Origin of the sequence: Sorangium sp. So ce693 (genome assembly GCF_051521375.1) — a bacterium.
GTDB classification, from domain to species: Bacteria; Myxococcota_A; Polyangia; order Polyangiales; family Polyangiaceae; genus Sorangium; species Sorangium atrum.
This window is the reverse complement of the sequence record NZ_CP150347.1, coordinates 13,151,572-13,209,242: the sequence shown is the minus strand read 5'-3', so window position 1 is coordinate 13,209,242 and position 57,671 is coordinate 13,151,572. Positions and strand designations below refer to the sequence as shown.

At 70.5% G+C, this 57,671-nt stretch carries 47 protein-coding genes and 1 pseudogene (2 of these 48 only partly in view); 10 read left to right on the top strand and 38 right to left on the bottom strand.

Going from position 1 to position 57,671, the window contains the following annotated elements:
- Positions 1–878 carry the 3' portion of a hypothetical protein gene (locus tag WMF14_RS49410; RefSeq protein WP_437798007.1) on the top strand. The gene continues 19 nt to the left of window position 1, outside the view, so the window shows 878 of its 897 coding nt (coding positions 20–897); the start codon falls outside the window, past its left edge; it ends in the stop codon at positions 876–878.
- A gap of 145 nt (positions 879–1,023) precedes the next feature.
- Here WMF14_RS49410 and WMF14_RS49405 read toward each other — a convergent pair whose 3' ends face one another.
- From WMF14_RS49405 to WMF14_RS49390, 4 genes are all read right to left on the bottom strand, one after another.
- Positions 1,024–1,833, bottom strand: a complete 810-nt coding sequence (locus WMF14_RS49405; RefSeq protein ID WP_437798005.1) for a metallophosphoesterase family protein — start codon at positions 1,831–1,833, stop codon at positions 1,024–1,026.
- A 6-nt stretch (positions 1,834–1,839) separates the two neighbouring features.
- Complete coding sequence (locus WMF14_RS49400) at positions 1,840–2,790, bottom strand: diacylglycerol/lipid kinase family protein (RefSeq protein ID WP_437798003.1); 951 nt, start codon at positions 2,788–2,790, stop codon at positions 1,840–1,842.
- A 179-nt stretch (positions 2,791–2,969) separates the two neighbouring features.
- Positions 2,970–4,742: a sensor histidine kinase gene (locus WMF14_RS49395; protein ID WP_437798001.1), complete on the bottom strand. Its 1,773-nt coding sequence runs from the start codon at positions 4,740–4,742 to the stop codon at positions 2,970–2,972.
- A gap of 180 nt (positions 4,743–4,922) precedes the next feature.
- On the bottom strand, positions 4,923–7,550 hold the full coding sequence (locus tag WMF14_RS49390; RefSeq protein ID WP_437797999.1) for a protein kinase domain-containing protein: 2,628 nt from the start codon (positions 7,548–7,550) through the stop codon (positions 4,923–4,925).
- Positions 7,551–7,608: 58 nt separating this feature from the next.
- On the opposite strand from WMF14_RS49390, the gene WMF14_RS49385 reads away from it, so the two are divergent.
- Together WMF14_RS49385 and WMF14_RS49380 are read left to right on the top strand one after the other, a co-directional pair.
- Entirely contained in the window at positions 7,609–8,538 is a 930-nt protein-coding gene (locus WMF14_RS49385; protein WP_272096984.1) for an FHA domain-containing protein, read from the top strand.
- A gap of 364 nt (positions 8,539–8,902) precedes the next feature.
- Positions 8,903–9,418, top strand: a complete 516-nt coding sequence (locus WMF14_RS49380) for a hypothetical protein (protein WP_437797997.1) — start codon at positions 8,903–8,905, stop codon at positions 9,416–9,418.
- 90 nt (positions 9,419–9,508) lie between these two features.
- Here WMF14_RS49380 and WMF14_RS49375 read toward each other — a convergent pair whose 3' ends face one another.
- The 8 genes and pseudogenes from WMF14_RS49375 to WMF14_RS49340 all read right to left on the bottom strand — a co-directional run bounded on the left by WMF14_RS49375 (position 9,509) and on the right by WMF14_RS49340 (position 18,392).
- Entirely contained in the window at positions 9,509–10,357 is an 849-nt protein-coding gene (locus WMF14_RS49375; protein ID WP_437797995.1) for a mechanosensitive ion channel family protein, read from the bottom strand.
- 84 nt (positions 10,358–10,441) lie between these two features.
- Positions 10,442–11,098, bottom strand: coding sequence for a hypothetical protein (locus WMF14_RS49370; RefSeq protein ID WP_437797993.1), 657 nt, complete (start codon positions 11,096–11,098; stop codon positions 10,442–10,444).
- 244 nt (positions 11,099–11,342) lie between these two features.
- Positions 11,343–11,645 (bottom strand): annotated as a pseudogene (locus WMF14_RS49365) (hypothetical protein); the annotation flags it as partial.
- Positions 11,646–12,020: 375 nt separating this feature from the next.
- The gene (locus tag WMF14_RS49360) at positions 12,021–13,730 is read right to left on the bottom strand and encodes a cytochrome-c peroxidase (RefSeq protein WP_437797992.1); all 1,710 of its coding nucleotides are present in this window, start codon (positions 13,728–13,730) and stop codon (positions 12,021–12,023) included.
- Positions 13,731–14,129: 399 nt separating this feature from the next.
- Complete coding sequence (locus tag WMF14_RS49355) at positions 14,130–15,107, bottom strand: hypothetical protein (protein WP_437797990.1); 978 nt, start codon at positions 15,105–15,107, stop codon at positions 14,130–14,132.
- Positions 15,108–15,725: 618 nt separating this feature from the next.
- A complete protein-coding gene (locus WMF14_RS49350) occupies positions 15,726–16,304 on the bottom strand; it encodes a sigma-70 family RNA polymerase sigma factor (protein WP_437326814.1) in 579 nt (192 codons plus the stop codon).
- Entirely contained in the window at positions 16,297–17,190 is an 894-nt protein-coding gene (locus WMF14_RS49345) for a helix-turn-helix transcriptional regulator (RefSeq protein WP_437797988.1), read from the bottom strand. Before WMF14_RS49345 ends, WMF14_RS49350 begins: the two co-directional genes overlap by 8 nt.
- A gap of 116 nt (positions 17,191–17,306) precedes the next feature.
- A complete protein-coding gene (locus tag WMF14_RS49340) occupies positions 17,307–18,392 on the bottom strand; it encodes a sigma-70 family RNA polymerase sigma factor (protein ID WP_437797986.1) in 1,086 nt (361 codons plus the stop codon).
- Positions 18,393–18,622: 230 nt separating this feature from the next.
- Here WMF14_RS49340 and WMF14_RS49335 point away from each other — a divergent pair, with 230 nt between their 5' ends.
- Genes WMF14_RS49335 through WMF14_RS49325 form a run of 3 tightly spaced genes read left to right on the top strand, consistent with a single transcriptional unit; the run spans position 18,623 to position 22,960 of the window.
- Entirely contained in the window at positions 18,623–19,735 is a 1,113-nt protein-coding gene (locus WMF14_RS49335) for a hypothetical protein (RefSeq protein WP_437797984.1), read from the top strand.
- Between the two features lie 14 nt (positions 19,736–19,749).
- Positions 19,750–21,396, top strand: a complete 1,647-nt coding sequence (locus WMF14_RS49330) for a hypothetical protein (RefSeq protein ID WP_437797982.1) — start codon at positions 19,750–19,752, stop codon at positions 21,394–21,396.
- Positions 21,397–21,433: 37 nt separating this feature from the next.
- The gene (locus WMF14_RS49325; RefSeq protein WP_437797981.1) at positions 21,434–22,960 is read left to right on the top strand and encodes a hypothetical protein; all 1,527 of its coding nucleotides are present in this window, start codon (positions 21,434–21,436) and stop codon (positions 22,958–22,960) included.
- Between the two features lie 221 nt (positions 22,961–23,181).
- Here the strand turns inward: WMF14_RS49325 and WMF14_RS49320 are convergent, their stop codons facing one another.
- The 3 genes from WMF14_RS49320 to WMF14_RS49310 all read right to left on the bottom strand — a co-directional run bounded on the left by WMF14_RS49320 (position 23,182) and on the right by WMF14_RS49310 (position 24,973).
- Entirely contained in the window at positions 23,182–23,331 is a 150-nt protein-coding gene (locus WMF14_RS49320) for a hypothetical protein (protein WP_437797979.1), read from the bottom strand.
- Between the two features lie 320 nt (positions 23,332–23,651).
- Complete coding sequence (locus WMF14_RS49315; protein WP_437797977.1) at positions 23,652–24,194, bottom strand: hypothetical protein; 543 nt, start codon at positions 24,192–24,194, stop codon at positions 23,652–23,654.
- Positions 24,194–24,973 (bottom strand): hypothetical protein, encoded by a 780-nt coding sequence (locus WMF14_RS49310; protein WP_437797975.1) that lies wholly within the window; start codon positions 24,971–24,973, stop codon positions 24,194–24,196. The genes WMF14_RS49315 and WMF14_RS49310 overlap by 1 nt, the downstream gene beginning before the upstream one ends.
- A 700-nt stretch (positions 24,974–25,673) precedes the next feature.
- On the opposite strand from WMF14_RS49310, the gene WMF14_RS49305 reads away from it, so the two are divergent.
- Both WMF14_RS49305 and WMF14_RS49300 read left to right on the top strand, forming a co-directional pair.
- The gene (locus WMF14_RS49305; RefSeq protein ID WP_437797973.1) at positions 25,674–26,114 is read left to right on the top strand and encodes a hypothetical protein; all 441 of its coding nucleotides are present in this window, start codon (positions 25,674–25,676) and stop codon (positions 26,112–26,114) included.
- Positions 26,115–27,084: 970 nt separating this feature from the next.
- Positions 27,085–27,411: a hypothetical protein gene (locus WMF14_RS49300; RefSeq protein ID WP_437797971.1), complete on the top strand. Its 327-nt coding sequence runs from the start codon at positions 27,085–27,087 to the stop codon at positions 27,409–27,411.
- 99 nt (positions 27,412–27,510) lie between these two features.
- On the opposite strand, the gene WMF14_RS49295 is transcribed toward WMF14_RS49300, so the two are convergent.
- The 9 genes from WMF14_RS49295 to WMF14_RS49255 form a co-directional block, all read right to left on the bottom strand.
- Positions 27,511–28,029, bottom strand: coding sequence for a hypothetical protein (locus tag WMF14_RS49295; protein WP_437797970.1), 519 nt, complete (start codon positions 28,027–28,029; stop codon positions 27,511–27,513).
- Between the two features lie 218 nt (positions 28,030–28,247).
- The gene (locus WMF14_RS49290; RefSeq protein WP_437797968.1) at positions 28,248–28,523 is read right to left on the bottom strand and encodes a hypothetical protein; all 276 of its coding nucleotides are present in this window, start codon (positions 28,521–28,523) and stop codon (positions 28,248–28,250) included.
- A gap of 323 nt (positions 28,524–28,846) precedes the next feature.
- Positions 28,847–29,701 (bottom strand): carbohydrate ABC transporter permease, encoded by an 855-nt coding sequence (locus WMF14_RS49285; RefSeq protein ID WP_437797966.1) that lies wholly within the window; start codon positions 29,699–29,701, stop codon positions 28,847–28,849.
- Positions 29,698–30,579, bottom strand: coding sequence for a carbohydrate ABC transporter permease (locus WMF14_RS49280; RefSeq protein WP_437797964.1), 882 nt, complete (start codon positions 30,577–30,579; stop codon positions 29,698–29,700). The genes WMF14_RS49285 and WMF14_RS49280 overlap by 4 nt, the downstream gene beginning before the upstream one ends.
- The gene (locus tag WMF14_RS49275; protein ID WP_272096974.1) at positions 30,576–31,898 is read right to left on the bottom strand and encodes an ABC transporter substrate-binding protein; all 1,323 of its coding nucleotides are present in this window, start codon (positions 31,896–31,898) and stop codon (positions 30,576–30,578) included. The genes WMF14_RS49280 and WMF14_RS49275 overlap by 4 nt, the downstream gene beginning before the upstream one ends.
- Positions 31,895–33,022, bottom strand: coding sequence for an ABC transporter ATP-binding protein (locus tag WMF14_RS49270; RefSeq protein ID WP_437797962.1), 1,128 nt, complete (start codon positions 33,020–33,022; stop codon positions 31,895–31,897). The genes WMF14_RS49275 and WMF14_RS49270 overlap by 4 nt, the downstream gene beginning before the upstream one ends.
- A gap of 9 nt (positions 33,023–33,031) precedes the next feature.
- The gene (locus WMF14_RS49265) at positions 33,032–33,835 is read right to left on the bottom strand and encodes an HAD family hydrolase (protein WP_437797960.1); all 804 of its coding nucleotides are present in this window, start codon (positions 33,833–33,835) and stop codon (positions 33,032–33,034) included.
- A gap of 254 nt (positions 33,836–34,089) precedes the next feature.
- Positions 34,090–35,421 carry an aspartate kinase gene (locus tag WMF14_RS49260; protein ID WP_437797958.1) on the bottom strand — a complete coding sequence of 444 codons (1,332 nt, stop codon included), beginning with the start codon at positions 35,419–35,421 and terminating at the stop codon, positions 34,090–34,092.
- Positions 35,422–35,560: 139 nt separating this feature from the next.
- The gene (locus WMF14_RS49255) at positions 35,561–36,742 is read right to left on the bottom strand and encodes a YkgJ family cysteine cluster protein (RefSeq protein WP_437797956.1); all 1,182 of its coding nucleotides are present in this window, start codon (positions 36,740–36,742) and stop codon (positions 35,561–35,563) included.
- 539 nt (positions 36,743–37,281) lie between these two features.
- On the opposite strand from WMF14_RS49255, the gene WMF14_RS49250 reads away from it, so the two are divergent.
- Positions 37,282–38,733 (top strand): hypothetical protein, encoded by a 1,452-nt coding sequence (locus WMF14_RS49250; RefSeq protein ID WP_437797955.1) that lies wholly within the window; start codon positions 37,282–37,284, stop codon positions 38,731–38,733.
- A gap of 75 nt (positions 38,734–38,808) precedes the next feature.
- Here the strand turns inward: WMF14_RS49250 and WMF14_RS49245 are convergent, their stop codons facing one another.
- The 8 genes from WMF14_RS49245 to WMF14_RS49210 all read right to left on the bottom strand — a co-directional run bounded on the left by WMF14_RS49245 (position 38,809) and on the right by WMF14_RS49210 (position 50,295).
- Complete coding sequence (locus WMF14_RS49245) at positions 38,809–40,395, bottom strand: MSCRAMM family protein (RefSeq protein WP_437797953.1); 1,587 nt, start codon at positions 40,393–40,395, stop codon at positions 38,809–38,811.
- A 248-nt stretch (positions 40,396–40,643) separates the two neighbouring features.
- Positions 40,644–41,147: a hypothetical protein gene (locus WMF14_RS49240; protein WP_437797951.1), complete on the bottom strand. Its 504-nt coding sequence runs from the start codon at positions 41,145–41,147 to the stop codon at positions 40,644–40,646.
- A gap of 803 nt (positions 41,148–41,950) precedes the next feature.
- Entirely contained in the window at positions 41,951–45,385 is a 3,435-nt protein-coding gene (locus WMF14_RS49235) for a DVUA0089 family protein (protein ID WP_437804439.1), read from the bottom strand.
- 259 nt (positions 45,386–45,644) lie between these two features.
- Positions 45,645–46,286 carry an NAD(P)-dependent oxidoreductase gene (locus WMF14_RS49230; RefSeq protein ID WP_437797950.1) on the bottom strand — a complete coding sequence of 214 codons (642 nt, stop codon included), beginning with the start codon at positions 46,284–46,286 and terminating at the stop codon, positions 45,645–45,647.
- Positions 46,287–46,388: 102 nt separating this feature from the next.
- The gene (locus tag WMF14_RS49225) at positions 46,389–47,162 is read right to left on the bottom strand and encodes an endonuclease/exonuclease/phosphatase family protein (protein WP_437797948.1); all 774 of its coding nucleotides are present in this window, start codon (positions 47,160–47,162) and stop codon (positions 46,389–46,391) included.
- A 192-nt stretch (positions 47,163–47,354) separates the two neighbouring features.
- Complete coding sequence (locus WMF14_RS49220; protein WP_272096963.1) at positions 47,355–47,921, bottom strand: cytochrome c maturation protein CcmE; 567 nt, start codon at positions 47,919–47,921, stop codon at positions 47,355–47,357.
- A gap of 224 nt (positions 47,922–48,145) precedes the next feature.
- On the bottom strand, positions 48,146–49,762 hold the full coding sequence (locus WMF14_RS49215; RefSeq protein ID WP_437797946.1) for an RNA polymerase sigma factor: 1,617 nt from the start codon (positions 49,760–49,762) through the stop codon (positions 48,146–48,148).
- A 104-nt stretch (positions 49,763–49,866) separates the two neighbouring features.
- A complete protein-coding gene (locus WMF14_RS49210) occupies positions 49,867–50,295 on the bottom strand; it encodes a sigma-70 family RNA polymerase sigma factor (RefSeq protein ID WP_437797944.1) in 429 nt (142 codons plus the stop codon).
- A 688-nt stretch (positions 50,296–50,983) separates the two neighbouring features.
- Between WMF14_RS49210 and WMF14_RS49205 the strand changes: the two genes are divergently transcribed.
- Complete coding sequence (locus WMF14_RS49205; protein WP_437797942.1) at positions 50,984–52,069, top strand: hypothetical protein; 1,086 nt, start codon at positions 50,984–50,986, stop codon at positions 52,067–52,069.
- 162 nt (positions 52,070–52,231) lie between these two features.
- Here WMF14_RS49205 and WMF14_RS49200 read toward each other — a convergent pair whose 3' ends face one another.
- The 6 genes from WMF14_RS49200 to WMF14_RS49175 form a co-directional block, all read right to left on the bottom strand.
- Positions 52,232–53,308 (bottom strand): hypothetical protein, encoded by a 1,077-nt coding sequence (locus WMF14_RS49200; RefSeq protein WP_437797940.1) that lies wholly within the window; start codon positions 53,306–53,308, stop codon positions 52,232–52,234.
- Positions 53,309–53,575: 267 nt separating this feature from the next.
- On the bottom strand, positions 53,576–54,349 hold the full coding sequence (locus tag WMF14_RS49195) for a phosphoenolpyruvate--protein phosphotransferase (protein ID WP_437797939.1): 774 nt from the start codon (positions 54,347–54,349) through the stop codon (positions 53,576–53,578).
- A gap of 460 nt (positions 54,350–54,809) precedes the next feature.
- A complete protein-coding gene (locus tag WMF14_RS49190) occupies positions 54,810–55,241 on the bottom strand; it encodes a hypothetical protein (RefSeq protein ID WP_437797937.1) in 432 nt (143 codons plus the stop codon).
- Between the two features lie 742 nt (positions 55,242–55,983).
- On the bottom strand, positions 55,984–56,385 hold the full coding sequence (locus WMF14_RS49185; protein WP_437797935.1) for a hypothetical protein: 402 nt from the start codon (positions 56,383–56,385) through the stop codon (positions 55,984–55,986).
- A gap of 39 nt (positions 56,386–56,424) precedes the next feature.
- A complete protein-coding gene (locus WMF14_RS49180) occupies positions 56,425–56,697 on the bottom strand; it encodes a hypothetical protein (RefSeq protein WP_437797933.1) in 273 nt (90 codons plus the stop codon).
- 918 nt (positions 56,698–57,615) lie between these two features.
- Positions 57,616–57,671, bottom strand: the 3' portion of a protein-coding gene (locus WMF14_RS49175) for an AraC family transcriptional regulator ligand-binding domain-containing protein (RefSeq protein WP_437804437.1). The gene runs 1,096 nt beyond the window's last position; 56 of the gene's 1,152 nt are visible here — the last part of the coding sequence; its start codon lies off the right edge, out of view; it ends in the stop codon at positions 57,616–57,618.

The following is a 57,671-nucleotide window of genomic DNA, read 5'->3' as shown; positions in this document are numbered from 1 at the left end:
CGCCGAGGCCAGAAGAGATCGAGAAATCCATCCACAAGGTCGAGCGGGCAATCGGCTATGTATACTGGCTCGCAAACCACTGCGCAGGGTTCTCCACCGTTCGCATCTTCCTTGATGAAATCAAGTCGGACCTGGTTGCCATCCTCTATGCTGCGGAGATCGGCATGGAGCGGAGCGCCTACCTCCATGCGCGTAGCGCACTGGAGAGCATGGTACGACACTTTTTCTACGATACGCGGCCCGCGGTCTTCGTAAGCGAACAGCTCGATTTATCGGGAACGACGACCCGGCGCACCTGGGCCGAGCTTTTGAAAGAGATCTCGATACTTCCCCACTTCGCTCCAGCGGTGCTGAAGCACAAGAAAACCGATGCTGATGGACGCGCAGGGGCCGAGGAGCGTTCGCTGGATCGTGAACAGCGCGAAACGCGACCTCTCTTCGACGATCTCGTCGATGTTTACGACGAGGCATGCCGGTTCGTCCATGCACCCGTGACGTCCCACACGCGCAGCGCTATCAAGGGGATCCGGACTGTAGGAACGGGCGACGAGCGTTCATTGCGACTCGCGATATTTCTGTCTCGGGTTTGCGACGTCGGGATGCTGATGCTCGCCCTCCATCACCTGGGGCCCTACGTACTGATCCCACAGCCGATCAGAACGTACATGCTGAACGCGATGCAACCGCAAGGGAGGACGCGTTTCCTCGACTGCTTCAGCAGGGTGTCGCTTGGATGGGCCCGTCACCAGCGCGACGCAGCGCTCGCTACGCTGAGAGGGCGCAAACGCAAGGTCAAGGCAGTCCGAGAAGGGCTGTTCATGGAGTCATCGCGAACCTCGGTCGTTCCGCCGAATGCCGGCTCTGCCAGCGGAACCTAGCTGCCTCATACCCCCCAGGACAGGAAGCGCTGTCGGTGAAGCGCTCCTACACGGCCAGCTCTGCGGGCTGATATACGATTTCGAGAGCCCCCCTCGTACGTCCCCCGCCCCGCTGGACTCGTCCGCGCTCCCGAGCAAGGAAGTACTACGCCGCCCGCACCCAGCCGCGCGACGTCTCCTCGAAATGTTCGGTGCTCGCGATCCCGAAGAGGCCGCCTTCCGGCTGCCAGAAATACCGCTCGATATGGATCTTCCTCCCATCGACGCGGATCACATTGAAGGCGTTCTGCTCGCCTCGGCCGCGCGTGGAGGTCGCGGTCCCGGCCTGGACGATCAGCGAGGAGTGGCCGCCTGCGTCGAAGCGCTCCGCGGAGTGCCCCGTGTGGCTCATGTGCAGGTGCCCTGACAGGATGACGTCGACGCCGCAGCCCGCGATCGCCGCCATCGCCTGCCTCGCGCGCCCGACAATCGCATGGGGCGAGTTCTCGGGCAGATCGAACGGATGGTGCGTGACCACGATCTTCGTGATCTCGGGCCCGAGATCGCACATCCTCGCCTTGATCCCCCGGATCTGCCGCGCGTTGATGCGCCCCTCCTTGATGGTCAGCGAGCGCGCGGTGTTGATGCCCAGGACCGCGATCTCGGCGTCGAGGTGGAACGGCGAGAGATCGTCCGTGATGTGACTCCGGTACCGGTCCAGCGGGCGAAAAAACCGGTCGAAGAGGTTGTAGAGCGGGACATCGTGGTTGCCAGGGACCACGATCTGCGGCGAGGGCAGCGCGTCCAGGAAGGCGCGCGCCTCGGCGAACTCGGCGTCGCGCGCCCGCTGCGTCAGATCACCGGAGATCACGACCACGTGCGGCTCGAGCCCCCCTATCCGGTCGATCAGCGGGCGGAGGATGGCCTTGTCGACGCGGCCGAAGTGCAGATCCGACAGGTGCACGAGCGTTCGCACGGCGCCTCATCCCCCCAGCGCCGCGACCGGGCGAGATGGGTCCTCCTGCCGCCGCGGGCCCGCGCGGAGCTCGGACGACAGCGGCACGATGACGCGCAGCGCTGCAGGCCGCACGCGATAACAGAGCGGCGGCGTCATCCTGAGCACCTCGCCGTCCGCGGCCACGTGGAGGCGGCGGTGGGGCGCCTCCACCCGGAGCTCCGTCGTTCGTAGGATACTGAAATCGTTCGATCGATGAACGCGCCCGACGACCGCGCTGGCGATGAGCTTGAGCGTGGCGAGGCGGCTCTCGGCGTGCGCCACGCACACGCCGAGCTCGCCCGAGCACGGCGGGCGCTGGCGGCCGATGTCCACGTCGCCAAGCTTGAAGTCGTTGTTCGCGACGAACACGAACGGCGTCTCCAGCTCGACCTCCTGCCCATCCAGGACGAGCCGGAGACGGACGCGCTCGTGCCGCCGGATCCCCGAGACGGTCGACAGCGCCAGGGCTATCCACTTGTTGAGCCCATGCCGCTTCCGGAGCGCCTCGCGGCCGCGCACGATGCCGGGGTAGATGCCCAGCGTCGAGTTGTTCACGAAGACCCGGCCGTTGACCTCGCCGACATCGACCCGGACGCGCCGCCCCTCGACGAGCGTGCGCACGGCGCCCTCGAGGGTCAGCGGAACGCCGAGGTGCTTGGCAAAATGGTTCACCGTGCCGAGCGGAAGGACGCCCATCGTCTTGTCCGTCCCGGCGATCGCGGCAGCGACGGTGTTCACCGTCCCGTCGCCGCCGCCGGCCACGACGAGGTCGCAAGGCCCCCGCGCCACACGGCGGGCGAGCTCCCCGAGCTGCTGCCCCTTCTCGGCGCACAACACCTCCGCGGCGAGGCCGCTCTCTTTCAGGAGCTCCCCGAGCCGCGCGCGCTGCGCCGCCGCTCGGTTCGACCGGGAGGAGCAGTTCAGGAGGACCGCCATGGATCGATGCTTCACCGTCGCGCTCCCGGCATGGGGCAAGGGCCCATGCCCACCCGACAGCGAGAAGCAGATCGCGCGCCACCGCCCCGCGGCGAGCGGCCGCGGCGCTCCGGCTCCGCCACGCGGCGCGGGGCGTGGCGGATTGCCACGCTCGTCTCGCGCCGCGCCACAGCCGCTCCTCAGCGCATGCCGAGCCCGCCGTCCGTCTCCATCCGAGGCCAGGTGAAGAAGAACGTGGCGCCGGCGCCCTGCTCGGACTCGACCCACACACGCCCCCCCTTGCTGAGCACGATCTTCTGGACGATCGCCAGCCCGATGCCCGTCCCCTCGATGTTGTCGCGCGCGTTCAGGGTCTGGAAGATCTCCCATACCTTCCCGTGGTATCGCGGGTCGATCCCGGGCCCGTTGTCCTTCACCGAGAACTCCCAGAGATCGCCCTGCGCCCGCCCCCGCACCTCGACGCGCGCGTCGGGGCGTTCAGCATACTTCAGCGCATTGCCGATCAGGTTCAGGAAGACCTGCTCCAGCGGGACCCGCTCGGCGAGGAGCGTCGGCATGCCCGCCGCGATATCGATCGACGCGCTCGCAGGGAGCGTGAGCAGCGCGAGGACATCCTCGAGGAGCTTCTGGACGTCCACGATCTCGGGCCTGTCGCGGAGCCGTCCAGCGCGCGAGTAGCGCAGGATCCCGTCGATGAGCGCCTCCAGCCGGACCACGCGCGAGCGGAGGAGATCCATGTACTGGCGCGTCTCCGGCGTCGCCTTGTCCACGAGATCGTCCTCGATCCACTGCGAGAGGTTCGCGATCGCGCGGAGCGGCGCCTTCAGGTCGTGGCTCGCCACGTAGGCGAAGCGGTCGAGCTCCTTGTTGCTCCGCTCGAGCGCCTGGATGAGCTGCTGCGCCTTCCGGAACAGGTGCGCGTTATCCATCGCAATGGCGGCCTGGGCCGCGAGGCCGACCACCAGCTTCTCCGCCCGCTCGGTGAAGACGCCCCGCGCGGAGTGCCCGAAGAACAGCCCGCCGATGACATGCCCAGAACGGGAGACCACCGGCACGGCAAGGTAGCTGACGACAGGCAAGTGGCCCTTCGGCATCCCGTGGTAAGGGGAGCTGTTCCCGTAGCGCGGGTCCTTCGTGACATCGTCGAGCCGCACCACGCCCTCTCCATTGAAGGTCGGCGCGAACACGTCGGTGTTGCGCGGCATCGGGAACCCGGAGAAGTGCTCTCGGGGCACGCCAGAGATGGTGTAGAGCATGTAGCTCTTTCCCTCGGCGTTCGTGACATTGTAGAAGAACGCGCCGAACTGGGCGCCGCTCAGCCGGGTGGCCGCGTCGGTCACCGCCTGCACGAGCTTCTCCAGATCCAGCTCGGCGGCGAGCTGCTTGCCGGCGCGATTGAGCAGCTCGAGCGTCTCCCCTTCTTCCTGGAGCCGGTCCTCCGTCTGCTTGCGCTCGGTGATGTCGAGGACGATCGTCCCCACACCCGTGACGCGCCCGTCCTTCGCCCGCACAGGCGCGTAATTGACCAGCCAGGAGCGCGGTCGCTCCGACGCGCGCGTCGTCCCCGTCACCTCGGCGGTGAACGCCTCGCCCGTCGCCAGGACACGCCGGAGATGGGCGACGATCACGTCGCTCATCTCCGGGAGCAGCTCGGGGATCGTCCTGCCGAGGTGCGCATCGAGGGGGATCCCGTTGATGTCCGCCAGCGCCTGGTTGAGCCGCACCACGCGGAGGTCGCGGTCGATCATCCCGAGCCCCGCGGTCGTGGCCTGGAAGAAGGCGTCGACCAGCGCGCCGTCCGGGGAGGACTCGTGCAGCGCAGAGCGCTCCTGATCGAGCAGCGCAGCCCCCACCTCGCCGCACTGCAAGGACGCCGCAGCGAGCTCTGCCGCGGCAGGCGAGGCGGGGTCGGAGGGCTCCGCCGTTTCATGATGCGAATCCGTGTTCTCCATGGACCTCGTGGACACAGGCTGTCCCGACGAGCCTAGCGCTCGAGTGCAAACGCGACATCCGCCGTCTGTTGCCGTCTGTTACAGTTCGTTCCCCGCCGCCAGCGCTGCGATGCGGGCTCAGCAGCCAAATACGGCGATCGCCGCGGCCGACCGCATCCCCTGCGCGCCGGCGACGACCGGCTACCCGCCGGCGATGACGGGCCGGGCGAGACGGAAGCCCACGGCGCTGAAGCGATCCTCCGGGCGCGCGGCGAAGCGGCCTGCTGCGCGGCACACCGCGGGGGGCCCGGAGCTCCACGCGCCGCCGCGGATCGAGCGGAGCCCCGGAGCCGCCGCGTCCGCTGGCTGGAGGCGCGCGATGCGGTCGACCACCGTGGGGCCGTCGGGCATCCACAGCTCGGCGCACCAGTCGCGGATGTTGCCCGCGAGGCCCCGGGCGCCGTGGGGGCCCTCGTCCGTCGGATGGTCGTCCACCGGCGCCGGGCTCGCGGGGCCGGGGCGGCCCCCCACCATGCAGGCCCACGTCGGCTCGGGCTCGTCTCCCCAGGGGAAGAAGCGCCCGTCGACGCCGCGCGCGGCCTTCTCGCGCTCGAGCTCGCCGACGAGGCGCCACGGCGCGCCGGTGCGCGCCTCCAGCCAGGACGCGTAGGCGACGGCGCTGCGCCAATCCACCGAGGCGACCGGGTGCCGCGCCTGCTCCGCGCGCGCCTGCGGGCCGAGCACGAAGCGCCCGTCCTCGTCGCGCGCGAACAGCGGGATGTCCACGTTGCCGGCGATCGCGCGGGCCGCGCGCGGGCACGCCGCCGCGGCCTCCGCCTCGCGCCCGCGCTCGAGCAGGTCGTTCAGGAAGGCGAGGTACTCGGCCTGCGTCACCGGGTGCCGCCGCACCACGAAGCCGTCGACCCAGATCCGGCACGCCGGCAAGCCGTCGCCGGCCTGCGGATCTCCGCCGGCAGAGAAGAAGCCCGCCGGCACATAGACGTCCTCTTCGCCGAGCGCCTCCGAGGGCAGGAGGGGCACCACGAACGGCTCTGCGCCGCCCGGACGCACGCCGTCCCAGTGCTCGCCGCGGCCGATCTTCACGGGGTACCGCGCCTCGCGGTACCCGGGCGCGCGGATCAAGAGCAGGTAGCTGCCGCGCGCGAGCGGGACCTCGCAGAGCGGCGTGTGGCCGAGGAAGCCCTGGGGCTCGGCGCGGAGCCGGCGCTCCTGCTCGACATAGCGGAGCAGCCAGACCTGCGCCCCCTCGGGGTCGGTCCGCAGCGAGAGGGCGCCGGTGCCGCGGAGCAAGACCGCGTGCCGCTCGCGCGCGTGCGCCCTGAGGAACGCCTCGGCGCGCGCCGCGGCCTCGGCGTCGCGCGCCTCCTCGGCGGCCCGCAGGTCGGCCAGGTGCGCGTCGGCGAGCGCCGCGTGCGCTTCATCGAAGTCCGGGGCCTCGTTGAGCGCGGCGCGGAGCTTCTGGTGCCAGGTCGCCTCGTCCAGGGCGGCGGCGCGGTCGAGCGCGCGCGCCTCGTCCTCGAGCGCCCACCCCTGCGCCTTCTCGGCGGCGGGCGCGAACGAGTCGAGGCGCCCGAGCACCGCCTTCGCCTCGGCCCGGAGGGCCCGGGCGCGCGCGCGCAGGCCCTCGATCTGCGGCGCCAGCGCGCGCGACTCCTCGACGAGGGCGCGCGCCCGCTCGCGACGGCGGGCGCCGTCGAGGAAGCCGCGGATCTCCGCGGCGAGCACCTCGGCGCTCGCGTAGCGCGAAGGCGGCGCGCGGGCCATCGCCCGCTCGCAGATCGCGATGAGATCCCGAGGGATCTGGTCGGGGCACCGGACGGCGAGCTGCTCGGGCGACCGCTGGACCACCTGCGCCAGGACGGCCAGCGCCGTCCCGCGGAACGGGGGCTCGCCGCAGAGGAGCTCGTACAGGACGGCCCCGAGGGAGTACACGTCGCTGGGGGGCCCGAGCTGCTCGGCCTCGCCGCGCGCCTGCTCCGGGGGCATGTAGACAGGCGTCCCCAGGACGAGGCCCGCGTGCGTGTGGTGGCCGCTGTCCGGGAGCGCGTCCGCCAGCGCGCCGCGCGCGGTCGCGCGGGCGATGCCCCAGTCCATCACGAGGACCTCGCCGAACTCGCCGATCATGACGTTGTCCGGCTTGAGATCGCGGTGGAGGACGCCCTGGCCGTGCGCGTACGCGACCGCCTCGCAGACGCGGACGAAGACGTCGAGCACGCGGCGCAGCGCCTCGGGCGAGGGGCCGGCCTCGCCCGACGCGTGGAGCGCGCGGATCAGCGCGCTCAGCGTCCGGCCGCGGACCTCCTTCATCGTGAACCAGAGCTGGCCGGTCGGGAGCATCCCGCAGTCGTGGACGGGGACGATCCCTGGGTGCTGAAGGCACGCCGTGAGGCGCGCCTCGTCGAGGAAGCGCGCCCGGCCGTCCGCGTCGTCTTGCCCCTCGATGCGCAGCAGCTTCATGGCGAGCACGCGGCCCATCACGCGATCGCGCACGCGCCGCACCTCGCCCATGCCCCCGCGGCCGATGAGCCCGAGATCGTCGTAGCGGTCCCATGGCCACGCCGCGACCGGCGCGTGGACCGCCGGAGGCGCGGCGCTCGGGCGGCGCTCGGCCGCGACCGACGCGCCTCCGGTCTGCCGGGGCGCGCCCCCGGCCGCCGCCGGCGCGTCCCGGACCACGGTCTCCGGCAGCTCTTCCGTGAGGCTGCGCGCGGCGTGCTCGGCGAGCGCCCGCTGGATCTCCGCGCACGCCGAGGGAGACAGGTGCAGCTCACCCGCCAGCTTCCGGAGGAGTGCCGCGGGATCGCTCATGGGGGTCTCGCCTTCGACGCCGTTGATGTGGTCGGCGGCGCCATCTTACGCTGTATCCATGGCGGTCTTGAAGCATGAAGCCCACGGCCTTCGCGTGACGCTCCCGGCGCGCGCGCGGGTCGGCCGAGCGCGCGACTGCGCCGTGCGCCTCCGGGACCGCTGCGCCTCCGGCGAGCACGCCGTCCTGTTCTGGGACGGGGCGCGCTGGTGGATCCGCGACCTCGGCAGCACGAACGGCACGCACGTCGGCGGCCGACGGCTCACGTCCGCCGAGCGGGTCGCGCTCGACGCGGGGGCGGAGCTCGTGTTCGGCGGCGACGCCGAGCGCTGGACCGTGGAGGAGGCCGGCGCGCCCGTCACGAGCGCGCGGGCCGAGCTCACCGGCGAGGTGCGCGCGGCGGAGGAGGGCCTGCTCGCGCTGCCGGACGCCGCCGATCCCCGGGTGACGCTCTTCGAGGATCAGCACGGCGTCTGGCAGATCGAGATCGACGGGGCCACCCGCCCGGCGGTCGATCAGGAGCGCATCGAGGCCGGCGGCGCCTGGGTGCTGCGCGTCCCGCCGCAGGCGCTCGACGCCGCCGTACCGACCACCGCGTCGAGCGCGGCGAGCCCCAAGCTCCTCGGCCTCACCGTCCTGCGCTTCGAGGTGAGCCACGACGAGGAGCACATCGCCGTCTCCCTGGTGCAGGGGGAAAAGGTCATCCAGCTCGCCGCGCGCGCCCACCACGAGCTGCTCCTCATGCTGGCGCGCTCCCGGCTGCGCGACCGGGAGAGCGGGCTGCCCCCGGCCGAGCGCGGGTGGCGCTACGTCGACGACCTGCTCGGCAAGCTGCGGCTCGACCTCCATCACCTCAACGTCAACGTCTTCCGCGCCCGCCAGCAGCTCGCGCGCGCGGGCGTGCTCGACGCCGGCTCGCTCGTCGAGCGCCGGACGACGTCGCGGCAGATCCGGCTCGGCACCGAGGCGCTCGAGGTGATCCGGTACTGAACATCGGGTCGCGGCCGGAGCTCGCCGGCCCTCGCGCGTGACCGCCTGTCATCGACGCCGCGGCCGGGAGGATCCAGCTTTCCTGGCGTCGACGCCGGGTGAGGCCGCGCGGGTCGCGCGTCGTGAGCGCGCGCGTGCCGCCGCCACCGGAGCGCGGGCTGGACAGGGTCCGCGCGCTGCGATCGATGCTGTCGAGATCGTCATCCCAGGAGAGAGCGCAACCATGAGCAACGATGCAGACTCAACGTTCGGTGCGCCCGCCGCCGGCGCTTCCCATTCGACGCGCAGCCCTGCGAAGGCCAAACCGGGCTCCGGTGTGATTGCCCAGATCCCGCCGGACGTGAGGCTCAGGATCTTTTCGACCGTGGATCTCGTCCGGATCGTGGCCCTCGGGGTCAACGGTGTTTCCAATGGCCAGCTCACCTTCCAGGCGCAGACCGAGTACTGGCGGTGGGCGAGCGCCCTCACCTTCGCGAACACATTGACCTTCACGTCCGAGGTGATCCCGAGCTTCACGGCGCCGGCGCTCGACGCGTTCCTGGACGTCGTGAGCCCGAGCAACCAGTTCACGGCCCCCCGGAACCCGACCCAGGGCGACTGGACGCAGGGGACGCGCGCCGTCCCGGGGACCCGCACCGGGTACCTCTACCGGTTGCCGAGCCCCGACGACAGCCAGGTGAAGATGGGAGTCCTGTTCGAGAAGGACAACCAGACATCGGCCCTGATGGCGGCCGCCTGGTACGTGAAGACGCAGGCGCCGAGCAACGGCCTTGCATTCAACAAGAAGATCTTCACGAGCACGCTGACCCGGGTGAGCGGCACGCACCCGAACGCCATCGAGGTGGGCACCTGGTACTATCTCCTGATGGGCACGCCCTGACCTCGGGCAGGGGCGAAAGGCGGCGGGGCGGGGTCGCCTCTGGGGCCGCTCGCACGAACCGCGCGGGCCGCCTCGACCGCGCGCGCCGCCTCAGAGGAGCGGGATAGATCGCCGCTCCGGCTCGCGAAGGGGGATATGCAGCTCGCGCTGGGGCATGGGGATGACGACCCCCTCCGCGTCGAGCCGCTCCTTGAAGTGGCGCGTGAGCTCGAGCCGCACCGGGAAGAAATCGGCGGGGAGGGTCCAGGCGCGGACGAGCAGGTTGACCTTCTCGTCCGCGAGCTCGACAACGTCGACCGACGGCGCCGGCGCCGGCAGCACGCGCGGCTCGTTCGAGAGGACGTCCCGCAGCGTGGCGATGGCGTGAGCGATGTCGGCCGTGGCGCTGACGCCGATCGTGAGGTCCATGCGCCGGCGCTCCGCCCGGGTGAAGTTCTGGATCTTGGCGGACCGGACCTTGGAGTTCGGCAGCATGATCGGGACGCCGTCGAAGCTCGTCAGCTTGGTCTGGAACACGTCGATGGCGTCGACGATGCCGGAGGTCCCGTCGACCTCGATCGCATCGCCGACGTCGAACGGACGGAGCACGAGCAAGACCAGCCCGGCGGCCACGTCCGACAGCGTGTCCTTGAGGGCGAGGCCGATGGTCAGACCCGCGGCGCCGAGCACGGCGAACAGGCTCTTCGTGTCGACGCCGAAGCGCTCGAGCACGGCCATGGCCGTGACCGTCAAGACAGTGAGTCGGCTTACACTGGCCAGCAAGGGGACGAGGGTCGCGTCGATCTGCGTCCACTGCTTGCCGAGCGACCGCACGCTCCGCGCGGCCCAGGCCGCGGCCGTCCACCCGACGACCGCGATGAACAGCGCGCTCGCGACGCCGGGCCCGTGGCTCTTCAGGAGCTCGATCGGCATGCCCCACGTCGGAATCCCCTGCTCCACTGCGCATCCTCCTCGGCTTCGACGCCGCGCGCGGCGCCGCGCGCAGCCTTGCGCCGGGCTGTCTCCGCGCGCGGCCGGCGGGCGTCAACCCGCGAACGTGACGAGGCGGCGGAGCCGCTGCGCCGCGAGCTCCACGCCGTTCGCGAGGCCCCGGAGGAGGTGGGCCACGCCGTCGTCCTTCGCCGCCCGCATGGCGCGCATCGGGCGCGCCGCGAACCACGCGAGCTCGTCGGCGACCGCCTCGACGAGGGGCCTGCGCATCGAGAGCCACCGCGCGCACCACGCGGCGAGGGGCGTGTCGCCCTCCACGGTCGCGACGTACTGGAGCAGCTCGACGAGGTCGACGCCGTGCCGCATCCCGAGCAGCGTGCCGCGGTAGGACCTCTCGGTGCTGAGCAGGTAATCGGCGAGGTGATCGCGCAGGGCCGAGAAGGCCTCGCCCACCGTGCTGCCGCCCGCGCTGATGGGCAGCTCGCGCTCGCGGAGGAGCGGGCGGATCTCCGCCAGCGCGGCCTCCGCGTGGGTCGAGACCGCCCGCATGGCGTGCGCCGGCGGCACATCGCCGAGGCGCTCCGCCTCGATCCGCGGATGGATCATCGCGGAGCGCTCCGTCTGAAACAGCTCCTGGACGAGGCTCGTGAGGAACGCGCGCCCTCGCCGGCTCTCTTCCTGCGGTCCGGATTCGTCCCCCAGCAGACCGCCCTCGCCATTCGTCGCCCCGTTGCTCTGAAGTTCCTGCATGGCTGCCCCCTCTCCCCTTCTCACCGGGACGTCAGGACCCGCTCGCGGCGCGCCGCGCTCCGGTCTTCGCCCTCGAGCTCGTCTTGCGCGAGGCCCCTGCCCCGCCGCGGCGGGCCGTGCCCTGCGCGGCGCGGGAGCGGCCGCTCGTCGACTTGGCCGAGGTGCTCCGCGAGCGAGCGCTGGACGCGGAGCTCTTCTTCGCCCTCGCCGGCGCCTTCTTCGCGGCCGTGGACCCTCCGGCGCTCGCCGCGGCGTTCCGCTTGCGGGTCGCCGCCGCCTTCTTCGCCGCCGCGCTCTTCGCGGCGGCGGGCCGCGCCTTGGACGCGGCGCCTCCCTTGCGGCCCCCCTTCCTCGCCGGCTCCTTGTTCACTGGCTTGCCCACCCCCGAGCCCGACTTCTTCCCCCCGCCGGTCATCTTGTTGACGGTCGCCCAGGCCCGCCGCTCGGCCTCTTCATCGGGGACCCCGCGCTTCTCGTACCCCTCTTCGATGTGCTCGGCCTGCCGCTTCTGCTTGGTCGTGTAGCTGGATTTGTCGCCTCTAGGCATGGTGCCCTCCTTGCGCCTGCTCCACCTCGCGGGTCGGCGGCTTCATCGGAGACGCCGGCTCGCCCCGTTGTGGGAGCGTGAGAATCGCGAGAACGCGCGAACGTGGGAACGTGCGGGAAAGACAGACCGTGCGTGTGGCCCGGGTCCATCGAGCCGCGATGTCGGTTGCGTCGGTTTCGATGGATGAGCAACGGCTGTGCCGTCGGAGAGCGCGGCGCCAGCCGACGGCGGCGCGTCCGGGCCGGGCGCCCCGTCACACGCGGTTTCCCCGCTCCGCTGGTTGCCGGGTGATGGGGGCTCGTATCGTGGCAATCGGCCCCGGATGTCGAGGAACGCCTCGGTCGTACCGCGCGAGGAGCGCGGCGTGCCGGAGGGTCAGAGGGTCTCGAGGTACGCGACCAGATCGTCGAGCTGCGCTGAGGTCAGGCCGGAGACGTCACCGTGCTTGTCGCCTCCGCACAGCGGATCGAAGCGATCGCGGAGCGTCGCCGCGCAGCCGTCGTGCATGAACGGCGCGCGCCCGGAGATGCCGAGGAGCGAGGGCACCTGCAACCGCTCGCCCTTGCCCACGTCCTCGTTCCGGTTGTTGGTGAGCATCGGGCCACCGTGGCAGTCCGCGCAGGCCACCTTCTTGTCGTGGAAGAGCACCTCGCCTCGCGCCGCGGCGGCGTCGTCCTCGGGCGGCGACGCCGGGAAGGCGGGCAGGCTGTCGAGGTAACGGGCCATCAGATCGAGCCGCCTGGCGCCGGGCTGCTGGCCGCCCATGCGGGAGACGAACACCTCCCCCATCAGGCCCGCGAGATCCTGCAGGTCGCCGCTCCAGTGGAGGGGCGCCGTCTTCAGGATGCCGCCGCCCAGCGCCTGCGTCCGCCGGAGGCCCACGGGATCGAAGTCCCACGTCCGCCCGTCCTCGTGCCCTTCGGGGTGGCACGACGCGCACGCCACGGCGCTCACGCCGTTCGGCGGCCGGTGGAACATCTCGTGACCGGTATCTCTCACGCTCTCGCCCGGAAGCGCGATGGTGCGCCCGCCGAGCACCTGCAGGGCCGCAGGCTCCCGCAGCTGCACGACGATCTCACCCCGGCCGTCGAAGGCCACGGAGACAGGCTGCCCGCTCACGAACTGCTCGGTGACCTCCGGGCTGCAGCTGTCCGTCACGGCGTCGCGCTCCAGATCGTCGACGGTCGCGCTCACGACGGAGTTGTCACCGGCCCCCACCACGGCCACGCGCGCGCCATCGGGGGTGACGGCGATGTCGACCGGCAGCGAGACGTTCGGGATCGCGGCCGCGGGCTGCAACGAGGGCGATGTGTCAGGAACGTCCGCCGGATCGACCCTGCTGACCGCGCCGTGCACGATGTTCCCGTCGCAGTCGGCGGCCTGGTAATAGCCGCCTGGGCTGAGGGTGACCTTCGACGACATCGAGCGCTGGTGGACCATCAGCGCACCTCCGCCGGCGAGCGGCGCCATGCGCCAGGCCACGGAGGGCGCATAGTCCGACCTGGTGAACCCGGTCGAGTGGAAGACGGGGAGCGTGCGGCGCGAGAGCACCGCGCCGTCGGGGCCCACGACCAGCGTCTCCGCGGACCTGAAGCGGCTGACAAGGAGCCGGTCGCCCTCGACCACGACGTCGCGCAGGTCGGGGGCGAGGCGGAGCTTCCGGACGGCGGGGCCGCCGGAGGCCGGGAGCGTCACGAGCTCGCCGCCGGCGCAGGCGACGTGGATGGCGTCGAGCGAGGCGTCGTAGGCGACCCCGCGCGGCGCGCGGCAGACCTCTCTGCGCGCGATGACCGACCGCGCCTCGACATCGAGGGTCACCACCGCGCCGGCGCGCCGGAGCGCCACGTGGACCCGGCCGCTCGCGTCCTCGACGAGGCGCCCGGGCTCGTCGCCCCGCTCCAGCGGCACCTCCGCCGGCTCGCCGCTTTGGAGATCGACGATCCAGACGCGATCGCGGTCGGCGTCCGCCGCCACCGCCGTGTGACCGTCGCTGGCGACGATCAGCGTTCCGCCGCTGATGGCCGGCGGTGGCACCTCCGTCACCGTGATCTGCTGATCAGGGTCGTCGACATTCACCCCGGCCACCGGGTCGGGATCCCCCGGGCCGCACGCCGTGAGAGCTGACGAGAAAACGCCCGTGGACAAGAGCCCTGCCATGACAAGAGAACCAGAAAGGGGCAGACGCATGGGTTCCTCCGTTCGCCGCGCGCGCGAGCTCAGCAAGTCGCCGCGCGCGCGAGCTCAGCAAGAAGGATTCCAGGCAGATGTCGAGATCTGGACGGCGGCGATCCCCGCGGGCGGCTGGGCGCGCAGCGCGGCACCGGCGGACGGCGCGAGAAGGGGTGTTCGCTGGCGTGGTGCGAAGGATGTCGCGCGGCAATGGTCCATCAAGGCGCCGGCGAGGGCGTGACGAATAAGGAAGAGGGCCCAGGTTGCAGCCTGAGCCCTCGGTGGATGCTCGGTTCCGATCAGGGCGTTTCTGGCTCAGACCGGCGCATCGTCGTTTTCGAGCGGATCCTCCTCGTCCGGCGGCGCTCCGCCGGTGCTGCCACTTCCAGCGCTGCCGCTGCCAGCGGCGCCGCCTCCTCCGCCGGGCGTCTCGGTCGCCTTCTTCCTGGTGCTCCGGCTGAAGAGCCGCCGTGTCGCGATGGGCACGAGGCGCGGAATGGTCGGATCCTGCTCGTTGGCGCGCTCGAACACCCGCACGATCTGCTCTAGGAGGATCAGGTTGATGCCGTCGGCCCGGTCGAGATCGCCGCTCGTGACTTTCTGGCCTGCGGGGCGCGCAGCCGCCGTCTTCGCCGCCTGGGTGAGCTCCTGGGCGGTCTCTTCGAGGCGCTCGACGTAGTCCTGGTCAAGCCGCATCAGCTTGGCGCGCACGGCGACGGAACCCTTCTTCTGCGCGAGGTAGCGCTTGCCGAGCGCGGCGAGCAGGGTGAGCCCGCGCGCGAGCGCGCCTGGATCTTCCGCGGTGCCGACTGCCTGCGCGAGCTGCTCGCGCGCCTCCTTGCCCGAGCCGGCGACGCCGCGCAGGACCTCGTAGGCCTGGTCGCGCAGGAGCAGCGAGCGCGAGAGCCGCTCCCGCAGCGCCGCGTCCGTCGTGGCGCGCGCCGCGTCCTTCTTCTGCCCGGCGCTCTCGTGCGCCTCGAGCAGCCGCTCCAGCGCGAGCGCCTGGTCGACCGCGAGCGCGAGCAGCTCCGGTGAGAAGCCGCGCAGCTTCTCCCGCTTGTCCTTCGACGCGCTCGACCAGCACGCGTGTGCCGTCGCGTAGAGGCGGCGCAGGTCGGTCAAGACGCGCGAGGAGGCGATCTGCCGCCCTCGCTCGACGAGCTGGGATCCGGTCGTGCCGTCGAGCAATGCCTCGATGATGCCTGGCTCCGGCTTGCCGAGCCGCTCGGCCAGGGATTCGAGCGTGGGATCGTTGTCGTCGGTCTCTTCGGGACGAGAGGTAGGTTTGGCCATCAGCGCAGGCTAAGGGGGTGCGGAGCGGCATGTCGACGGGGTGGCAAGTTTTGGCCATGGCGCCAGGCCAGCCAGCGCCGGGGAGCGTGCCCGTGGATGCCGACGCGCGACGCGCAGGCGCGCGGCGCGGAACCGTCGGCATCGCGGCGAAGGGCGTCGTCATTGCGGGAGGGGGCCATCCTCATCTGAAGTGGACGTCGTCGTCATCCGCCCGGGAGACATCGTCATCCGGCCAGGACACATCGGCATCGGGACCGGGGCCCACCGGCATACGCCCGGAGCCCATCGTCATCCGGCCGCTGCCCTTCGGCATCGGGCGTCGAGCCATCGTCATCCGGCCCTGGGACGTCGTCGTCGAGGCTGGAGCCCATCGTCATCCAGCGGCGAGCTCGTCGTCATCCGAGGTGGAACCTGTCGTCATCCGGCGGAGGCCCGTCGGCATCCGCTCGCCCGCCGGCGTCGCACTCGCCGACGCCGCCGCGACCGCCGGGGGACATGCTGCCGTCGGGACACAGCGTCACCGTGGGAAGGCTCCGTCCATCGTGAGAGCGTCGATTGTTCGCTCGGCCTCGTCGTCGTCGAAGTCGCGCCGGAAGTGAACAACCAGGCCTTTGATGTTCATTGCGGCCCGACTCTCCGGGCGAAGTCCTCCATGGTCCCCCGAAGCGCGATGATGTCGCGGAGCGCACCGATGGCCTTTGTGCGTCGCCTGTAGAGCGTGGAGAGAGGTAGTCCCGCGTCTTCTGCCACCTGGGCCATCGGGATCCCGTCCAGATCGTGTGCCACGAGAACAAATCGCAGGTCCGGCTCGAGCTCGTTCACTGCATCGATGGTGCCGGCCCTGATGTCGTCCGATTCCATCACAGCAGCGGCGTCCGGCGCTGGATCGAGCACATCGATCCGATCGACGAGCTCCTCCTTCCGGCGCTGCGCACACCGGTGGTAGTGCGACGCGACATGGACGGCGATCGAATTCAACCAGCGTTCTGGCCTGCCGCGCGTCGGATCGAACCTGGGCCAGCTCTGCCAGGCGATGAGCCAGACTTGGCCTGCGACGTCGCCACGATGGCAGAGTGGGACCCCTAGCCACGCCAGCCAGCGCAGCACGGAACGCATCAGCATCGGACAAAACAAGCGGGCGTGCGCGGCGGCACGTTCGTCGTTATTCGAATGCGAGGCTTGGCTGCGCTCACCCATGGCTCCCTACTCCGGGGAGTGTCGTGTTCAGCGGCGAGCGCTCGGCTTCCTCCCATTCCTCCCAATCGGACCCGTTGGCGGTGCTCGCCGCCCCTTCGTCACGCTGTAGTGGAAAGCTCGTCAGCGTGGCGGCGCGACGTGCGAGCTCCGATCCCGTCGCGGCGCGGGCAGGGAGCGGCGACCGAAGCCGCGGCAGTGGAGGCGGCGGGAGCTTCGCCCGCGGGCTCCTGGCCGCAAGCTCGGGAGACGGCACCACGGGCGGAGGAACGTCGAGCGCACGAGGAGGCATCGTCGGCACCGAGGTCGGCCCGGGTGACGACGGCGGACGCGCAGAGCTCTCGCGCCTGGCGACGGGCTCGCCGACCGGGATCACCACGGTCTCCTCCGCGTCCGCTCGATGGTCGTCGTGCAGCCGCCACAGGCGCTCCCAGTACCGAGCAGGCGTCCCGGTGAAGGCCTCCAGCTGCCGGGCAAGGCCGGGCGTCATGGGGAGGTCGCTCCTCAGCAGCCGCTCCACCTCTCTTGGTTCCAACCCCGTGCTCTCGGCCAGCTTTCTCCTCCATGAAGGCGTCGTCGCGCAGAACGACTCGAGGACCCTCCCCGGCCAGGGGACGGGGCGCGCGCGGGCGTCTGGCAGCTCGGCGAGCGCCGCATCGACGTGACAGTCCAGGAGGCGCCGGTATCGGTCCCGCTCCCCTGCTGCCTGCTCCTTCGCATCGGTGAGGGCGGCCTCCTCGTCGTCATGCGCGTGCTCGCGCGCCTCGCGAAGCCCCCGTTCCCGTCCTAGCGCTTCGCGCGCGGTGACCGCGAAGCCGATCGCGATGCAGGCGATCATCGCGAGTCCGAGCGGCGAGACGAGCCACATCGCACCCAGCATGTCCTCCATGTTCCCTCCTGAACCGTGAGCATTCCTGTCCGACGCATGGCGGAGCTCGGCCTCGTGCTGCGCGACGACAGCACCGACCCCGCCGCTGGCTTGGCTGTTGATGGAGAGCCGGCCCGTCAGCGAAGCTGCCTGAGCATCTCTTCGCGCTCCGCGGCGAGCCGACCGCGCGGGAACTCCTCCGCATGTGCCTCGAGCAGCCGGTGCGCCTCGAGATCCGCCTCTGGGCTGCGGGCCTCAATGGCCGTCCGGGCCTGGCTGATCAGGCTCCTCTCGCGCGCGCTGATCGCCGGCTGCGCGGGCGTCGTCGAGGACGATGCACGAGGACCGATCGCCACCGACGGCACGGGCGTCGTGCTCGCTCCTGCGCCAGCCTGTCCGGCGCGGCGCTCCGCCGGGAGCGCAGGGGCCTGCTCTGCGGGTGATGCGGAGGACGTCCCCGCCTGCCTGGCGCGGCGCTCCGCGGGGAGCGGCGCCGAGCCCTGCCCCGTCAGCGCGGGCCAACCGTCATCGAGAGCCGATCGAACCCACGCCTGAAGCGTGGAAGAGGAGGTCACGGCAGCGACCATGGCGCTCATGAGCACGACGCTCGCCCCCTGCGCCAGGAGCCTCCAAGTCCAGCGGAGCAGGGAGCCAGTCCACCCCTGGCGTGGAGTGAGCCCGAACGGAACGACGCAGGCTGTCTCGTCCCATCCGCGCGAGCGTTGCTTCGCCCTCCGGCGTTGCGCCGCCTCCTCCAGCTGCTCGCGGGCTCGCCGGTGCAGCGTCTTCACGGCGTCAGGGTGAAGCCCAAGCTCCACGGCGATCTGGGTCAGCGGGATCTCCTCCAGGTCATGCTTGATCAGGATGTCCCGGTACTTCGGCTCGACACCGGCGATGAGCTCCCGCAGCACGGCTTCCCGCTGGCGCCATCTGAGCAGCTCTTCCGGCGTGGCGTGCTCGTCGTGGAGCTCCGGATCGTGAGATGGCGTCAGCACCTCTCGCCGGCGGCGCGCGCTTCGAACATGGTCGCGTGCCTGGTTGGCCGCGATCGTGACGCGGTACGGCGCGGGGTCCCCGCCTGCCTCGATCCGTCCGTCCGCGTCGAGCCCCCGCAGCAGCGCGTCCTGCGCGACGTCCTCGGCATCGCGCGCCGGGACCCCGAAGCGCCTCGCCAGGCGCCGGAAGAGCTCGAAGCTGCTGAAGGTCCCCGCTGGTTTGCCCATGCCGGTAGCACGTCTGAGCGACCCTCCCGGGGTCAGAAAAGTGAATGGTGCGGTCCATTTTGGTAGGACAACGTGCACCAGCGCGCCACCTGCACGTTCGCACAGCACACGGCGCCTAGCAGAGATGACGACATTGCTGGTTCGTGCTGAAAGTTCTCACGACAAACGCAAGCGCATGACGATTTCACCCGCCGTTGACGCCGCGCGGCTGGCGCAAGTACCGTCACGCCATGCGTTGTGCTCCACAGTTGCTCTCGATTCTCGTCGCGCTCGGGGCATCAACATGCCCTACGAGCGCAGCACGCGCCCAGGGCAGCTCATCAACGACGAGGTCGGGAGGCCACTCGACGGTGAAGGACCAGGTTCGCCGTGGCCAGAGGGCGCGCGCGGCGGGGCAATGGACCGAGGCACACGCCGCCTACAAGGCGGCATTCGATGCCGCAGACCCGGAGTCCACCACCGAGCGTGAGCGCGCGGAGATTGCCGGGGAGCTCGGCCTCTGCGAGCTCGCGTTGGGCAAATACCGCGATGCGGCCGAACACCTGGCCTGGAGCCTCGAGCAGCGCGAGGCGCTGCCGGCCGCGCTGCAGAAGCGATTCGAGGAAGGGCAGCGCAAGGCGACACCGCACGTCGCGAAGCTCCGTGTCTCCGTCGACCCGCCGGACGCCGAGGTGTTCGTCGACGGCAAAGCCGTGAGCCGCATCGCGCGCGTCTACACGCTGTTCGTCGAGCCCGGGCTGCACATCGTGCGGGCCCGAGCACCGGGCGGCGAAGATGCGTTTCAGTCCGTGCGCGCCGTGGCGAAAGCGGAGCACGAGCTCTCTCTTCATGTGCCGCGCACGCCGGTGAGCAGCGCCAAGGAGGGCGCGCCGGTGTCAGCGAACGAAACGGCGACCGCCCTGAGCTCCCCGGCGGCTGCGCAGGCGCGACCGACGAGCCCATGGGCTTCCTGGCCGGGGACGGCGCGGATAGGCGGCATCGTGGTGACGACGGCGACGGCGGCGGCCGGCGCGGTCTTTCTCCTTCGCGCGCACATCGTCCATGGCGATCTGCGCGAGCGAGACGTCACGCTTCGCGCGCAGGGGTGGACGTCACATACGTGCCGGGAAGCCAGCGCACCGGCGGCGTGCGCCGGCATTCGTGACCAGGTGAACGAGCGGGATCTGTTCGCGACCCTCGGCAAGGTGTCGCTGGCGACGAGCGCCGTGTTCGGCGTGGCGACCGCAGCCTCGTTCTTCACGGAGGTTGCCTTTTTCGGTGGTACGCCAAGGGCCACCGGCGTCCGCCTCGTGCCGGTGGCGACGAGCGAACGGGCGGGTGTGCTCCTCGGAGGCGCCTGGTGAGGGGAGTCGGGGTCATGCGTTCTGGATCCGTGGGTCGCAGTCGAGATGTCCTCCGTTCGCTGGCGTACGTCGCGCTCGGTGTGGCAGGCGCCGCCGGGAACACGGGGTGTTATTCCGACAGCTGTGCGGACAGCTACTGGTGCGAGGTTCCGCCGCCGGAGCCGGGTCCTTGTGATGGGGACCCGACGACGGCGGCGGCGCTCGACCTGTGCGGCGTGTTCGTCAGCGAGGAGGGCCACGACGACAGCCCCGGCACGAAGGACGCGCCGGTGAGGACGTTGCAACACGCGATCGGCCTCGCCGCGCACGTTCGACGCAACGACCAAGCGCCGACCCGGCGCGTGTACGCGTGCGGCGGGTTGTTCGAGGAGGCCATTTCGCTCCCCCAAGGAGTCGACCTCTGGGGCGGCCGTCTGTGTGCCGGCGGTGACTGGTCCTACGGAGGGCCGCTCGATGGCCCGAACGCATTGACCGTCATCGCGCCACCCGTGGGGATCCCGGTGCGGGTCCTCGGGGGGGAGGATGCGGTCATCGCGGGGGACGACGCGACGTCGGTGATCTTCGGCGTGCGCGCCGTGGCGGCCGACGCCTCCGCGAGGGATGGCAAGTCGTCGATCGCGATGCTCCTGGAGCATGGAGCCAGGGCGATCGTGCAGTCGAGCGTGATCCTCGCAGGCGACGGCAAGGACGGAGAGCCGGGCGAGGACGCGCCGAGCTTCCGCGCGACGGCCGGCGTAGTTGGGAACAACGGCGCGGACGCCTGCACCGCGGACGCCGCGCGGGGCGCCCTTCCGGTCGTGACCGTGTGCGACGACGGGATCGAGTCGACGGGTGGCGAGGGGGGTCGTGGAAGCCTCGAGACGGGTAGCGACGGGACGTCAGGACTGCCGGAACCGGTCGGGACTCCGGATAACCGCGGCCTAGGTGGTAGTGGCGCGTCCAGCATGGCGTGCAAGGAAGGCGAGCCGGGGGCAAAGGGCGCCGATGCGGAGCGCGCTGCCGGAGCAGTGGATCCTGGTCTCCTGGGCGTCGACGGATGGATCGGCGTCCGCGGGGAGAACGGGAAGCCAGGCGGCGTCGGTCAGGGCGGCGGCGGGGGTGGCGGCGGCAAGGGGCGCGACCCCGCCAGGGACGCGTGTCAGACAGGTCGGCCGCCGGGCGGTGCGGCCGGCGGATCGGGCGGCAGCGGCGGGTGCGGGGGCAAGGGGGGCAAGGGGGGCGACTACGGCGGCGCGAGCATCGGGATCGTGGCCTTGCAGGGGAGCTTCCTCACCGTCGACGCCAGCACGGTCCTCGGGGCCAAGGGCGGCAACGGCGGGGTCGGCGGAACTGGCCAGTGGGGAGGCTTTGGCTGGGACGGCGGCAATGGTGGACGCGGTTCTGATGTGGCCGTCTGGGCGCGCGGGTGCCACGGCGGCCTTGGCGGCGAAGGCGGTCGCGGGGGCGACGCCGGCGGCGGTCTCGGGGGCCACTCGTTCGGCATCGGTTCCGTGGGCGCCTCCGTGGCCATCTTGGAGAACGCGACGGTCTCGCCCGGACAGGCCGGCACCGGGGGGCTCGGCGGCAGTGCATCCCCGGAAACCACGTTCGGCAACGGGGCGAATGGGACTGCGCTGTTCTGGTACCGGTTCGATGCACCAGATCCGGAACCGCCTCAATGAACTGCCCCGTGCTGGCACCACACGCCAGGAGACGCACATGAGAAAGAGCACCGCGGCTGCCTTGGTTCTTCTGCTGTCCCCGTGGGCGACCGGCTGCGGGACTGTGCCCAACGTGAACGACCCTGGCGTGACGCCTTGTGAAGGTACCTCGTGCGAGGGCGAGCCGCCCCCAGAGTCGGTCTGCGTGGAGCACATCGCCGCCGACATTCTCGACGACGGCTGCGGCGTGTTCCTTGCCGGAAACGTCGGTGGCGGAGACGACAGGAACCCCGGCACGAAGGCGAAGCCGGTGTACACCATCGAGCGCGCCATCGAGCTCGCGCGCGCTGAACGAGGGCGCGTGTTCCTCTGCAACGAGGGATTCATCGTGAGTCAGTTTAGGGTACCCTCCGGCGTGGATCTTCTTGGGGGCTTCCACTGCCAGAAATGGGTGCGCGATCCCCTGCGCCCATGGACCCTGTTGAATGCCGAGCGGTTCGACGGCCCCATGGGGATCGTCGAGCCCGCGGGCCCCGAGGACAGCGGGGCCGCGGACGGGGTCTCGACGCTCGCCGACCTCCACTACACCTCGTGGGGCCCGATCGGCTTGCTCGCTCAGTCGAGCACGGCAGTGGAGATCCTGCGGAGCGAGATCTCCGCCAGCCAGGGGAATGGAGGCCGTGCTGGCGAGCAGTGGCCGACCAGGCAACCGGACGGACCGGATGGCATGTTCGGTGGGGACGCGTGCCTGGCGGCCGTCGTCGCCGGCGGGCCTGCGACCGTGAACCAGTGCGCGAGCGGGCTCACGAGCGTTGGCGGCAAGGGAGGGGACGGGCTGCCCGACAGCGCCGAGGATGGAGGCGACGGGGAGCCCGCCTACGCTTCGCCATCACGCGGCGGTCTCGGGGAGCGGGACAACCGCAGTTGCTCCGATGGATTCACTGGTGGCTCGGGAACTCCGGGAACGCAGGGCGCGCCCGGCAAGGGTATCGGGCGCCTCACCGAGACAGGATGGGAGGGCGACACGGGGGGCGAGGGTACCTGGGGCACGCCGGGCCAGGGCGGCGGCGGTGGCGGCGGTCGCTGGGGCGGGCTCGCCCGGTGCGGCGCGGCCTCAAAGGGTGGCCCAGGAGGAGGCTCGGGAGGAGCCGGCGGTTGCGGAGGCCGAGGAGGCCGCGGGGGAGCGAACGGTCAGCCGTCCATCGGCGTCCTCGCGCTTCACGCCAGGGTGACCGTGCGCGACACCAAGATCACGGCGAAATATGGCGGCAAGGGCGGCGACGGCGGGGAACCTCAGGACGGCGGCCGAGGCGGCCGAGGCGCACCGGGCGGAACGCTGGGGGATGAACTCGGCGCCTGTTTCGGCGGCCGGGGCGGCCAAGGAGGGCCCGGCGGCTACGGCGGTCCCGGGCGCGGCGGCGACTCGATCGGCGTCGCCTACCTCGACGAGGACCAGCTCACGCTCGAGGGCGTGACCATCGAGATCGGACAGCCGGGCAAGGGCGGCACCAGCTGGAACCACGATGGCAGCACGACGGTGGGAGAGAGCGGCAAGGCCCATAAGACGCTGCGGTTTCCCGAATAGTCGCAATCACGTTCCGGGAGGACGACGGCACGGACCTCCATGACGGCTACGATAGTCCATGCGGTTTACGACCAGGTCAACCGCGGCGCGCCGCCCTCGACCAGGTGGACATCGACGTTGCCGAGCTCGCCGGCATCCACCTCGACCCCGCGGCCGCTCCCCCGCCAGGCGCCTCCCCAAGCGAGCGGCGCCGTCTTGCGGGGTACAGCCGCCCTACCACGTCAGCGACGGCGCCGGATGCCGAGGACGACCGCGGCGCCCATGCCGACGAGCACGAGCACGGCCACGCCGACCCACGCCCAATCCCAGGGATCCGAGCTAAAGGAGACGGCCACCGCGCCGCACCCGGGAGACCACGCTCTTCTTTTCATCGGGCAGCCCATCCCCTCATAAACCGCTCCCTTCAGTCCGCCGGAAGGTGCGGACCCCGCCGCGGTGCTCCTCGACGCCGCGGCCCCGCTATCTGCTCGGGCGCCGTGTACGTTCGCGCGGTCTCGAGGTTGCCGGCGTCCGCCGCGACGTGGCCGAGATCGACCAGGTCGACGGCCATAGCCCCCGAGCTCGCCGACGTGCGCCTCGACCTCCGCGCCCGCGCCGCCGCGGAGCGAAGCCGCCGCGCTCGCCTCGAGCTCCTCGCCAGCGGCGCGGCACGAGCTCGGCCAGGTCGACGGCGGACGCCTAGGGGAAAGGGCTACACCGGATCTACGAAAGTCCATGCGACCGAGAAGAGGCATATGTTGATCGTCGCCTTGCCCATAGACGCCCCGTCCATCGCCACATCCGGTACCACCTCGTTCCCGAGCTCCGACGGGATCGGTCGGTAGCCGGGATAGGTGTCCTCGATCTCCCGAGCGATCTCGCGCGCTACCGGCCTCTCCTCGGGGATGCCGGGCAGGTGGATCCCATAGTACGGCCCGAGCAAGGACACATGGAAGCTGAGCGCCGTTTGGTCGGTGAGCCAAACTCGGGCCGAGTACGCCGGGTCGGCCCCCCCGGACAACAGGTGGAGCGACTCGTTTTGAAGGCCATATCGATCCCCCAGGCGGCGGATCATCGCTTTCCACGTTGGGTACTCCGCTCGCCCGCGGCTTGCGGCTTCCACTAGGCGGCAGTGCTCCTCCGTGTCGTCGTAGAAGGGCTCGTTGGGAGGTACGTGGATACGTGCGAAATTTTGCACACCCCGCGGGTAGAAACAGTAAACGACGCCGAGCAGCTCGGAGCGAGTTATCACCATTATTTCGTCACCCTGGCACCGAGCCGCGGATACTTGGATTTGAACGTCGCCAGCATCTCGTCGATCAATCTATCGCAGAAGGCCGCCTGCGGCAGGTAGTAGTCCATGCGGTTTGCGACATCCTCTGCGATCTCCTCGCTGAGGCTGGCTGCGCGGCTTGGATCGATTCGCCCCATCAACTCGGTCCGGAGCGGCATTTGGATGGTGAGAGGGCAGCTCCAGCTCTCGATCTTGCGCGGGGTCGTGAGTCTCTTGAAGTTCAGTTTCGCCCTGGCCTCTTGCCACCCTCCGCCCTTGCCCTCGCCATCGTCCTCGACAATGGTGACAAACTTGAACTCCGACGGCTTAAAATCTACATATACCCATGGGGCCATCCCAGGCGGCGGGCACTTCGAGCTGCACGCTTCGCTACAGCTAAAGAAGGTCGCGCCGTCTCCGGCTATGTCGCCGACTCCGAGGCACGGATCTGGCGGGCTCTCCGGGCTATCTGCCGGCCTCTCCGAGCTGTCGCTCGGGCTCTCCTCCTCGTCTTCGTCGTCCGTTTTGTTGCACTGCAGCTTGCGCTCGCTACCGTACTGCGATCCGCTCGGCGGCGCATCCCCGAAGTCACCCGACGCGACGGAGGTGATGACGGGAACAGGCGGTCCGACTGGTCCACCTGCACCTGCACCCCTCTCCCACTCCTCGCGGGGATAGCAGTCTCCTACCGTCCAGTTGCATGCCGCTAGCACGCAGATGAGGACGGCCACAATCGGCAGCAGAATTCCTTTTGTGTTCATTTTACACTCCATCGAAGCACGGGACCGGCGACCACAAGCACCGACACATAACCTGGAAGCACAAGACTGCTCCCGCCGACCCAATCCACATTAGCGCTCACCGAAACGCCGAGCGGTCCGGCAACGTACGCGTTGGTTTGCGCATGGGCGCCTGCCGCCATCCCGGCAACGTGCCCACACATTGTACGTCCGCAAGCCGGCATGAAGTAGCCCGCGACCGAGGGCCCCGCACTCAAGTCGCCGTTCTCCCAACTATATCCGAGGGCAACGATGGTGCTGTTGTAGACACCAGCTCCACCTATCTGGATTGGGGGCACGACACTGAACAGATCGCGAAGACTAAACAGGAGATCGCTCTTGATGCGCCACGATATTCCCGCATGCGGGCTCACCGCGAGGCGCGTCGTGGTGCCAGCCTGGAGCCATCCGAAGTTAATTCCGGCGTTCACCTCGGATGCGTCTGCTTGCATCGGGACGACACTGAGGACGAGAGCGATCCCTGTCGCCGAGTAGACCTGCCGGCCTGTCGTCCTCATCGTCTTCTTCCCTGTCTTCCGAAATATGCGAGCAACGTGGCGACGCGGGCCATTCTTCTGATCACAGGATCGGCGTCAAACGGAATCTAGACGAGAACACCACACGGACCAGGGGTCGCACCGTCCAGAGCGTACTCCAGTGCGCAGCTGCCTGCGCGGCTCGCGTGCTCGTCAACCTGCCGGCACGGAAGCCCGTCCATGTCGCGTCAGAGCGCACGGACGGCCTTGCGCCCCGGGGTTGCACGACGTCGCCCGCGTGCCACGGCCACGACCCACCGCGACGCCCTGGGCAGGCCACCGCCGCGGTTGACGGTGCGCCGGCGGTCGCGCGATCTGCGCTGTACGACGTCGCCCGAGCGGTTGACGGGGCGGCCCACGAGGGACTGGACGGCGGGGGCCAAGGCGGCGACGGCGGCTACGGCGGCCCCGGGCGCGGCGGCGACTCGATCGGCATCGCCTACCTCGACGAGGACCAGCTCACACTGGAGGGGGTCACCTTCGAGATCGGGCTGCCGGGCCCGGGTGGCACGAGCTGGGAATGGACTGGCGACGTGATCACGGGGGAGGACGGCATCGCCGTCAAGACGCAGCGCTTCCCTGAATAGGATCACGACACATCAGGCGAACTCTGTAAACGATGTGAACGGCATACGCCTCGGGCGATCCGCCATATCATGTTCGCGGTAACTTCCGCCGCTGGCGACCGAGGCAGCGACGCCTGTCGTCGCCGCGCTCCAGCCGATCGCAGCGACGGCACTGCCGACCGGAAGGAGTGAGCGTCGCCTTCGCGGATACACACCCCGAGTTGCACGACGGCGCCCGCGAGCGCAGCCCGTCGCGCGGCGACGCGAGCAGGCAGGCGCGAGAGGGCACCGACGGTGGCGCGCCTGGAGCTCCACGACGGCGCCCGCGGGCCTGATGGTGGCAAGGTGGACAGCCGCGCGGAGCTCCAGGAGCACGACTCCAGGCCGCGGCGCCGAGACCTCGCTCCCGGAACGCGCCGGCGAGGGCCCCGAGCTCGTGCGGAGCTTCTGCCTGGAGGACTGGAGGAGATGATGCCTGCCGAGGTGCGAGCCGACCGAGCTCCCCCCGGCGTTCCTCGTCACTCGGCACCTCTTCGTTCTTCATCTCGACCGACTTGACCGATTCTGCCGCTTTGCCTCTGTCCGCTTCAAAGCGCATTACAAGGGTAAGCTCGCTCGCGCGTCTATCTAAGGCTCGCTTCGCTGAGGCTCGCGAGGCGAGCGGGCACGGCGCGCGCCCCTGCCCTGGCTCGCCTGCTCTCGCGTTCGGGAAGGCACGGTTCTGGCTGTTTGAACCTTCACGAGAGGGGGACGATGATCTATGATGTGACCGGCACTTCTGATCGATGCCAGTTTCGTAATGGGATACATTGCCGAGCAAGGCGACAAGGGGCGCAACTACGGAAGAAGGTGCCGAGCCGCACACGGTGACAATTGTCACTTTCCATTCGGTAAAGGTCCTGCATCACTGTGCATATGATGGCAATATCCGTCACAGGAGGCGTCGTTGAGTAGCGTAGATGCGAAGCTTGCAGCTAGCGCTGACACGGCTGTGGCCATTTTCAATGGGGAAGGGCTGCTTCAAATGCTCGTGTGGCGTTGCGTGTTCGCCAAATACGAGGAGCATCTGCTCGATGGCCTGGAAGAGCTAAAAGACGGCCTTCGTCGGTTCATGGCGCTGCGCGACCAGGGGCTAACCCAGGGTGGTCCGCAGAGGGTCACAAAAGGCGACATCCAGCGCCTTGAGCGGATCTCGTCGCTCGTGCAACAATGGCTCGCGGGCGGCGAACTGTCGCCGGAAGTTGAGGAGCTCGCACGGCAGCTGTGGGGTGTCCTCGCAGACCCCGGCGCTGGCGTCCAGATGCTCCCTCCGCCTTGACGACGGCTTCATCGAGTTCGGCGTCCATCGGCCAAGCCGAGCCCCTCCACATGCTCTATCGCGAGGCGGCCGGCGTCGACTCCTGCGGGCCGGCGATGGCTACGTGGTCCTGCGACGTCGGCGCGCCGGTCCGCACCGACCGGAAGGAGTGAGCGTCGCCTTCGCGAATGCACACCGCGAGTTGCACGACGTCGCCCGCGAGCGCAGCGGCACCGCGAAGCGCGGATGCAGGTCGAGCCCGCCGACGACCGCGATGCGCCCGTCCCCCGGCACGTCCGCCCGCCGCGCCTCCGGCCCGAACACCCGCTCGATCTCCCTTCGCAGCTCCACCGAGCCGCGCTCGTTCGCGCGCCCAGCCCACGCCACGGTCGCGTCAGACGGCAGCATTCCCTCCTCAATGGGGCTCTCCTTCAGGATCCTCACGAGCCGCGCCGCCGGGTCGTCCGGCGCCACGCCGGCCAGCTCGATCGGCCCGCCGGCCTGCTTCATCAGCCGCTTCCACGCGAGTTCCAGCGACGCCGACCAGACGAGGTTCATGCCGGGCTGGTGCGGGACATCGAGCTGAGGGCATACGATCGTGCCGGGGGTGGAAACGGGCGCGGGCGAGCTCACGGACATGGGAGCGCTCCTTAGGGGATCGGCGGTGGGCGTCAGCATATGCCGCATACGCCGCGCGGGGGCGCTACCTCTGGAATTTGCTCGGCATGCCCGCGCGGCTCGAAGCGGCGTACGGGGCTGTACACGAGATCGGGTACGACGGCCGCAGCGACATGGTGAAGGTGGCCGGCCCGCTCGGCCGCCACATGGAGCCAACCGCCGTCCGCAGCCGGCCGCGGTCAGCGGTAGTCGCCGTACCCCAGCTCGTGCTCAAGCTTGACCAGCTTGTTGTACAGGCCGATCACGAGCAGAGATGGCGCCCACTGGCCGATGAAGTTCGCGATCTGCTTCTTGCCGGCGAGCATGCAGCCGGCCGAGACCGCCATCGAGCCGATCGCCAACCCGAGATAAGTACCGGACGGAATCCTGCCGGTCCTCTCCTCGATCTTCGTCGTGATCCTGCCCTCTTCCTTCTGGACCATCTGCTTCTGCATCATTGGCTCGGTGGTGGTCATCGTGGATCTCCTTCCGCAGCGCCTGGCCGGCGCTGCCGTGGCCGGCGCTGCCGTGGCCGGCGCGTGCCGGTGCGACGACCGGGCCAGAAATGAGGGCGTCCGGACGAGAACAAACCGCGCAGCGCTCTCTTCTGCCGCCGGCGCTGCGGCGCGCTGTGACCTCCAGTCGATCGCCGCCCGAGCGAAGCGCAGAGGGCGGCGACAGCGACGATGGCCGGGCTCGATCGCGCCCGGCGCTCACTGCCACACCGATGCACACGCCGGCCGGCAGACTGCTCGATCGCCGACCTCCGGCGCCGGCTCTGCTCGAGCGCCCGCGCCTCTCAGATCCGCGCCGTCACCGCGCGCAGGATCTGCCGCTGCGCCGCCGCGAACACGAGGAGCACAGGCAGGCTCAGGATCACGTTGCCGGCCATCACGAGGTGCCAGCGGACGCCGGTGCCCTGCTCCCGGAGAAGGGCGATCGCGAGCGGCAGCGTGCGTACCTGGTCGTCGGTCGTCATGACGAGCGGCCAGAAGTAATCGTTGTAGTGAAAGACGAAGCTGAACAGGAACAGCGCCGAGAGCGTCGGCCGCAGCATCGGGCCGAGGATCAGGTAGACAATCCTGAGCTCGCCGGCCCCATCCATCCTCGCCGCCTCGATGATCTCGTCAGGGACCGAGAGCAGCGCCTGGCGCACGAGGAACGTGCCGAGCGCGCTCACCCCGAAGGGCAGGATCAGCGCCCCGAACGTGTTCACGAGGCCGACCGAGCCGAGCATCGTGAAGACTGGCACGAACGTCACCTGCGCCGGGATGAGAAGGCACGAGAGCACCAGGACGAACGCGGCGCTCCGCCCCGCGAACCTGAGCTTCGCGAGCGCATAACCGGCCGGGAGCGCGAGGGCGATCTGCAAGAGCGCGATCGCCGTCGCCATGAGCACGGTGTTGACGAAATACCGCATCACCGGCACCGCCTGGAGCACCTCGCGGTATGCGCCCAGCTGGAAGGCCTGCGGCAAGGGGTAAGCCGGAGCGCGGGTGATCTCGGGCAGCGTCTTCAGCGAGGTGATCGTCATCCACGCATAGGGCCCGAGCCACACGATCGCCACCACGAGGAGCACGGCGTCCGAGGCGAGGCGGCGCGAGCGCGAGTTGAAGAGCCCCGCGCGGGCGCCGCCGCTCTGCCCCGCCGTCACGACGGCCGCCTCCCCTCGCGCGGCGCGCCCGCGCGGAGCGCCCAGAGCTGCAGGACGGTCAGGAGGAGCAAAAAGACGAAGAAGATCACGATCATGGCGCTGGCCCGGCCCACCCGCAGGTTCACGAAGACGTGCTCGTAGATCGCGTAGACGAAGAGGGTCGTCGCTTTGACCGGCCCTCCCTGCGTCATCACGCGGATCACGTCGAACGCCTGAAAAGAGAGGATGAGGCTCGTCGTCGCCACGAAGGCGGCGCTCGGGCGGAGCAGCGGCCATGTCACGTGGCGGAACCGCCGCCACGGGCCGGCGCCGTCGAGCGCGGCCGCTTCGTGGAGCGCGCGGGGGATGTCCTGGAGGCCGGCCAGGAAGATGACCATGGCATAGCCGGTGATCTTCCAGACGCTCACCGCGGCCAGCGCGAGCAGCGCCGAGCGGGGATCGCCGAGCCAGCTCATCGTCGGCAGGCCGAGCCCGCGGAGCGCGGCGGTGAAGAGCCCCTCGGCGTCGAGGATCCACATCCAGAGGAGCGCCACGGCGACCCACGACACGACATAGGCGCTGAACACGGCGCCCCGCACGAAGGCATAGACAGGCCCAGGTCGATCGAGCGCCACCGCCAGCGCGAGCCCCAGGGCGCCGGAGAGCGCCACCACGACGGCGCTGTAGCCGAGCGTGCGGAGCAGCGTGCCGGCGAGCTCGCCGCTCCCGACGAGGACCTCGTAGTTCCGGAGCCCGACGTACCGCGGGGGCGTGAGCAGGTCCCACGTGAAGAAGCTGTTCTTGGCCGCGAGCAGGAGCGGGATCAGGAAGAACACCGCCAGGAAGGCCGCGGTGGGCAGGAGGAGCAGGTAGGGCGAGAGGGGGTGTTTGGGCTTCATCGCTCTCGCGCCGCGCGGACGGCCTCGGAGAGGGTCTCGGCGGCGTCGCGCGGGGCGAGCACCGCCTCTTCGAGCCGGGGCTGCACCGCCTCGCGCTGGACGCGGAACAGCTCCGGAGACCACGGCCAGGGCGCGGCGTGCGCGAGCTGGTCCACGGCGACGCGGTCGTTCGGGTGCGCGGCGTAATAGCCATCCTGCCTGAGCACCTCGAGGCCGCGGCGCGAGACGGGGATGTAGCCCGTCCGCGTCGCGAACGAGTTCGCCTGCTCCGGCTGCATCATCCAGCGCAGGAACGCGAACGCCGCCTCCTGCGCCGCCGGCGCGGCGCCCCGCGGCATCACGAACATCGTCCCGCCCGTGGGCACCGAGGCGCGCACGTCGCGCGGCAGCGGGGCCGCGCCCACCTCGAACTTCCCGGCGCCCGCCTGGCTCGCGTTGTCCTCCAGGTACCGGAGGAACGCGGTCGAGGTCCAGATCATCGCGACCCGGCCTGCCAGGAAATCGGTGTTCGTCACCTGCCACGCGTTGTAATCGCGCCCGGGCGGCGGCTTCATCGTGCGGTCCTCGTGCACGAGGGTCTGCCAGAACCGGAGGGCGCGCACGCCCGCCTCCCCGCCGAGCGTGGGCGTGCCGTCCGGGGCCACGACGTCGCCGCCCGCTTGCCCGACGAGCGCCGCCCAGAACCACCAGTCGATCGGGCACTCGAAGCCCCACCGCCGCGTGCTCGCGCCGTCGCGCACGACGAGCCGCGCGGCCGTCGCGCGCAGCTCGTCCCAGGTCGTCGGCGGCGACAGCCCGAGCTCGCGAAACACATTCCGGTTGTAGTAGGCGATCGGCGTCGATCGGTTGAACGGCAGGCACACGAGCGGGCGCTCGCCGCCGCCCACGAACGTCCCCGACTGGCCGAGCGCCTCGACCACGTCGAGATCGCCGCCTGGGGCGTCGGCGAGGAGCCGATCGAGCGGCTCGAGCACGCCCGCCTCGGCCAGGTAGGGCACCACCTCGCCGACCACGTGCGTCAGGGCGGGCGCCGCGCCCGCCGCGAGCGCGGTCCGCAGCTTGGCGAGCGCCTCGAAGTAGTCGCCCTGGTACACGGCGTCGATGCGGTAGCGGCCCTGCTCGCGGTGGAACTGGTCGACGAGCGACAGGAGCACCTCGCGGTTCTTGCCGCCGTAGGCGAACCACAGCGAGCCCTCGATACGCCCGTCGGACGCGCGCCGCGCGCAGCCGATCGATCCCGCCGCGGCTGCGGCGAGCGACGCGGCGAGCGCCCGGAGCGCGTCGCGCCGCGAGCGCACGGCGCGGCCTTCCCCGTTCATGACGCCGCCCGCGGCGGGGCGATCCGGGCGCCGGAGCCGGCGTCGAACCAGAGCACGTCGCGCGGATCGAGCCGCGCGCGCACCGCCTCGCCCGGCGCGGGCGTCGCGAAGCCGTGCGCCCGCGCGCGCAGCCGTGTCCCGCCCGCGTCGAGGTACAGGAACGTCTCGGCGCCGAGCGGCTCGGCCACGACGACGCGCGCCTCGACCTCCACCTCGCCCTGCGCCCCGGCGTCGCCGCGCGCCCCCGCGCCGTCCTGCGATCCGAGCCCCGGCGCGACGCGCAGGTGCTCGGGCCGCACGCCGGCGATGGCCCGGTCGGGGAGCGCCACCCCCGGCGGGGCGGGCAGCGTGAGCGCCGCGCCCTCGTAGCGCTCGCCGGAGCGCTCGAGCGGGAGGAGGTTGATCGCCGGCGTGCCCAGGAACCCGGCCACGAAGGTGTTCGCCGGCGCCTCGTAGATGGCGCGCGGCGGGCCGACCTGCTGGAGCTCGCCGGCGCGGAGCACGGCGATGCGGTCGCCCATGGTCATGGCCTCGACCTGGTCGTGGGTCACGTAGACCGACGTCGTGCCGAGGCGGCGCACGAGCGCCGCGAGCTCGACCCGGAGCTCGGCGCGCAGCGCGGCGTCGAGGTTCGAGAGCGGCTCGTCGAAGAGGAACGCCGCGGGGGCGCGCACGATCGCGCGCCCCATGGCGACGCGCTGGCGCTCGCCCCCCGAGAGCTCGCCGGGGCGCCGATCGAGCAAGTGGCCGATCGCGAGCAGCGCCGCGGCCTCCTCGACGCGGCGCGCCCGCTCCTCCCGCGCGACCCCGCGCATCCTGAGCGGGAAGCCCATGATGTCGCGCGCGGTCATGTGCGGGTAGAGCGCGTAGCCCTGGAAGACCATGGCCACGTCGCGGTCCTCCGGCGCGACGCGGCTGACGTCGCGCCCGCCGATCGAGACCGTGCCGCCGTCGGGGCTGTCGAGGCCCGCGATCAGCCGGAGCGCCGTCGACTTGCCGCAGCCCGAGGGGCCGACGAGGACGAGCAGCTCGCCGTCGTCGACGTCGAGATCCAGGCCGGCGAGCGCGGGGCGCTCGGCGCTCGGGAACCGGCGGGTCAGGCCTCGGAGCGAGAGGGTGGCCATGGCAAGAGCTCAGGTGGCGAGCAGGACGAGCCCGGGGATCGAGTCGGCGACAGCGAGCAGCTTGGGGCTCGGGGAGACCGCGACGGGCACCCGGGCCGTCCGGAGAAGGGCGGCGTCGTAGGCGCTGTCGCCGAAGGCCGCGAGCACCGCGAGCTCGGGGAAGATGCGCTCGAGGGCGCGGGTCTTCCCCTCGCCGTAGGTCGCGGGCGCGCCGAGCTCGGGGGCGATCCGGCCTTCGCGGACGGCCGGGGTCATCGCGGCGATGCGCTCGGGCGCGACGCCGAGGCGCGCGACGGCGCGCTCGATCACGGCGCGAGGCGACGCCGAGACGACGTACACCGGGACGCCGCGCGAGCGCGCCCAGTCGAGGATCGGCAGCAGCGCCGGGCGGATCCGCCCGGCGTGGCCCTTCTCCTCGAGCACGCGGTCGACGAGCGCCGCGAGCTCGTCCTCGCGCCACCCCGCGAAGGCCCAGGCCATCATCGCGAACGCCCTGTCCTCCGGGTAGCGCTCGGCGTTGAACGCCGCGTAGAGCGCGCTCGCGATCTCGTGCGCGCCGCCCTCCGCGGCGACGCCGAACGCCTCGGCCTCGCGGCGCAGCGCCGCCTCCGCCTCGGGCCGCGCGAAGCGCCCCGCGAGGAACGCCTCGAAGAGGTCGACGCCCACGTCCCCCTCCCAGAGGGTGCCGTCCGCGTCGAACGCGAGCGCGGTGCGCGTGGCGTACGTGCCGTGCGCGGCCTCGATCCTCCGCAGGATGTCGGTCGTGCTCTCGCGCGGGATCGTCGCGCTGCCGTCGAGGTGTGCCGCCGTCATGGTCTCCCCGGGGCCGGACGCCTGGTCCGACCGAGGCCTACGCCTACTGCGGCGCCCGCGTCGCGTCACGCGTGTCAACGTCGCGTCACCCGGCAGGAACACCGATCACGTCGAGGATCCGAGAGAAAACAACAGGGAGACGGGGAGACGGGGAGGCGAAGAGGAAGAGAAAGAAAAATCTCCCCTTCTCCTCGCCTCCCTGTGAAAGCTCTGCTGTTTATCGAGGTTCAATCTGCTCGGCGCGCCAGGGGGCGTCACCGCGCCTTCTCGAAGAGGGAGTGGTGCAGAACGCCGACCGCCGAGGCGACGTGCGCGTCCTCGATGACCATCGACAGGTTGACGCTGCCCGTGGCGTAGCTGAGCATCTCGACGTTGACGCCGGCCTGGGCCATCGCCTCGAGCACCTGCGCGGCGACGCCCTTCTGCCTGGGCATGCCCTGGCCGACGATCACGAGGGTCGTCCGGTTGGGCAGGACCTCGCAGGCGCCGAACTGCTCGAGCTCGGGGAGCGCGCGGCTGAGCTTCCCGAGGTCGTCGGTGGTCATCGAGATCGAGACCTCGGACGTGGTGATCACGTCGATCACGACCTCGTGCCGGGCCAGCACCGCGAGCACCTGCGCGAGGAAGCCGACCTCGCCGAACATCCGGGTCGAGCTGATCTTGAGCACGACCTGCCGCTCGCGGTACGCGATGCTCGTCACGGCCGGGGACGCGGCGTCGGTGTTGAAGTCGATGACCGTGCCGGGGTGATCCGGCCGGTTCGTGTTGAGCACCCGCACCGGGATGCCCTTCTCCATGGCGGGCAGGAGCGTGGAGGGGTGCAGGACGCGGGAGCCGAAGAACGCGAGCTCCGCGGCCTCTTCGAAGCGCATCGTGGGGATGTTCCGGGCCGTCTTCACGACGCTCGGGTCGGCGGTCATCACGCCGTCGGTGTCGCTCCAGATCTGCGCCTCCTCGGCGCCGAGCCCCGCCGCGACCAGCGTGGCCGTCAGGTCGCTCCCGTTGCGGCCGACGGTCGTGATCTCGCCGGCCTCGTTGCGGCCGACGAAGCCGGTGACGATCGGCACGATCCCCTCGGGGACGCGCTCGGCGAACATGGCCTTGATGCGGGCGTCGAAGCCGGGCAGCGGGCGCGCGCGGCCGAAGTTCGCGTCGGTGACGAAGCCAAGGTCCCAGACGTCGTAGGCGCGGGCCGGCACGCCGCTCCTCGCGAAGAAGTCCGCGATGCACCGCACGGCCATGCGCTCTCCGAAGCTCGCGATGTAGTCGAGGCTCCTCGGGCTGAGCTCCTTGACGAGGCTGATGCCGCGCAGCAGATCGGCGATCTCCTCGTAGAAGGGCGCGAGGAGCTCGGGCGCGCAGCCGAGCGACTCGGCGACCGCGCGCTGCTTGTTCACCGGGACGGAGGGATCGAACCGCCCCGTGGCGGCGGCCTTGGCGGCGTTGATCAGCGCGTCGGTCATGCCCTTGTGAGCGGAGCTCACCACGACGGGGCGGCGGGCCAGGCGGGCTCTGACGATGTGAAGAACCTTCTCGATCTGCGCGCGGCTCTCGACCGAGCTGCCGCCGAACTTCATGACGATCATGCGCGTGCCTCCATGGGCCAGCTGGGCCCGGTGGGCGCGAGAATAGTCGCGGTCGGCGGTTAGGCGAGCCCGGCCTGACGTTGACGCGAAGTGCTAAAAGCCTGTCGCGGTAGCGCACCCAACCATGTGGACGAGGGGCCTATGCCTCGGTCGCAAGGAGCGCCCGGAAGCTCTCGCGCTTCGTGAGCAGGAGCCAGCGCAGGTTCTTCATGAGCGTGCCTTGCTCCGAGAGGGCCGCATGGCTCAGGAGGACGAGCTCGGCGACGCTGATGCCCTCCCGCACGTCCTCCGGGGAGACCTTGACCCTGCCGTCCGCCGCGGCGCGGCAGCGGGCGAAGCGCGAGATCACGACGGTGGCGAGCGAGAGGTCGAGCACGGCCGCCAGGAGGTGCCTCGGCGCCGAGAAGATGTGCCGGCGCTGGAGCACGAGGCGCAGGTAGTCCTTGACGAGGGTCCCCTCGTCGCCGGCGAGGAAGCGGTCGACCGTGCTCACCCGCTGGAGCTTGAACGGCCTGGGGACGAACAGCATATCGACGGTGCCTCGCCCGAGCATCCAGGCGGCCTTGTTCCCGAAGCTGCGCAGCGCCTGGAGCTCCGTCCAGGAGGCCTTCTCGACCCGGTGGGACTCGCGGACCCGCGACGGATAGCAGAGGTTGCCGAGCAGATAGGCGAACAGCACCCGCGCATAGAAAGAGGGCTTCTTGCGAGGCGCGAGCGGCTCGGGCTCCTCCTTGCCGGCCTGCCCGAGGGCGGCGTCGACCGAGGCGTCCGTCGCGCGCCCCTGGCCCTGGGGCAACGCGCGCTCGAAGGCCGCCGTCCAGTCGTAGAGCTCCGCCAGCGTCGACGCGGGCGACGCGCCGGTCGCGAGCCGCTCTTCCCAGTGCCTCGCGGCGCGCAGATAAAGCGGCTGCGCGAGGATCACGCCGCTCAGCGTCGCCAGCGCCGTCGACATCCGCTCCGTGTCGCCTCGCTGCTGGAGCTTCGCCTTGAGCTGGCGGTCCACGGGCTTGCCGTAGTTGTCGCGGATCGACGGGCACAGCTGGGAGAGCTGCGCGACGACGACATCCTTCTCGTCTCGGACGAACCCGAACGGGAACGCCTGGCACGATTTCGGGATGTACTCGTGGCCGAACCGCTTCTGCATGCTGCAGAGCATGTCGTCGTCGAGGAAGACGCACTGGAGCTGGCGATCCCGCTCCCGCACGGGCAGCACGCCGCGCCCGATGACGAGGGCCCCGTCTTCGCCGACGCGCTCCCGCACCCAGGGCTCGGCGAGGTACCGCCTGGCTTCGTCGCCGCCGAAGCGGATGTTCCAGGGCATCCGGCAGCACCGAGCTGGGCAGTCGCGGCACTCGAACTTCTGATTCGGGGGGTGACTCGAGGGAGCGATGAGCTTCGTCGCCATGGGGCGGCGGGACGATACAACGCTACGGCGATCTGCGCTCGATCCCCGCGTGCCGCCTGTCCATCGCGCCCGGCGCGGCGCAGCGAGCCAGTGGGCTCAGGCGTGGCGACGACGACCGGCGAGACGACGACCGACAAAAAGACAGCGCCGCCGGGGCCTCAGGGGGGCGAAGGCCGCGCCGGCGGCGCTGCATCCCATGAAGCACTGACCGTGCCATCCGGACGATCCCTAAGACGCACCCCGAATTGCGGCTATGCGTCAAGGACGTCCCCTACGGGTTTCGTTTTTGAAACGCCACGGTCTCAGCATTGAACGATTGTAAGGGTTCTTTTCTTACCACCGTATTTCGCCACGGACGTAATTATTCCAGTCAATCCAGTCTGTTTTTACCGTTGCGGCAGGTTTTGCTGCGTTCCGTGATACGAGCGCTGTACCTCTATTTCAGGAGAAACAACATGCGACTTGCTCTCCCCCTGTCAGCGGTCACAGCGATGTCTCTCGCGCTCGCCGCGTGCGGCGACGACGAAGAGATCAAGCCGGTGGAGGTGGCGTCCGGCGCGGGCGGCCAGGGCGGTGACGGCGGTGACGACGGCGAGGGCGTCGGGCCGGAGGGGAAAGCGGACGGCGAGGCCTGCGCGGTCAACGAGGACTGCCACGGCGGGCTCTGCTTGACCGAGGAGGATTTCGGCTGGGCGGGCGGCTATTGCACAAGGCTCTGCGACACGGACCTCTTGCCCTGCGGAGAGGGATCCGAGTGTCTGCCGCAGGGCAGCTTCTCTCTCTGCCTCAAGTCCTGTGAAGAGACGTCCGACTGCGGGAGGGCGGGGCATACGTGCGTCGACGTGACCGACGACGGGTGGACGATGTGCTTTGGCGGCTGCGACGACGACGCGCAGTGCAAGAGCGCCTGCGACGAGGACACCGCGCTCTGCGTCGCGGAGGGTGAGATCTGCGACAGCGGCGAGGACGAGGACAAGGACGGCCTGCAGGACTGCGAGGAGCGGGACTGCTCGACGACGACAGCGTGCATCGAGAGCGTCGCCGCGGCGTGCGCGGAGGCCATCGACGTCTCGGAGGGCGGGAGGTTCACCGGCACGACGGAGGCCGGCACCAACCTGTTCGCCGCGCTCTGCCCTGGTCTCACCACGTCCGTCACGGGCACGGGCATGCGAGAGCGGGTCTTCCGGTTCGTCGCGCCGGCCAAGGGCGCGGTCCAGATCGCCGCGACGGCGACGGCGACGGAGGCCGACTTCGACTGGTACATCCGGGAGAGCTGCGACGACGAGACGACGCTGCTCGGCTGCGTCCCTGCGTTCGGACCGGAAGACGCCCCCCTCGAGCTCCTCACCGAGGCCGGTCAGACCTATTTCATCTTCATCGAGGGCAAGAACGGGATGGACGCGTCGTATACGCTCGATGTGTCCTTCGCGGAGGAGATCTGCGGGGACGGAGCGCGCGTCGGCACAGAGGAGTGCGACGACGGAGACACCGTGGCTGACAACCTGTGCAGCAACGAGTGCCGGGTGAACCTGGGGCCCCTGTGCGCGGCCGCGGCGACGCTCACGGAAGCGACGACGGTGGGCGACACCTCCGAGGGCACGCAGGGCGTCACGGCGTCGTGCGGCGGCGAAGGCGGGGAGCTCGTGTACCGGTATACCCCGGAGACGAGCGGCAATCTGACGATCACCGCGACGCCGGAGGGCCACTCCGATATCGTCCTCTACGCGCGCAGCGACTGCGCAGCCCAGAGCAGCGAGATCGCGTGCGCGGATGATCCCTTCGAGTCCGGCTGGCCCGAGTCGATCACGGTGGAGGCGACGGCAGGCCAGCCGATCGACATCTTCGTCGACAGCTACAACGCCGCCTCCTCGGGGCCGTTCACGCTGACCATCGCCCCGGCGGAGTGACCTGAAAACGCGGACCGGCCGTCCAGGAGGCTCCGCCTCCGGACAGCCGGGAGATTGCCGCCTGCGGTGCGCTCGCTACCGCAGCGGGAGCTCGGCGTCCTTGCCCTTCATGCTGGGCAGGTCGATCACCTGGAGATCCGCGGTCGTGACCTCGCCCGGCTTCACGTGCACGCCGGTCCCGATGCTCGTCGACTCGACGTTGATGATGTAGCCGCCGGTCGGGAGCCCGGAAGCGCGGAACGAGCCGTCCTCCGCGGTGACGGGGTAGAACATGCCGATCGCGCCGTCGTCCCCGATCTGGGTGGCCAGCATGAGGCGAGCCCCCGGGAGCGGCTTGCCGCCCACCGTGACGCGGCCGCGGATCTCCCCGGTGCCCCGAGGCGCAAAGGAGATGTCGTGCTGCGCGCTCTTCCCCTCCTCGATGCCGACCGCCGCGAGCATCACCTCCTCGCCTCGCCGCATCATGACGCGGAGCTCGCCGGCCGGGACCTGGTCGAAGTGAAAGCTGCCATCCTCGTCGCTCACCGTGTTCACGAAGCCGATCGGGCGGTGCATGAGCGTGAGCTTGGCGCCGGCGATGGGCTTGCCCTCGGCGTCTCGCGCCACGCCGGAGAGGCTGCCGCCGGGCGACATCACGAGCTTCACCGGCTTCAGGCCGTCGCAGCTCGCGACCTCGATCTCGGTCGAGCTCACGGCGTTGCTGCCGTCGTAGCCGCGGACGACGATCGTGCCCTTCGGCACGTGCGGCAGGCTGAAGGAGCCGTCGTCCTCCGTCTGCGCCTGCGCGGCGGCCTCCATGGCCAGGCTGCTCAGCTCGCCGACGGCGAAGAGCGACTCGGCGTCCACGTACACCCCAGCCAGCGGAGCGCCGGACGAGTCCACCGCCTGCCCGGTCAAGGTACATCCCTTCGAGAGGGTCAGATCCATCTTCTCGACGTCTCCGGCGCGCACGTTGACGTTCGAGGAGAACGCGGGTGCGAACTCCGCCGCCGTCGCCCTGACGACGACGTCCCACGAGGGCAGCTGATCGACGCGGAACGAGCCGTCCTGGCTCTCGAACGTGCGAGAGAACAGGGGCGGCGTCGCCGGCGTCTCCGCCGTCACGGCCGAGAGGACGTCGATCGAGAAGCGGCGCACGGGCTCGCCCCGCTCGTCCAGCACGCGCCCCTCGATGACGCCGCTCTTCGGCAGCACGAGGCTCACCGCCTCGCCGGGGCGCGCCGTGGTCGACGTGGTCCCGTACCCGTCGACGCTCGCGCTCAGCTGATAGGTGCCGTCCGGGAGCGTGAGCTCGAACCGCCCGGCATCGTCGCTCTTCACGGAGCCCGCGGTCGAGAGCACGTTGCCGGCGACCTCGAAGGTCATGGCGACGACGGTCGCTCCGGCGAGGGTGCTCCCGTCCGTGCCATAGACAAGGCCGCTGATGGTGGGCCGCGCCTCCTCCTTCGCCGCCGGCGCCGCGCCGCGCACGAGCGCCCTGTTGCGATAGCGGACGTGCTTCTCGGCTCCGGCGTCCGGGCCCCTCGCCCCGGCGGTCTGCTCGTCCCCGGAGCGGAAGGCGAGGAATAGGGCGACGCCGGCGAGGGCGGCCAGGAGCAATCCGGCGGCGATCCACAAGGGCCGGCGCGAGGGGTTCCGTTGCGACGAACTCGGTTGCATCATTGTTCCTCCAGACAAGTTGACCTGGCTAGAGCGCTGCGGCCGGGAGCTCGGCAGAGGCGGAGAAGAGAAAGGGGCTACCGGCGTTCCCGCCGGCGCCCCCTCCTCACTCCGCACGACGCGTTCGACGAGCGCCTCCCCGACCTGCCCGGGGCCGTACTAAGGGCTTTCTGCAGGGAGGCTCTCGCCGATCGGTCGGACGCCGGGCGCCGTCTCAGAGCCCAGTGAAGACCGGTCTCAAAGGCACGCCGTCAGTAGCAATGCGGGGCGAACGTGACCGGCACGGGCATCGACAGCGAGGAATAGAACTGAATCGTGGCCTTGATCGTCCCGGTGAAGTCGTCCTCCATCCCCACGAAGTTGCACAGGGGCGCCTTCTGGAGCCGTGAGGTGATGCCGGAGCTGGGCGGGAACGCCACGGTGCTGGGCGGGATCGGCACGGTGGGCAGGAGCGAGATGCTCCCGTCCGTGAAATAGAAGGAGTTCCAGTCGCAGTCGTTGTTCCCGATCGTCGTCTGCTGGCGAAGGAAGATGTTTGCGGCGACGGCGGCGCCCGGGGCCGCCACGACTCCCCACTTGCCCACGTAGCCGCACTCATCGTTGAACGGGGTGCCCGCCTGCTCGGCCAGCTGGAAGACGGTCGTACCGACGGGCACCTTCCTCAGCCCGGTCTTCATCGACACGTTGTAGAGACAGTCGTTCCGGATGGCCAAGGCGCTGCCCGAGATCGACGTGACGGTTGCGAAAGCGAGCACCCAACGAGCGAAATTCTTCATGAGAAATACCTCCGAGGAATCGAATCTGTGGTGAAGTTTGATGCAGATACCTATCCAGATCGTCACCCAAGGGATGCATTCCCCCGGGGCGTGCGCCACGAGAGCGGTGCCCGACGGGAACGACGCACGTCGTCGTCGTCCCGTCACGGTCACGCTCCCGGAGGAACCCGCCCCGAGGTCATGACGCGAACAACAGGAGACTATTCTCCCCGCGGTTTCACGCAAGCACTTTTGACTGGCATCTTTTCGGTCGAAAACACGACGGAGTTAGAACCATGGATAATACCGGCACTCCTCGACTATGAACTCATGCCCTCTGCCTTGAACGCACCCCTCGGGCTCCTACATCCAGCCGAAGTATCACGCACCCGCGCCGAGAGAGGCGGTGTAGGGCGGCGCCGCGAGGCGCGGCCGAGGGCGGGAATCGCCGGGGAACGCCAGGGCCGGCGGGCGCCGGGGGTCGCGGGCGATGCACAAGGCAGCTCCGCGCCGCCCCCGGCGCTCGATCTACCTACCTACCCACCGAAGACTACCGAAGACGCCCCGCGAAGGCGCTTGTGGGTATGGCCCTCCGATGCGGCTCCGATGAGCACCGCGGAGCCACACCGCGCGGCGGCGCGACGGAGCGCGGCAGTCTCGCGATGATGGGATATCGAGACATCGAGTCGCCGCGCGGCGGCGGGTGCGTCCCGGCCTCCCGGCGGCGCCCGGCGCCGGACGCGCGGCGTCCCGGCCAGACGGGGCTACCGGCGATCCCGGACGTCCGGCGGCGTCCGCGCTCCTCAGCGGAGCGTGACGGCCAGCCGGTAGTCGAAGAGGGCCGCGGTGCCCGAGGCGCCAGACGCGGCGCGGACGCGGAGGAAGTACCGCCCCGCCGGTAGCGCGTGAGCCCCGGGGTGGCGCGGGGCGTCCCCGGTGCCGTCGAGGATCGAGCAGTTGCCCCGGCCGCTGTCGTCGTCGTCCGCGATGAGCGAGCCCCCGGCGTCGAGCAGCGACAGGCGGCTGTCGATCTCGAGCGACTCGCACGTCTCCTCGCCGCCCTCGATGATCTCCGCGCGGATCGACCGGCCCTCCGGGACATGCACGGCGTAGAAGTCGAAATCGTCGGTCGTCCGCGCGCCGGCGATGAACACATCGGAGCCGACGGATCCGCTCGCGGTGGCGACGGTGCCATTCGGCTCCTCCTCGGCGCCCGCGGGCGCGAGGATCTTGGCCTGGAGGAGGTAGAGCGGAAACTCCGCGCCGTCCTCGCGCGCCGCGACCTCGACGTCGTGGTCGCCGGAGGGCAACGCCACGACGAGCGCGGAGCATCCGCCGATGCCGCCCGCGTAGGCTGCGTCGGAGAGCCCCTCGTCCGTCGCGACCGTCCCGCCCGCCGCGTCGAGCACGCGGAGCGTCGTGAGGAGGCCTCCCTCGCAGCCGGCCGCGGTGCCGTCGAAGACCTCGAGGCGCACGACCGAGGCGACAGGCAAGCTCAGGCGGAACACGTCCCTGTCGCCGCCCGCGGCGAGGCTCGCCGCGAGGAGCGCGTCACCCGAGATCACGAGATCGTTCGCGCCGGCCTGCGCGGGGGTGTCGTTCGGCTCGATCTCGGCGGTCGCCGCCTCGAGCTGGCAGGCGGCGCTGCACCCGTCGCCGCCCGCGGCATTGCCGTCGTCGCACCCCTCCGGCGCGTCGAGGAGGCCGTCGCCGCAGACCGGGAGTCTCTCGCAGCGGGCGCTGCACCCCGCGCCGCCGTCGCACTCCTCGGCGCCCTCCCTCACGCCGTCGCCGCACGAGGCGTCGAGCGAGACCCGCAGCGTGTAGCGGGCCCCCGGCTGCTCCGGGAAGCCGCTGACACGGACATGGTATGTCCCGGGATCCAGGTGGCGCGCCGCGGCCCCGCCCGGGCTCCGCGAGTCGATGAGCGAGCAGGCGCCGATCCCGCCGTCGTCGTCGGAGGCGAGCACCGTCGCCCCGTCCGACGAGAGGAGGGAGAGGACCGTATCGACGCCCTCGGCGCACCGCCCGGGGCCGCTCGAGTCGAAGGTCTCGAGCCGGAGATCGGATACGGTCGTGAGCCGCAGGGCGAAGAGGTCGACATCGATGTCCGGCTCGATCGCGCCGGACACGAGCGCTCCCGGCGCGACAGCGCCGTTCGCCTCGGCCTCGGCAGGGGTCGAGTTGGGCTCGATCTCGGCGATCACCCCCTCGATCCGACAGGCGGCGTCGCAGCCATCCCCGCCTGCTGTGTTGCCGTCATCGCAGACCTCGGGCTCGTCGACGAAGCCGTCGCCGCACACCGGGATGCGCTGGCACGTCGCCCCGCACGCGGCGCCGCCATCGCACTCCTCCAGGCCCTCGACCACGCCGTCGCCGCAGACGGCCGTTGTCCGCGCGCGCAGGGTATATCCAGCGATGGAGTCTCCTCGAGCGTCCTGGACGCGCACGTAATAGCGGACGTGATCGACGCCCGGCGCGGTGACGGAGGCGCGGATACGGGAGCACCTGGCCTCGCCGCCGTCGTTGTCCTCGGCGATCACGGCGCCGTCGGGCCCGAGGAGCTGCAGCGCGGTGTCGATGCCGCGGCAAGAGGTCGGGCCGGTCGCGTCGAAGGTCTCCACTTCCAGCTCGGCCAGGCCGGGGACGTCGACGGCGAAGAAGTCGACCTCTCCCGGCGGAGAGATCGACGCGGCGAACAGCGCGCCCGCCGCGGTCGCCTGCCCCACGGTGGCCTGGCCTCGCGCGTCGTTCGGCTCGATCTCCGGGAGGATCCCCTCGAGCTGGCACGCGGCGCTGCAGCCATCTCCGCCCTCGGTCCCGCCGTCGTCGCACGTCTCGGCGCCGTCGATGGCTCCGTCGCCGCACACCGCGATCCGCGCGCACTCCGAGGAACACCGCTCCCCACCGTCGCACGCCTCGCCTTCCTCGATCACCCCGTTGCCGCAAAGCGAGGTGAAGGCGATGAGGAGGTCGTACCCGGGGATGGGAGCGTCGTTGTCGAACTCCTCGACGGTCACATAATACGTGCCCGGCTGGAGCCGGGTCGCCCTGTCGTCGACGCTCGAGTCGATGAGCGAGCAAGCCTCGGGGCCGCTGTCGTCGTCGCTCGCCAGCACCGAGGCGCCGTCCGTGTCGAGCAGCTGGAGGAAGGTGTCGACTCCCTGGACGCACTCGTTCAATCGTCCGGGGCTGAACGTCGCGAGCTGGACGTCCGCGAGGCTCGGCACCTCGAAGGCGAAGACGTCGATGTCGCCGACGGGCTCGATCGCCGCGGAGACGAGCACGTTCGGCCGGAGCACGGCGCTCCCGTCCGCCTCCGCCGCGGTGTCGTTCGGCTCGACCTCGGGAGAGCGGAGCTCCAGCTCGCACGCGGCGCTGCAACCGTCACCGCCCGTCGTGTCGCCGTCGTCGCAGAGCTCCGGATCCTCCAGCACGCCGTCGCCGCACACCGAGGTATCCAGCGTGAGCGAGAGCGTGTAGTCGAACGTCGCGGGCTCCGCTTCAGGGGAGAGCTGCACGCGGACGAAATACTCGCCGGGGCTCAGCTTGCGCAGCGCCAGGAAAGAACAGTAATCGTCGTCGGCGACATCGTCGTTGTCCTCGATGCTCGCCAGGCTCGCGTCGAAGATCGTCACATGGGTATCGACGCCGAGCGAGCTGCACGTCGTGCCCAGCGGGCCATCGAGCGTCTCTGCCTTGATGCGCCCGACCGACCCGTCGGGCACGATCACCGAGAACACGTCCACATCGGATCCGGGATCGATGAACGCGCGGATTCGACCGCCGGGCGCGATGGCGAAGGCGTCGTTGGCCGAGGTGAATTCGTCGTTCGGCTCGACCTCACAGCCGGACTCGATCTGACACGCGCGCGAACAGCAGTCGCCGTCCTCGTCGCCGCCGTCGTCGCAGGTCTCCGAGCCGCGCAGCGCGCCGTCGCCGCACCCGCTCGTACAACGGCTCGGCGCGCCGGCGCACGCGAACCCAGGCTCAATCGCGCAACCCGGATCGCACCCGTCGCCAGCCGTCCGATTCCCATCGTCACACATCTCGGCAGGAGCGCTGACCGTTCCATCGCCGCACACCGCGCCTGGCGCGCCGCCCTGTCCGCCGCCTCCGCCGTTGCCGCCCTCTCCGCCTCTACCTCCCTCTCCTCCATTGCCGCCCTGTCCGCCGCTGCCACCCTGTCCGCGACCACCACCCTCTCCGCCGCTACCGCCGACTGCGGGCGCATCGATCTTGCTGCGGTCCGGTGCGACGAGAAGCTCGCACCCGGTCAGGGCAATCGGCGCCAGACCAAGGAACAATAGGAGAGCCGTCCTGGGAAAGGAGATCATGATTTCTGAGGCCTCTGCTCGGCAGCATCGCGGGAACCACGGTGATCGCGGCATTCATGGCGATCACCGCAGGCGCGCCGCAGGCTGGCCACGACGGCGGGGGGCGGCAGCAGACCGATGCTCCGCGGCTGCGTCAAGAGATGACGAGCGCGCCGCGCCCTCAGTACGTGACGACGATCGCCTTGCGGAGGTATTCGTCGCTGTCCAGCTGAGAGAGCATGAAATACGCGAGGTCCTCGCGCGAGATCGTGGGACCGCCAAAGAGGTAGCCCTCCGGCGGCGAGGGGTCGACTTCGGCGCGGCACTCCTTGGTGAGCCGCCCCTCGGTGAGCTTGGGGACGCGCACGACGGTCCAGGCCACATCGCTCCGGCGGAGGGCCTCTTCCATGCGCAGCATGTCAGAATACCTGTTTCGGAGCATGGGTTTGACGAGGAGCCGGAACCAGAGCGCAGGCTGCTGCTCCTCGCCGATGCCCGCCGCGGTGACGGCGATCAGGCGGCGGACGCCATGCTCCTTCATCGCGCGCAGGACGTGGACGATGCCGTCGGAGTAGACGCGCGTCGGACCCAGGCCGCGCGACCCCAGGGCCGAGAGGACGGCGTCGTGACCGGACACGGCGCGCGACACCTGCTCGGCATCCATGATGTCGCCGCGGAGCGCGCGCAGCCGCTCATGGTGCGGGACAGGGATGGTGGCGGGCGTGCGCGCGAATGCCGAGACCTCGTGTCCGGCTTCCAGCGCCTGACGGATCAACGCGGCGCCCGTGCCGCCGGTCGCCCCCAAGATCAGCAGCCTGCTCATGGGCCGCCAGCCTACCCGGTCCGCCGCAGCGGGTACAGTTTGCGCGCGAATGCCCCATCCATCGAGATCTGCTGGAGATCCGGGCGAGCGTGGCCCCGCCCGTCAGGCGCCGAGCCGCAGCCACGCGGCCACGCCGTGGTGATCCGAGCCGGAGAACGGCGCCCGCTCGCAGCGCGTGATCGCCCACCCCTCCCCCGGTTGAACGAAGACATAATCGATGCGGCGCAGCGGCAGGCCCGCGGGCCAGGTGCCGCCCGCCTTGCCGGGGTGCGCCTGCGTCCAGGCGTCGAGCCAGGAGCCGTTTCCCGCGCTCGCCTGGAGATAACAGACCGCCTCCTCGCTCGGGAGCGCGTTGAAGTCGCCCATCAGCACGGCGCCTTGGCTCCCCGACTTCTGGCGCTCGCGCGCGGCGAAGCTCACGAGCTCGCGCACGGTGCGCGCCCGCGCGCGCTTCGACAGCGAGAGGTGCGTGACGAGCACGTCGACCACCGCGCCGGCGTGCCGGATCGCGGCGCGCAAGACGACGCGCTGGCTGTCGCGCTCGAACGGATCGTCGCGATCGAGCGTGAGCGCCTCCACGGAGTGGTCGAGCACCTCGACGTCCTCCCGGCAGAGCAGCGCGACCCCTTCGCACTCGCCGCTCGCGGCGACCCTTCCCGGCGCGAACCAGGCCCTGTATCCGCCGGCGAGCCGCGAGAGCTCCCCGGCCTGGCCGAGATCGCCGCTCGCCGCCGCCGCGTGCACCTCCTGGAGCCCAAGGAGGCAAGGGCGCAGATCGCCGATGAGCCTGGCAAGCATCGTCCGGCGCCGCTCCCAGAGTGCGACTCCCCCCCAGATGTTCTGCGTCAGGACGACGAGATCGCGATCTTGGCTCAAATGCCTCCTCCTCGGGCGTCGGTCCGGGGATGTCTCTTAACCAGCTTGTCGAGGAGGCTCAAGGTCCCGCGAGCGAGCCAGTCAGCGGCCCGCCGGGGAGCGGGAGATGGATCCGGTCGTGTCGACGCCGCGCGCGGCGGCGCTTTGGGCGTGTCGGCCCCGCGCGCGGCGGCGCCTCTGGGCGGGGAGCGCTCAGTTGAGCGAGAGCGGGCCCGCGCCGGGCTGGGCGCCGCCCTTCATCTCGTGCGAGTTGGGATCGTACTTCGAGGTGCACTTGGCCATCACGAGGCTCGCCTCGAAGTCGCCGCCCTGCGAGAGCGCGCCCTCGACGGTCACCTGGACGCCGCCGCTCGGGACGTCGCGGAAGGTGTCGGGGATGACGCACTGGGCGTAGCGCACGGGGAGCGCCGCCTGCGTGCCGTGGATCTGGAAGCGGTACTCGCAGGGCGAATCGCGCTTGACCAGCGTGCCGGGCACGAGCTCCCCCTCGACCCGGACCTTGCGGCCGGCGAGCTTGTCCTTCGACGCGAGCAGCTGGTCGACCGGCGTCGCGTAGACGGCCGCTTCCTTGAAGCCGACGAGGAACAGGGCGACGAGCGCGCCCACCATGACGAGCAGCGTCGCCAGCAGGCCGAGGCTGCGCGACGGGCGCGCCTTCGGCGCCGGGCTGGCCGCGGCCGGCTTCACCACCGCGGGCGTATCCTGCTGCTCTGCGAGAGACAGCGCCTGGGCCAACTCGTCGTCCAGCTTCTTGCTCATCGTGGGTCCTTCCCGCACAGGCTAGCCCGCGCCCCACGGCCGGTCGAGCACCACCTGCATGGCCTCGGGTCCGGCCGGCGGCGTCCTCCGGCTGCGGCGGACAGCCCGACCGGAGTTCTCCCTCGCGAGCGGACCCGACGAACCCGTGCGCCCGCCCGCGGAGGGTCGAAGCGCCGGCGGCGTCGTCGATCGGAGGCGAAGCGCAGAAGAGCACGCGGCGGCCCTCATGGGCTGTTCACGGCCGCCTCGATGGCGGGGAGAAACACGGCGTGAGGGAACGCCGCGCGGAACCGCTCGGCTCGCGCGCGGGCGTCGGCGCGCCGCCCGGCCTGGACGAGGGCCTGGATCGCCAGCGCCTCGCGCAGCTGGACTCTCGGGCTGCGCGGGTAATTCCGCGCGTGCAGGGCCAGCACGTCGAGCGCCTCTGACGCCTTCCCTTCGCTGAGCGCAAGGCCGGCGCTGCTGAGCAACGCGCTCTCCTCGGTCGTGTCGGTCGGGTCGTGCCCGCTGGGCGGAGCCGCCCTGCGGGGGGAGGCGCGTGACGGCGCCGCGGCCGACATCTCCGCGGCAGCCGGACGCCCAGCGTTCACGACGGCGTCGGCCACGGCGAGCTCGCCCGCGGCGCGCCCGTCGCGCCCCGCCTCGGCGCGCTCGGCTCGCTCGGGCGCGGCGCCTTCGACCTCGGCGCGCTCGGCTCGCTCGGGCGCGGCGCCTTCGACCTCGGCGTGGACGGGCATCACCGGCGCCGCAGCAGGCGGCGGGAGCCCGGCATAGACCACGCCGGCGCCCACCCCGGCTCCCCCGAGGAACAGCGCCATGCCTGCCTTGATGAGCCTGGACCGCGCGATCGTGATGACCGGCGGCGTGCGCTTCTCCCCGGCGGCGCCGGCGGCCTCTACCGCGTTCGCGGGACGGCGCCGGTAGGGCGCGGAGGCGCCTGCATGGGGCTGTGCTGCAGGGCTGTCGGAGAGGCCGTCCGCGCCGCGGGCCAGCCCTCCGGTCGAGGCGAGCGACCGCTGGAGCCGCGCCCACAGCGGCCCTGCGAGCTCCTGCGAAAGGCCGAGCCGGACCCTGCCTGCGTCGAGCAGCATGGGCCTGTCGGCCAGGGCGAACGGCGCCAGAGCGAAGCGCAGGCCACGAAGGCCGAGCGCGTCGGGGTCCCGCGCCGTGAGTCGTTTGACCGCAGCCGTGAACTCGCTGCGGGCGCGTCTCAGCCGATCCCATGCGGTGTTCACGGGGATCTGGAGGGCCTGCGCGATGTCGCGCATATCGCTTCCCTCGAGGTCGTAAAGCACGAACACCGCTCGTCGTTCCCTCTCGATGCGCTGGATGAGCTCGCGGACGATACGCTGGGTCTCGGCCTGTGCGACCCGGCGCTCCGCGTCGAGCCCGGGGTCCGCGAGCTCGATGGGCTCGGAATCGTCGAGCGCTAGCAGCTCCCGCTGGTTCCGGGCGAGCGCCCGGTGGCGAAGGGCGACATTGGCGCTGATGCCCGCGATCCACGGTTTGAGCGACAGGCGAGGATCGTGGTCGTCGAGGCGCCGGTGAACGACGAGAAACACCTCGTGAGCGACATCGTGAAGATCTCGAGACGCAACGCCGAGCCGCCAGAGCACCACGAGGACGTACGGGAGCAAGGTCTGGTAGACCTCCTCGAACGAGGGCCGCGGGGGCGGGCCGATGGCGGGCGCAGGATCCCGATCGGGTGCGGCAGCGGGCTCTGGGTCGAGCGCAGGCGTCATCTCCGGGGCGGGAGCGGGCGCCGCCTCCGGGGCAGGTGCAGACGCCGGCGCCGGGTCGGGCGCAGGAGGGGGCGCTGGGCGTGCTCGGGGTTCTTTCATGGATAGGTAATCCGGCGAGGCCGCCCGGATCGTTGCGAAATCGTACACGGGCTCGACGCGACCGGCCGAGCGGGCACCGAACGGAGGCATCATCGGCGACGGCGTCACCGAACGGTGCCGTCACCGGCCGGCAGCCTCGGTGAGGCGAGTTTCTCGGCCAGCGCCCTCCTGGCGCGACGCAGCCTGCTGGCAGCGGAATTGGGGTTCATGCCGCACGCTCCTGCCCAGGCGACGAGGCTCAGACGCCCGGCCGCCGCGAGGAGGACCTCGCGATGGCCCACGGGAAGCGCGGCGACCTCGCGTAGCGCGGCGCGGGCGAGGAGCTCTCCCTCGATCTCGACAGGCGACTGGTCGGCGGGCGAGACGGGCGCGCTGCACAGGATCTCGCAGCGGACATAGGCACTCTCCCGGTAATGGGACACCTGGCGCCAGGCGACGCCGTGCAGCCATGCGCGCAGCGCCGCGCGCGGGCGCCGCCGTGGGTCCGGGCGGTATCTGCGCGCTCGGATGGCTTCCCAGGCGCCGAGGAGCACCGTCTGGAGGAGATCCTCTCGGTCGCGGGCGGGAACGTGGAGGGCGCGGAGCAGGAGGGCGACGAACGCTCGCTCGGCCCAGAGGGCATCGATCGAGAGCGAGACCGCCGGGTGGAGCGCCTCCTTCGGCCCGCTGTGTGCGCGGCGGCGCGTCCGGGATCCAGGCGCATCGGAGGACGGGCGGCGACCCTCCCGCCGGAGAGGGGTAGGCAATGGGGTCTTCATCGGAGCGCTATCCGGGACTGCCCCGCTTCTCGCTGCACAATCGACTGGCCCGCGTGACCGTAGGGCGCCAGAGCGCTCGTTCTGGCGGCTGGCGGGCGACGGGCGCACGATGGGGACAGCGCGAGCCCTCGTGAGGGGCGACGTGGGCTATCGCCTGGCAAAAGGTGAGAAAAGGACCTCGCTCTTCGTAATGCGATCGAACGGGCGTGAGCTGCCCCGAGGTTGAGCTGGTAGCGCCCTGGGGTCCTCTGGTAACGTGACCGCGCTTACCGCGGCGCGTCCTCGACGACGCCGCAGATCATGAGGAGAGGCGATGGCGGCGCGGGCGCGACGTTGGCGACACGGGATCGTGGCGATTTGCTGTGCGAGCACACTCGGGGTTGCATCTGGTGGATGCGGGTCGTCGACCGCATACCTGTGCCCGTGGGATGAGGACCAAGGACCCAAGGGAACGCCTTGTGAGGTGCTCGAGCCCCCCGACGCCGGCGGAGCTGGCGGGTGCGGCGCTGGTGGCGATGGCGGCGAGGACTGCACGGCCGAGGACGACACAGACGTTGCCATCGCGTCCGATTTCGGCGACCTGATCCCGCCAGCAGAGGTCTGCGCAGGGCAGTGCGTACCGAAGGAGCCGCTCGGGTGGTCCGAGCCCGCGCTGCTCTGGATCGGCTCTCCCGACGGCGTGCCGAGCTGCCCTGCGAACGCGCCGATCGTCGGCTACGAGGGCTACGCGGATTTCGCGGCTCCTGCCCTGCACCAGTGCCCCGCCTGCGCGTGCGACCCGCCCGAGGCGACGTGCGAGGTGCCGATGGCATGGAGGGCCTACGCCAGCTTCCCGTGCGGCGGCCCCGAGGCGCCAGCGACCTCGTTCGCTGCCCCGGATGGGTGGGACGGGACCTGCACCTCGGTGAATGCCGTCGAGGCCGGACGGATCTGCGATGGCGGGCCGTGCGTGCAGTCGCTCGCGATCCAGGCTCCTCGCGTGGTCTCCGCAGGTTGCGCACCGAGAGTCGCGGAGGCGCCGGAGAACCCCGACGAGTCCGCGGCGGCGGGCAGCTTCGCGATCATCGCCCGGGCGTGTACCGGAAACGCGTCCCCCCCGTGCGCGGATCCGGGCATGACCTGCACGCCGGCACCACCGCTCGGCGACGCCGCACCGCCGGAGGGGTTTCTCACGTGCATCCACCACGAAGGAGAGCAGGACTGCCCCGCCACGTACCCGGACCAGCATGTCTTCTACGCCGGCGTGGAGGACACACGCGGCTGCGCTCCTTGCGGCTGCACCGAGCCCACCGGAGCGACGTGCAGCGTCCTGGCCTCCGCGTTCAGCGACGAAGGGTGCTCGCAGCTCGTTGCGGCCCAGGTGATCACGGCCGACGCCCCCCACTGCGGGACGGTCGCGACCGGCACGGCGCTCGGAAGCAAGTCGGTGAGCGTCGTCAGCCTCGAGCCCGGAAAGTGCGAAGCGTTCGGCGGCGAGGCGGTGGGCAGCGTCGCGCCCACCTCAGCGGCGACGTTCTGCTGTCAACGCACCAGCTCTGTACCGGCCTGAGTCGACGGCTCGTTTCGCACGGGGCGCAACAGCCGCCTCATAAGGAAGTGGCAGGCCGCGAGGGGCGCGCCCGCAACCCCAGCGCGCTCCACGCGCTCGCAGCCGCCTCATGGGAATAGCTCCCGCAGACACGTCCGACGATTCGCGAAATCGCACGAAGGTTCAGAAGAAAGCGACCAGACGGAGCGCCACCGCCTCCGACACGGGCGCCGCGGACCACCCTTCGCCATGGAGCGGTCGAAAGTGCGTCCGATGTATGTTGATCAAGAGGTCGCCGCTGAGCTGCCCGGCGAGGCGGGCCGAAAGGGGCACCTCCAGCCCCGCACGAAACCCGAGCCCTGCGTAGGGCAGCGCGAACTCCCTGCCGGTGCTGTCCCTGGCGTTCCACACCCCGCCTGCCGTGGCGAGCGCGCAGCCGAAGAACCAGTCCGCGTGGCCGCAGGGAACCACTGAGCCGCTCAACCCCGACACGCCGATGGTCCAGCCGCGGTAAGGCTCGGCATCGATCGGAAGATCCCCGCGGGCCTCCAGCGAAAGCGAGAACCTCTCCCAGCGGGCGCCGGCGAACCCCGAGAACCCGACCGCCACCGACGGCGCCACGCCGGCGCCGAGCAGCACCCCGACGCCTAGCTGAAGATGCAGACGATCCGGCGGCGGCCTCGGGCGCGGAACGGGGCGCGGCGGCGGAGCGACCGGGCGTGGCCGCGTCGAGGCCAGCGCCCCGGGCCGCGCGTCCGGTGAGACCGTTGGAGCGGCGCCCGCCGGCGCCGATGGGGGCGGCGGCCCTGGCAGCGGCGAGATGGGAGCGCTCTCCGGTGAAGGCGGTGCTGGCAGCAACGGGCGCATGACGGCGCTGAGGGAGAGGCCGATGTCCTCCACGAGCGCGCCGCAGATCGCGCTCGAGTGCTCGTGGCGGCCGAGATCCCGGCCATCGCGGTCGTGAAGCGCGATCTCTCCCTGGAACGCCGTCCCCTTGCGCCGGATGACCACCTCGATGTGCCACGCGCCGTCGCTCACGAACGGGTCGACCCCGCCGAGCTGGCTCGCGACGATCTGCCGGAGGCTCGGCTCCTCGGGGCACCCCTCGGTGCCGGGCCCCCGCGAGTAGGACAGGCGCGCGCCATGCAGCGCGACCTGCGCGAGCGCCACGGGAGCCGCCAGGAACAGCGCCGAGGCGAGCGGCAGCGCCGCGCGGTTCATCCTCCGGATCCGATCGCCGGCGAGGAGCGAGCCGGACATGAGCGGAGCTCCGTCATCCGTCATCCGACGTCGTCCGTCGCCATCCGTACGACTTCCGGAAAGGTCTCCCGGCTTGTTGGGAAATCGTGCGCCGGCGCCGAAAAAAGAATGCACGAGGTTTCCCGGCGACATTTCCCCCGAACCTGAGAGGGATGTCACCTGGAATTGGGACTGGAGCGGCGTTGCGAGGTGACCGGCGAACGGCGCCGTCCTCGCGCGATGGGTGGGATGGCCGGTCGCATGCCGGCCGGCATGCGAGGAGCAGCGCTATCCGATCGGCTCAGGCTCGACCGCGGTCTTCTTCCTGGCGCTGGCGGCGCGGGCCCGCTGGTCGGCGCGCCGCTCTTCCTCCGCCGCGTCCTCGTAAGGCGAGAGCAGCCGGTCACGGAGGAGCGCGTGCGTCTCGTCCTTGTCGTCGTCGTACTCGGCATGGGCCTGGACCAGGAGCGTGCCGTAAGCCTCGTGCCACGCCTCGACCGCCTTGACGGCGGGATCCGCGGCCTTCGCCTCGGTGACGCCAAGCTTCTTGCCGTACAGCTCCGTCCAGCGCTGGAGGCGGCCTGTCTCGGCCGAGAGCCCGAGACGCTCGACCGCCGCCTTCACGTCTTTGCCCTCGAGCGCCTTGATCATCGCGCTCATGCGCACCCACTGCTGGGAGTAGACGAGGCGGATGAAGTCGGTGCCCGACGACAGCACCTCCGAGCGCACCAGCAGCGCATCGCGACGGCGCGCCGCCTCGTCCTCCGTGAGCGGCAGGATGTCGTCATGATCGAAGGCGCGCTCGATGCTGGCGAGCTGGCTGCTGAACGCTCCGATGCACCGGTCGGTGCCGCGATCGATCTCCACCATCGTGGCGTCGATGCTCCCGAGCACCTCGAGCGCCTCGGTGGACGCAATGACGGACTGGACCGCTGCGTCGACCTTGGGAGACAGCTTGATCTTCTTCGACTTCAGGGCCTCCCGGTGAGCGGCGAGCTTCGTACCTGCAACAATGCACCCGCTCGGCGTGAGCCGGCGGGCGAGAAATGCGGCTTTTCCCATCAGACCTGGCTATCGGGCGCGAGATGACCCAGCAAGGCGGCAGCACGTAGTCGACGCACCGCAGCACACCGACGGCGTCCCCCCACGCTCCGCCGCACGCCGGCTGGCGTCCCCCCACGCCCCGCCGCACGCCGGACGGCGTCCCCCCACGCCCCGCCGCACGCCGGACGGCGTCCCCCCACGCCCCGCAGCATGCCGGCCGGCGTCCCCCCACGCCCCGCAGCATGCCGGCCGGCGTCCCCCCACGCCCCGTAGCACACCGATGGGTACAACCTCGCCGGCGCGCTCGGCGGCCCGGTCGAGACGGCGCACGACTCGTGGTTGCGCAGGCGCGCACGCTCGACGACTTCCAGAGTGACGGCGAGTGCCCGAGGCGCGAGGTGCTGGCGTCAAGGCCTCTCCTGCTCGAGGTGAGCCCACGTCGTAGGGACGCGCAAGGCGACGCGCGCTGGGATTGCCATCAGAAGCGATAGACGCCCTCGACGGCGATGCTGATGGAGATCCCAGACCAGGCGATACCTGGGATATACGCCGTATGTAGCGTGCATCTGCCGCGAAGCCTGCTCTCCGGTGCCGGGGATAGCGTCGCGCCCAGATGCAGGGCCGGCGCCAGGCCGTGCTCACGCTGGCACCACGTGTCGGCGCAGAGCGGCACGGCGAACACGTCGAGGCTCGGACCGAGCTCCAGCGTGAGCTCGCGGTGGTGGATCCCGAGCACGGCGGCGTTCACGTCGATGACGCCGATCCAGCGCAAATCCTTCAAATTGAAAAAGGAGATCGCGTTGCGGTAATGAAGGCTGCCCCATTCGGCGAACCGCCAGCCGAGCGCTACGCTGGGCTGCAGGGTCATCCCTCCCGTGGCGCGACGCTCGCCCAGCGACGTGATGCCCACGCCGAGGCCCGCCTCCAGCTCGAACTCGCCCGCGCGGGCGACTCCGGGGAGCAAGGTGACGGCGACGGCGGCAACGACCCGGCACCGCGAGAGGCCGTCGCTCAGAAGTCGCCTCCGCCCGGCGGTGGGAGCGGCGGAGGAGGTCGCTCGCCATCGGAGGAGCGTCGTCGCAACCATCGATGTCGTTCGGACAGCTGCGCACCGGCGTCGGTGGCGGCGACCTGAGCGGGGTGCCGTGGCAGCGCACGTCCTCTACATGGAAGCTCATCTTGAAGAGCATGCGGTCCGCCGTCGACATATTCTTACCAATTTCATTAAATAGCCATTTGGGGAACTCGAATTTGCTTGCACCGATACAACGCGCCACAACTTCACCCCAATCGAGGCCCTGGTTTCTGATAGCCGCCAGCACGTCTTGTGCAGTCCACCGGTCAAATCGCTCATACTCAACCCACGTCCCGCTCCCGCGGGGCTCTTCAACATTGCCGGTGCACCGAACATCGAGCACATCCGCGCCTGCATCGAGAGATTCGAGCCACGCTTGGACTCGAACGGACGCGTCGTAATCGGGAACAGAGCAGCCCAACAGAACGAATAGGAACAACAACACGCATCGCCGCATCACGCACCTCCGATGCCGCATACGCGCAACATAGGCGGATACGTTGCAAGCTCGATGGTCTCACGCAACGTGAAGGAGACGTCCGAGATCGAGCGTTCCGGCGCGTTCGTGAGCGGGGACTCATGAGTAGTCTTCGGGCGGTACGGGGGGCAGGCCGAGCTCTGCCCTGATCGCATCTCTAGCGTCACGAAGCTCGCGGGTGATCTCGTTCTCGGGCTCCGCATCCCTCAACCTCTCCAACGTCGCCTCCAACTCATCTGAATACTTTTCCAGCCCGAACGTCTTTCCGCCTTCTGTCATCCGGAAGAGCGTCTCTCGCCTGGCCTGACGCCACCGCTTGTCGGCTATCTCCACATTGTAAATGGCCCTCGCGCGCTCATAACGCAGCACCACCTCTTCGCTCACGCCAAATTTCTCAGCCAGAGCGCGCCGCTCCTCGGCCGACAAGCCGCCAGACCGTATTCTGCGCCCGATCTCCCAGATGAGAAGGATGTCTTTCGTCCATTCAACGCTCATACCCATCACCCAGCCCACGCCTTGCGGCCAGCGAGAGGAGGCCGGTCACCGCAGGGAAGCATCGTCGCAGTCCTCGGCGCCGTCCGGACAGTGGCCCGCCGGCGCCGGTGGCGGCGACATGAACCGCTTGTCGTCGCAGCGCACCCCCTCGACCCAGACCCTCAACTTGAAGGCCAGGACCTTCACCCCCCTGATCTGCTCGCTGATGGCGCGGGATAGCCGTCCGGGGAGGTCGTTTCGGGCTGCTTCGCGGCGTGCGGCGCGGCGACGCACCGCGATCTCCTCGTGGTCGATGACCTCGCCGTTGATGACGACCACCGATTCACGAGCGAACCATCGATCGAGTTGCTCGTCCTCCTCCCGTGTCGCGCTCTCGGGCCCCCCTCGATCTCCCCTGCGTACGGTGCCTCGATCACCTCAAGCACCCCGGAGTCAGGGCCGACCGACTCGATGCGCGCTCGTCCTCGAACGGACGCACCGTCCTCGGGCAGGACGCACGCCAGCAGAGCCAGCAGGAACAACGAGACGTATCGTCGCATCACGCACCTCCGGCGCCGGAGGCGCGCCAGGTCGTCCACTGCGCTGTCAACCCCGCTGAAGCCAGCCGGCGCAACCGCACACGCGCCCGTCTGGAGGCCGAGCAATCCGGCAGCCCCAGCGCACCCAGGATCCGTCCTTGTGGCATCAGCGGAATCGGACGCGCCGGGCTTTTGGCCGGCCTGCATGTCGGTACCCCGGTGAGCGTCGCACGCGCTGCGCTCGTGACCAGGCAGGTCGCTGACCTCCACGCCATCGCGCCGGCCGGGCGCAGGAGGGCTGCCCGCCGCCTTGGCTGCGCCGACGGCGAAAAACGCGGGGCCGAGCATCCGGCGCACCGATACAATCGCGTCCCCCACCGCACGAGACGACGGTACCTGTAGCGATCGCTCGACGTCAACTTGGGTCAGGCACGGACCGGTGGCGTGGTGAACGGTTCAGACCGGGAGCCTGGGTTGCACCCGGACGGAAGGGGAGCCTGGGTTGCGTACGTCGTAGAGGACCCACGACGGAAGAGCGCTGCACACGATCTTATGAATCGTGCAAGCTTCGGTCCGTCGAGCCTCTCATGATTGAGGAATCAGGAAGGTGGCGCGTAACAAGCAACGCGAACGCGGTTCTCTTTCCGCTTGATGCTCAGGACGCGTATAATGGCTCGCCGCGCCACGCTTCATCGCGCAGCGAACCGGCTTCTTTTACCTACGCGCCGCGCCGTGCGGCCATCGCGGTCTCGTCATCGCGCGCCGTGCGCTCTC

Bases quoted from the DNA above. Each gene is read 5' to 3' on its own strand.
- WMF14_RS49400 (WP_437798003.1), bottom strand. From the start codon at position 2,790: ATGGCGGTCCTCCTGAACTGCTCCTCCCGGTCGAACCGAGCGGCGGCG.
- WMF14_RS49395 (WP_437798001.1), bottom strand. From the start codon at position 4,742: ATGGAGAACACGGATTCGCATCATGAAACGGCGGAGCCCTCCGACCCC.
- WMF14_RS49390 (WP_437797999.1), bottom strand. From the start codon at position 7,550: ATGAGCGATCCCGCGGCACTCCTCCGGAAGCTGGCGGGTGAGCTGCAC.
- WMF14_RS49385 (WP_272096984.1), top strand. From the start codon at position 7,609: ATGGCGGTCTTGAAGCATGAAGCCCACGGCCTTCGCGTGACGCTCCCG.
- WMF14_RS49370 (WP_437797993.1), bottom strand. From the start codon at position 11,098: ATGCAGGAACTTCAGAGCAACGGGGCGACGAATGGCGAGGGCGGTCTG.
- WMF14_RS49355 (WP_437797990.1), bottom strand. From the start codon at position 15,107: ATGGCCAAACCTACCTCTCGTCCCGAAGAGACCGACGACAACGATCCC.
- WMF14_RS49350 (WP_437326814.1), bottom strand. From the start codon at position 16,304: ATGGGTGAGCGCAGCCAAGCCTCGCATTCGAATAACGACGAACGTGCC.
- WMF14_RS49345 (WP_437797988.1), bottom strand. From the start codon at position 17,190: ATGGAGGACATGCTGGGTGCGATGTGGCTCGTCTCGCCGCTCGGACTC.
- WMF14_RS49340 (WP_437797986.1), bottom strand. From the start codon at position 18,392: ATGGGCAAACCAGCGGGGACCTTCAGCAGCTTCGAGCTCTTCCGGCGC.
- WMF14_RS49335 (WP_437797984.1), top strand. From the start codon at position 18,623: ATGCGTTGTGCTCCACAGTTGCTCTCGATTCTCGTCGCGCTCGGGGCA.
- WMF14_RS49330 (WP_437797982.1), top strand. From the start codon at position 19,750: ATGCGTTCTGGATCCGTGGGTCGCAGTCGAGATGTCCTCCGTTCGCTG.
- WMF14_RS49325 (WP_437797981.1), top strand. From the start codon at position 21,434: ATGAGAAAGAGCACCGCGGCTGCCTTGGTTCTTCTGCTGTCCCCGTGG.
- WMF14_RS49320 (WP_437797979.1), bottom strand. From the start codon at position 23,331: ATGAAAAGAAGAGCGTGGTCTCCCGGGTGCGGCGCGGTGGCCGTCTCC.
- WMF14_RS49315 (WP_437797977.1), bottom strand. From the start codon at position 24,194: ATGGTGATAACTCGCTCCGAGCTGCTCGGCGTCGTTTACTGTTTCTAC.
- WMF14_RS49310 (WP_437797975.1), bottom strand. From the start codon at position 24,973: ATGAACACAAAAGGAATTCTGCTGCCGATTGTGGCCGTCCTCATCTGC.
- WMF14_RS49295 (WP_437797970.1), bottom strand. From the start codon at position 28,029: ATGTCCGTGAGCTCGCCCGCGCCCGTTTCCACCCCCGGCACGATCGTA.
- WMF14_RS49290 (WP_437797968.1), bottom strand. From the start codon at position 28,523: ATGACCACCACCGAGCCAATGATGCAGAAGCAGATGGTCCAGAAGGAA.
- WMF14_RS49280 (WP_437797964.1), bottom strand. From the start codon at position 30,579: ATGAAGCCCAAACACCCCCTCTCGCCCTACCTGCTCCTCCTGCCCACC.
- WMF14_RS49275 (WP_272096974.1), bottom strand. From the start codon at position 31,898: ATGAACGGGGAAGGCCGCGCCGTGCGCTCGCGGCGCGACGCGCTCCGG.
- WMF14_RS49270 (WP_437797962.1), bottom strand. From the start codon at position 33,022: ATGGCCACCCTCTCGCTCCGAGGCCTGACCCGCCGGTTCCCGAGCGCC.
- WMF14_RS49265 (WP_437797960.1), bottom strand. From the start codon at position 33,835: ATGACGGCGGCACACCTCGACGGCAGCGCGACGATCCCGCGCGAGAGC.
- WMF14_RS49260 (WP_437797958.1), bottom strand. From the start codon at position 35,421: ATGATCGTCATGAAGTTCGGCGGCAGCTCGGTCGAGAGCCGCGCGCAG.
- WMF14_RS49255 (WP_437797956.1), bottom strand. From the start codon at position 36,742: ATGCCCTGGAACATCCGCTTCGGCGGCGACGAAGCCAGGCGGTACCTC.
- WMF14_RS49250 (WP_437797955.1), top strand. From the start codon at position 37,282: ATGCGACTTGCTCTCCCCCTGTCAGCGGTCACAGCGATGTCTCTCGCG.
- WMF14_RS49245 (WP_437797953.1), bottom strand. From the start codon at position 40,395: ATGATGCAACCGAGTTCGTCGCAACGGAACCCCTCGCGCCGGCCCTTG.
- WMF14_RS49230 (WP_437797950.1), bottom strand. From the start codon at position 46,286: ATGAGCAGGCTGCTGATCTTGGGGGCGACCGGCGGCACGGGCGCCGCG.
- WMF14_RS49220 (WP_272096963.1), bottom strand. From the start codon at position 47,921: ATGAGCAAGAAGCTGGACGACGAGTTGGCCCAGGCGCTGTCTCTCGCA.
- WMF14_RS49215 (WP_437797946.1), bottom strand. From the start codon at position 49,762: ATGAAAGAACCCCGAGCACGCCCAGCGCCCCCTCCTGCGCCCGACCCG.
- WMF14_RS49200 (WP_437797940.1), bottom strand. From the start codon at position 53,308: ATGTCCGGCTCGCTCCTCGCCGGCGATCGGATCCGGAGGATGAACCGC.
- WMF14_RS49195 (WP_437797939.1), bottom strand. From the start codon at position 54,349: ATGGGAAAAGCCGCATTTCTCGCCCGCCGGCTCACGCCGAGCGGGTGC.
- WMF14_RS49185 (WP_437797935.1), bottom strand. From the start codon at position 56,385: ATGGGTATGAGCGTTGAATGGACGAAAGACATCCTTCTCATCTGGGAG.